This is a genomic window from Deltaproteobacteria bacterium (assembly GCA_016709225.1).
In the GTDB taxonomy this organism is placed as follows: domain Bacteria; phylum Myxococcota_A; class Polyangia; order Nannocystales; family Nannocystaceae; genus Xiheibacterium; species Xiheibacterium phototrophicum.
In genome coordinates, this window is record JADJEE010000012.1 from 2,005,858 (window position 1) to 2,063,528 (window position 57,671).

The 57,671-nt window shown below is 69.5% G+C and carries 36 protein-coding genes, 1 tRNA gene and 1 pseudogene (2 of these 38 only partly in view); 20 read left to right on the plus strand and 18 right to left on the minus strand.

The genetic code is table 11. From position 1 onward, the window contains the following. Both IPH07_33345 and IPH07_33350 read left to right on the plus strand, forming a co-directional pair. Nucleotides 1-300, plus strand: the 3' portion of a protein-coding gene (locus IPH07_33345) for a polymer-forming cytoskeletal protein (protein MBK6922325.1). 129 nt of this gene lie to the left of the window's left edge; the window shows 300 of its 429 coding nt (coding positions 130-429); its start codon lies beyond the left edge, outside the window; the stop codon is at nucleotides 298-300. Nucleotides 301-421: 121 nt separating this feature from the next. After that, nucleotides 422-832, plus strand: a complete 411-nt coding sequence (locus IPH07_33350; GenBank protein ID MBK6922326.1) for a hypothetical protein — start codon at nucleotides 422-424, stop codon at nucleotides 830-832. A 3,143-nt stretch (nucleotides 833-3,975) separates the two neighbouring features. On the opposite strand, the gene IPH07_33355 is transcribed toward IPH07_33350, so the two are convergent. The 8 genes and pseudogenes from IPH07_33355 to IPH07_33390 all read right to left on the minus strand — a co-directional run bounded on the left by IPH07_33355 (nucleotide 3,976) and on the right by IPH07_33390 (nucleotide 15,419). Further along, on the minus strand, nucleotides 3,976-5,148 hold the full coding sequence (locus tag IPH07_33355) for an IS66 family transposase (GenBank protein ID MBK6922327.1): 1,173 nt from the start codon (nucleotides 5,146-5,148) through the stop codon (nucleotides 3,976-3,978). A gap of 522 nt (nucleotides 5,149-5,670) precedes the next feature. Continuing rightward, nucleotides 5,671-6,039 (minus strand): IS66 family insertion sequence element accessory protein TnpB, encoded by a 369-nt coding sequence (tnpB, locus tag IPH07_33360; GenBank protein MBK6922328.1) that lies wholly within the window; start codon nucleotides 6,037-6,039, stop codon nucleotides 5,671-5,673. Then, nucleotides 6,036-6,290: a hypothetical protein gene (locus IPH07_33365; protein ID MBK6922329.1), complete on the minus strand. Its 255-nt coding sequence runs from the start codon at nucleotides 6,288-6,290 to the stop codon at nucleotides 6,036-6,038. Before IPH07_33365 ends, tnpB begins: the two co-directional genes overlap by 4 nt. 443 nt (nucleotides 6,291-6,733) lie before the next feature. Beyond that, nucleotides 6,734-7,144, minus strand: a complete 411-nt coding sequence (locus IPH07_33370; GenBank protein MBK6922330.1) for a hypothetical protein — start codon at nucleotides 7,142-7,144, stop codon at nucleotides 6,734-6,736. A gap of 9 nt (nucleotides 7,145-7,153) precedes the next feature. Next, a complete protein-coding gene (locus IPH07_33375) occupies nucleotides 7,154-9,640 on the minus strand; it encodes a S8 family serine peptidase (protein ID MBK6922331.1) in 2,487 nt (828 codons plus the stop codon). A 1,862-nt stretch (nucleotides 9,641-11,502) separates the two neighbouring features. Continuing rightward, a pseudogene (locus IPH07_33380) lies at nucleotides 11,503-12,922 on the minus strand (IS3 family transposase). Between the two features lie 302 nt (nucleotides 12,923-13,224). Further along, nucleotides 13,225-13,452, minus strand: coding sequence for a hypothetical protein (locus IPH07_33385; protein MBK6922332.1), 228 nt, complete (start codon nucleotides 13,450-13,452; stop codon nucleotides 13,225-13,227). 53 nt (nucleotides 13,453-13,505) lie between these two features. After that, entirely contained in the window at nucleotides 13,506-15,419 is a 1,914-nt protein-coding gene (locus IPH07_33390; GenBank protein ID MBK6922333.1) for a hypothetical protein, read from the minus strand. 392 nt (nucleotides 15,420-15,811) lie between these two features. Here IPH07_33390 and IPH07_33395 point away from each other — a divergent pair, with 392 nt between their 5' ends. The 3 genes from IPH07_33395 to IPH07_33405 all read left to right on the plus strand — a co-directional run bounded on the left by IPH07_33395 (nucleotide 15,812) and on the right by IPH07_33405 (nucleotide 20,612). Next, the gene (locus IPH07_33395; GenBank protein ID MBK6922334.1) at nucleotides 15,812-17,497 is read left to right on the plus strand and encodes a benzoyl-CoA-dihydrodiol lyase; all 1,686 of its coding nucleotides are present in this window, start codon (nucleotides 15,812-15,814) and stop codon (nucleotides 17,495-17,497) included. A gap of 57 nt (nucleotides 17,498-17,554) precedes the next feature. Then, entirely contained in the window at nucleotides 17,555-18,976 is a 1,422-nt protein-coding gene (gene boxB / locus IPH07_33400) for a benzoyl-CoA 2,3-epoxidase subunit BoxB (protein ID MBK6922335.1), read from the plus strand. 211 nt (nucleotides 18,977-19,187) lie between these two features. Continuing rightward, the gene (locus IPH07_33405; protein MBK6922336.1) at nucleotides 19,188-20,612 is read left to right on the plus strand and encodes a hypothetical protein; all 1,425 of its coding nucleotides are present in this window, start codon (nucleotides 19,188-19,190) and stop codon (nucleotides 20,610-20,612) included. Nucleotides 20,613-20,750: 138 nt separating this feature from the next. Here IPH07_33405 and bfr read toward each other — a convergent pair whose 3' ends face one another. From bfr to IPH07_33420, 3 genes are all read right to left on the minus strand, one after another. Further along, a complete protein-coding gene (bfr, locus tag IPH07_33410) occupies nucleotides 20,751-21,218 on the minus strand; it encodes a bacterioferritin (GenBank protein ID MBK6922337.1) in 468 nt (155 codons plus the stop codon). A gap of 112 nt (nucleotides 21,219-21,330) precedes the next feature. Continuing rightward, a complete protein-coding gene (locus tag IPH07_33415) occupies nucleotides 21,331-21,531 on the minus strand; it encodes a (2Fe-2S)-binding protein (protein ID MBK6922338.1) in 201 nt (66 codons plus the stop codon). Nucleotides 21,532-21,736: 205 nt separating this feature from the next. Next, nucleotides 21,737-23,641 carry a peptidase S8 gene (locus IPH07_33420; protein ID MBK6922339.1) on the minus strand — a complete coding sequence of 635 codons (1,905 nt, stop codon included), beginning with the start codon at nucleotides 23,639-23,641 and terminating at the stop codon, nucleotides 21,737-21,739. Between the two features lie 409 nt (nucleotides 23,642-24,050). Here IPH07_33420 and IPH07_33425 point away from each other — a divergent pair, with 409 nt between their 5' ends. The 6 genes from IPH07_33425 to IPH07_33450 all read left to right on the plus strand — a co-directional run bounded on the left by IPH07_33425 (nucleotide 24,051) and on the right by IPH07_33450 (nucleotide 32,194). After that, nucleotides 24,051-24,662, plus strand: coding sequence for a hypothetical protein (locus IPH07_33425; protein ID MBK6922340.1), 612 nt, complete (start codon nucleotides 24,051-24,053; stop codon nucleotides 24,660-24,662). A gap of 67 nt (nucleotides 24,663-24,729) precedes the next feature. After that, a tRNA-Arg gene (locus IPH07_33430) sits at nucleotides 24,730-24,803 on the plus strand. Nucleotides 24,804-25,154: 351 nt separating this feature from the next. After that, nucleotides 25,155-26,447, plus strand: coding sequence for a tetratricopeptide repeat protein (locus IPH07_33435; protein ID MBK6922341.1), 1,293 nt, complete (start codon nucleotides 25,155-25,157; stop codon nucleotides 26,445-26,447). Nucleotides 26,448-27,043: 596 nt separating this feature from the next. Continuing rightward, nucleotides 27,044-30,301 (plus strand): protein kinase, encoded by a 3,258-nt coding sequence (locus tag IPH07_33440; protein ID MBK6922342.1) that lies wholly within the window; start codon nucleotides 27,044-27,046, stop codon nucleotides 30,299-30,301. Next, nucleotides 30,298-30,924 (plus strand): sigma-70 family RNA polymerase sigma factor, encoded by a 627-nt coding sequence (locus tag IPH07_33445; GenBank protein ID MBK6922343.1) that lies wholly within the window; start codon nucleotides 30,298-30,300, stop codon nucleotides 30,922-30,924. The genes IPH07_33440 and IPH07_33445 overlap by 4 nt, the downstream gene beginning before the upstream one ends. Nucleotides 30,925-31,087: 163 nt before the next feature. Then, nucleotides 31,088-32,194, plus strand: coding sequence for a hypothetical protein (locus IPH07_33450; GenBank protein ID MBK6922344.1), 1,107 nt, complete (start codon nucleotides 31,088-31,090; stop codon nucleotides 32,192-32,194). Nucleotides 32,195-32,277: 83 nt separating this feature from the next. On the opposite strand, the gene IPH07_33455 is transcribed toward IPH07_33450, so the two are convergent. The 5 genes from IPH07_33455 to IPH07_33475 all read right to left on the minus strand — a co-directional run bounded on the left by IPH07_33455 (nucleotide 32,278) and on the right by IPH07_33475 (nucleotide 43,719). After that, nucleotides 32,278-32,835: a hypothetical protein gene (locus tag IPH07_33455; GenBank protein ID MBK6922345.1), complete on the minus strand. Its 558-nt coding sequence runs from the start codon at nucleotides 32,833-32,835 to the stop codon at nucleotides 32,278-32,280. 152 nt (nucleotides 32,836-32,987) lie between these two features. After that, complete coding sequence (locus IPH07_33460) at nucleotides 32,988-38,720, minus strand: DUF4011 domain-containing protein (protein MBK6922346.1); 5,733 nt, start codon at nucleotides 38,718-38,720, stop codon at nucleotides 32,988-32,990. Continuing rightward, nucleotides 38,717-40,567 (minus strand): APC family permease, encoded by a 1,851-nt coding sequence (locus tag IPH07_33465; GenBank protein MBK6922347.1) that lies wholly within the window; start codon nucleotides 40,565-40,567, stop codon nucleotides 38,717-38,719. The genes IPH07_33460 and IPH07_33465 overlap by 4 nt, the downstream gene beginning before the upstream one ends. A 66-nt stretch (nucleotides 40,568-40,633) precedes the next feature. Continuing rightward, nucleotides 40,634-41,992, minus strand: coding sequence for a DUF1552 domain-containing protein (locus IPH07_33470; GenBank protein MBK6922348.1), 1,359 nt, complete (start codon nucleotides 41,990-41,992; stop codon nucleotides 40,634-40,636). 2 nt (nucleotides 41,993-41,994) lie between these two features. Continuing rightward, nucleotides 41,995-43,719, minus strand: coding sequence for a DUF1592 domain-containing protein (locus IPH07_33475; protein ID MBK6922349.1), 1,725 nt, complete (start codon nucleotides 43,717-43,719; stop codon nucleotides 41,995-41,997). Nucleotides 43,720-43,884: 165 nt separating this feature from the next. Between IPH07_33475 and IPH07_33480 the strand changes: the two genes are divergently transcribed. Genes IPH07_33480 through IPH07_33490 form a run of 3 tightly spaced genes read left to right on the plus strand, consistent with a single transcriptional unit; the run spans nucleotide 43,885 to nucleotide 46,765 of the window. Next, complete coding sequence (locus IPH07_33480) at nucleotides 43,885-44,964, plus strand: hypothetical protein (GenBank protein ID MBK6922350.1); 1,080 nt, start codon at nucleotides 43,885-43,887, stop codon at nucleotides 44,962-44,964. Nucleotides 44,965-45,018: 54 nt separating this feature from the next. After that, nucleotides 45,019-45,642: an RNA polymerase sigma factor gene (locus tag IPH07_33485; protein MBK6922351.1), complete on the plus strand. Its 624-nt coding sequence runs from the start codon at nucleotides 45,019-45,021 to the stop codon at nucleotides 45,640-45,642. Then, complete coding sequence (locus tag IPH07_33490) at nucleotides 45,635-46,765, plus strand: hypothetical protein (protein ID MBK6922352.1); 1,131 nt, start codon at nucleotides 45,635-45,637, stop codon at nucleotides 46,763-46,765. Before IPH07_33485 ends, IPH07_33490 begins: the two co-directional genes overlap by 8 nt. A gap of 53 nt (nucleotides 46,766-46,818) precedes the next feature. On the opposite strand, the gene IPH07_33495 is transcribed toward IPH07_33490, so the two are convergent. Continuing rightward, a complete protein-coding gene (locus tag IPH07_33495; protein MBK6922353.1) occupies nucleotides 46,819-47,619 on the minus strand; it encodes a hypothetical protein in 801 nt (266 codons plus the stop codon). A 503-nt stretch (nucleotides 47,620-48,122) separates the two neighbouring features. Here IPH07_33495 and IPH07_33500 point away from each other — a divergent pair. Further along, nucleotides 48,123-49,778: a VWA domain-containing protein gene (locus tag IPH07_33500; GenBank protein ID MBK6922354.1), complete on the plus strand. Its 1,656-nt coding sequence runs from the start codon at nucleotides 48,123-48,125 to the stop codon at nucleotides 49,776-49,778. Nucleotides 49,779-49,836: 58 nt separating this feature from the next. Here IPH07_33500 and IPH07_33505 read toward each other — a convergent pair whose 3' ends face one another. Next, nucleotides 49,837-52,407: a serine/threonine protein kinase gene (locus IPH07_33505; protein MBK6922355.1), complete on the minus strand. Its 2,571-nt coding sequence runs from the start codon at nucleotides 52,405-52,407 to the stop codon at nucleotides 49,837-49,839. Between the two features lie 239 nt (nucleotides 52,408-52,646). Here IPH07_33505 and IPH07_33510 point away from each other — a divergent pair, with 239 nt between their 5' ends. The 5 genes from IPH07_33510 to IPH07_33530 all read left to right on the plus strand — a co-directional run. Beyond that, on the plus strand, nucleotides 52,647-53,963 hold the full coding sequence (locus tag IPH07_33510; GenBank protein ID MBK6922356.1) for an AarF/ABC1/UbiB kinase family protein: 1,317 nt from the start codon (nucleotides 52,647-52,649) through the stop codon (nucleotides 53,961-53,963). Nucleotides 53,964-54,040: 77 nt separating this feature from the next. Beyond that, nucleotides 54,041-54,589 carry a hypothetical protein gene (locus tag IPH07_33515; GenBank protein ID MBK6922357.1) on the plus strand — a complete coding sequence of 183 codons (549 nt, stop codon included), beginning with the start codon at nucleotides 54,041-54,043 and terminating at the stop codon, nucleotides 54,587-54,589. An 88-nt stretch (nucleotides 54,590-54,677) separates the two neighbouring features. Further along, nucleotides 54,678-55,214 carry a Spy/CpxP family protein refolding chaperone gene (locus IPH07_33520; GenBank protein ID MBK6922358.1) on the plus strand — a complete coding sequence of 179 codons (537 nt, stop codon included), beginning with the start codon at nucleotides 54,678-54,680 and terminating at the stop codon, nucleotides 55,212-55,214. A gap of 2 nt (nucleotides 55,215-55,216) precedes the next feature. Then, nucleotides 55,217-56,980: a 7-cyano-7-deazaguanine synthase gene (locus IPH07_33525; GenBank protein MBK6922359.1), complete on the plus strand. Its 1,764-nt coding sequence runs from the start codon at nucleotides 55,217-55,219 to the stop codon at nucleotides 56,978-56,980. Beyond that, nucleotides 56,977-57,671, plus strand: partial view of a hypothetical protein gene (locus IPH07_33530; protein ID MBK6922360.1) — the 5' portion only. The gene runs 88 nt beyond the window's last position; the window shows 695 of its 783 coding nt (coding positions 1-695); it begins with the start codon at nucleotides 56,977-56,979; its stop codon lies beyond the right edge, outside the window. The genes IPH07_33525 and IPH07_33530 overlap by 4 nt, the downstream gene beginning before the upstream one ends.

Sequence of the window (57,671 nt, forward strand, 5' to 3'; positions counted from 1 at the left end):
GCCGACGCGTCGGTCCGCGGCGACGTCTCCGGCCCCGCGGTCACGATCTCCGGCAAGGTCGAAGGCCGTGTGAACGCGTCCGGCCGCCTGCTCATCACCGCGCGCGGCTTCGTGCAGGGCGACATCGCGGTGCGCTCGCTCCACATCGAAGAGGGCGGGACCCTGCAGGGGCAGTGCAACATGGGCTCGGCGGCCCCTGCCGCGGCCAAGGCCGGCAACGGGCGCACGATCGCGCCGCCGTTGTCCTCGCTGACGCCTCCGCCCGCCTCGCCCGCGGCAGCGCGCCCGCCCGAGCGCTGAGATCGTCGTTCGTTCCCCGCCGACGCTGCGCGCGAGGCTGCGCACTCGGCCGCCGCGGGACCGCTTGCAACCCGGCGCGCGTGCGCCCGTCCAGACAACACAACCGGAGAGAACCACCACCATGCCCCGCAATCGAATCCTGTTCCTGCTGCTGGCCCCCGTCCTCGCGCTCTCGGCGTGCAAGAAGGACTCGGCCGTCCAAGAGACCATCGACCTGCTGGACAAGCACAGCAAGGAGATCAAGGCGAAGGTCACCGACGCCACCGACAAGAAGGCGGGCGTGGCCGAGGCGCAGAAGTACATCGACGCCAACAAGGACGACATCGCCAAGCGCATCAAGGAGATGGGCGAGCTGAAGGGCTTCCAGGTCAGCGAGGAGATGCAGTCCAAGATGGCCTCGTCGCTGGTCGACGCCGCCTTCATGTGCAGCAAGATTCAGGTCGACCTGATGTCCGCCACGATGGAGGACAAGGACCTCGACGCCTCGCTCGAGAAGCTCTGCAAGACCTGGGACGACGCCGTCAAGATCTGACGCTCGACGCACAAGGACGCGCACGCGACCTGAGCCTTTCTCCGGTCCCGAGAGGCCCGACGGCTAACCCCCGCCGGGCCTTCTGCGTTGGTTGCTCAGCGATAGCTCATGTGCAGATCGCAGCGCGTCGGCGTGAACGAGGCCACGCGCACGCGGACGTCCTTCTCGCCGCCGAGCTCGAGCGCGGCCTGCACGGCGGTCGCGTAGCAGCGCGCGATGAGCTCGGGCACGAGGTGCGGCGGATAGTCGATGACCCAGAAGTCACCGTTAGGGCGTCGCTACGCCCGCGAGGTGATGCCACGATGCATGCGCGCGAAGATGTCGCGCCCGCAGCTGCGACCTTCCCTGCCGACAGTCGCAGGAGAGACCGTCGAAGGACCTTGCGGTCGCAGCGACGCAGCTCGACCGGTCGATCGCGCGGGGCACCGCCGAGTTCCGCGACGCACTACGACATTCGGCCGCTGCGCTGCCCGCGGTCGTCGTGCTCGGCCTTAGCACGCTTGGCGGACACCCGAGAACAGACTACGGACCACGGGCGACAGCCCGCTTCATGACGCCGTCCAGCCCGTCCCACGTCACCCGCAGCAGGCGCGCAACGCCCGAGATGCCGGCCTCGTTCAGCCAGTCGATCACGAGGCCTCGAAGATCATGGATTTGCGGCTCCCCGGGAGAATTCGTGGGTCGATCGCAGCGTTGCGTGAGGCCGAGTTGTCGGTCCTGCCCCCGTCGTCCCCCTGCACGGGACCCGAGCCGCGGGCCGATTGGCCAATCGTCAGACCACACGAGCGAGTACGATCTTTCCTCACGACTTACGGAAGAACCATCTACTCTCGACCTACGGCAGGCCGTTGTAGTCACCGTGTCCCCTCGCTCGGCCAAAAGGCCACTAGTCAGCAGCTTGCGCGTACGCTCGAATCGGAGCATTGAACGACCCAATTGACTTGACGCAGTCCCAGAACCCCGCTAGATATGCACTACGCATGTGGCTCAGGCAGCAAGGACATCCCACGCAATGCGCAAACCAACCCTGGGCGGCCATATGAATCGCAGATCGTGTATAGCCATTCTGTTTGTTGCTGGGTCGGGACTAGGCCTTGCGCTTCACCCTACGACTTGGTCGTTTGCGATGGCTGAAACCCCGCGCAATTCGCCCGTCCCGGCCCCCTATTCGAAGAGCGGGGAAGCAGAGGTCTCGCGCGCAAGCGCAACTGACACGCTGAGCTCGTGCACATGGGAAACCTTCAGCAGCACAACATCGGCTCTCGTCAATGCGGCGTGTCCGATACCTGCCAAGCGCGTAATCTCCGGCGGCTGCATCAGTAGCGCCTCGGGGCGCAAACTGATTTGGATGCACCCATACGAGGAGGCCGCAATTGGGTCGCTTCCACTGCCCGACAACGGAGAGTGGTGGCACGCAACCGACGGCAACACAGGCTGGTCGTGCAACTTCTCCTCGTCTGGGACTACGAATACCGCGCTGGCGCTTTGTTGCGGCACCTAGTTGCAATCAGCGTAGTCAGCCACTACGGATCGCGTCTGCCAGAAGGCGCTGAAAGACGATCAGCACAGTGAACACACGGACAACAATGAGTCTTGTAGCCGGCGCCGGGCTTGCGTTGTTTCTGCTAGTCGGAGCAGGAGTGGCGGGCGCTCAGGCCGAGATCACGAACTCTGCCGACAACTATTCACCCCGTCTCAATGACGGGACTGTTGGGGATGGCCGCGATGGCCGCAGCAGCAACACGCCAGCGGCCAACACCGACGAACTTCGCAGCGATGCAGTCGCGGTGCTCGCAGACTCGACTGACCATCTAAACAGTTGCGGCTGGCGTACGACCAGCGCATCGTGTGACTGCATCACGAATGATTGCGGAGCACTTCCGAATCACTGTGGGTACACGGTTGCATGCCCGGTTGGAGAGGCGGCAATCTCCGGCGGCTGCCGAATTTCGGGCGACTCAAGCGTCGAACTTCTTTCAAGTCGTGTGTATTCAAACTCGTCACCACTTCAGCTACTATATGCGACTGTTTGGTGGGGAGTGAGCGCAAATACTGGCTGGAGCTGCGAATTTGACAACGTAGACACGATGCCTTCCGGTTGGCCGCCAGTGTTTCCTACGATTGAAGTCACGGCGCTTTGCTGTGGATAGCACGTCCAAGGTCCTCATCGCGAATAGGCATATACGTCATGGCACCAGTGCATCTTTCCAAAGGCCGGCCAGGTCGGGGACACCACTTTCAGCTTGTCTTGCTGTTCCTGTGCTCCGCAAGTTGCTCTTCGTTGGACCAAGGCGACGATAAGCCTATTCCGGCGACCCCGAACGATGACGACGGAGATAGCGAATCGGCCGACGACGATGAAGCCGTGGAACGGGCAGGGGCGTCCGATGAATTGGACACTTGCTGGTGGGTAGCATCACCGAATGGTGGCACGTCGGTCGGCACCGACTTTACGGTGAACTGCCCGGCGTCAAGACGGCCAATTGCAGGCCATTGCATGCACACCGGCTCCGCGCAGCTAACGGATTCACACCCGTTCGAAGCGAGCAATGCATCGAATCTCCCAGAAGCTGGGGAGTCCTGGTACTCGACTAGTAGCACGGCGGGATGGCGCTGCGCTTACGACGCTTCGGTGTCAGCACAGATCGGCGTACTTTGTTGCGGATCATAGAAGGCTCGCTGTCCTGACTCTGGCGTTCGCAGGAACACATGATTTTGCGTTGGCGGGCGTCCGTGATACGCTTGCCGTGACGCGCCGCGCGGGTGACTATGTGGCACGGGATCTCGTCCAGGCAGAGGTGCTCTGGATCGTCGGTGTGTTCGCGATCAGCGAACTGTGATTGAGGCGGAGGTCGTCTCGTTCGTTCGCTCCCGGGTCGACTCCGCGGCTCCGCCATCGCGAACTCGCGGGTGTGCACGTTGGTGCGGTTGCCAGGTCGGGTCCACCTGGATCGACTTCGTGTGCTGATTCAGAGATTCGCGGGAGAAGCCGCTGCGCGCGCAATGCGCGAGCAGTGGTGCGCGATGGAGGCGAGGATGTCGTCGGCGCTCTTGGTCCAGGCGGACGGCTTCGGCTCGTCGTTGGTGCAGTGTCCGTGCGCCGGACCGCGTGCGTGGTTGAAGCAGCCGCGGGGCTTCCCGGTTCAGCCGCGCGCAGACTTCCAGCTCGCCGGCAGTAGATCTGCCGCGTCGGCCTCGCGGACGCGCCGCGAGAGCCGAGCGAGCACGTCGGTGAGGTACGCGACCGGGTCGACGTCGGCGAGCATGCAGCAGCCGAGGATCGTGTACACCGCCGCAGCTCGGACGCCGCCGGCATCCGAGCCCGCGAAGAGGAAGTTCTTGCGGGTGAGTGCGACGCGGACATGCATGCGTTCCACGGCACCGTTGTCGAGCGGGATGTCTGGATCGTCGAGGAACCGGAGCAGCGCGTCTTGGTGGTTGAGCACGTATCGGATCCCACCGCCCATCGGTGACTTCGGCGGTTCGAAGGGTTGGTGCGTCTCGCACCAGCGGATCAGTTCGCCGCAGACTGCCGCGCTCTTCGTGGCGCGCTCGGCGTGCCGCGCTTCGCGATCGAGACCGCGGATCTCGTCTTCGATCTGGTACAGCACCTTGTACGCCGAGACCGGCAGCGAGGCGCGATCGTCTCCGGCCTCGAGCGCGGCGACGAACTTCCGACGTGCGTGCATGTTGCACCCGCACTCGATGATGTCGTCGCGCGCGAAGCTCTTGTCGAAGAGCGTCGCAGCGTCCGCGACCGTATAGCCCTTGCGCAGCCTCAACAGATCCTCGGGACCGATCTCGCCTTCGCGCTGCCCGACCTTCTTGCCGGTGCTCGCGTAGAAGTAGAACGCCGAGTCGTCGCCGACGCAGCCCCACAGCGAGCCGATTCGCTTGCCCGTGCCGACGCGCTTGTTGGTGCCATCGCGGTCGAGCACCGGCAGACCTGTGCCGTCGATATGCATGATCTTCGCCGCGAGCGTGCGCTCCTTCGCGGCGCGCACGAGCGGTGCCAGCAGCTCCGTCGCCCACGTCACCTGATCGGCGAGCGTCGACACCGATAGCTCGACACCGAGACGCGCGAAGCGATCGCGCTGCCGATGCAGCGGCAGGCCATCGCGGTACTTCTCGACGAGCAGATTGGCGACGAGCGCACAGCCCATCCGTCCGCCCTGGACCACCTTGTCGCCCAGCGGCGCGCGCACGACCTCGGCCTCGCAGTCGTCGCACGCCAGCTTCTCGCGGCTGTCGACGCGTATACGATCACCTCGGCCGGGATCAAGTCGAGGATCTCGGTCGTGTCGTGCCCGATGCACCGCCGCTCCTTGCCGCATCGCGGGCACGGCCGAGCAGCGGTCGGCACGACGATCGGGTTCGGAATCCGCCGCAAGTTCGCCGGCAGCGGGCGGCGAAGCGGCGGCTGAGGAGGCGCCGGCGTGCCTCCGCGCGCCGCAGGTGCGACCTCCTCGCTGGTCTCGCGCAGCTTCTGATCCGCTGCGTCGCGGGTCGCGTCGCCGGTGCTCGCGAGGCTCTCGAGCAGCAACGCGAGCTGAGCCGTCGACACGCCCTCGTTCGTGCGACGAGGTGAGCGAAGCTCGGCGAGCTTGCGTTCGAGCTCGCTGTTGCGGGCAACGAGCTTCGACACGAGCTCGAGCACCGTGTCGAGCTGGCCCTTGTCGAGCAGCTCGCGAAGCACCTCGAGCACGGGGGCGCGCTTCGTCGTCGTGCTTGCCGATCCCGTCTTGCTCATGCCGACGTCGACACCATAGCGGCGTCCGGCGCCGCGGCAACCGAAAATCATCGCACGCCCGCGTGTGGTTGCGCGCGGTCGCCCGGCATCACGCGCGTGCGTGCATCGGCGGCTCCCATCGACGTGACGCGCGAGCACGTGTGATGTCGATGCCCTCGAGTAGCATCGAGAGCTCGTGCACGTCGATCTCGACCGTCGACACCTCTTCGGCCACGCGCTGTGGAAACGTGAAAGTGCCCCGCTCGAGCCGCTTGTGCACGATCGTGAAGCCGCCGCGCGTGTACACCAGAAGCTTCACCTGGGTCTTGCGCCGGTTGAGGAAGACGAAGACGTGCCCGCTCAGCGGATCTTGCGCGAGCACGCTGCGAACGTCGGCACTCAGCCCGTCGAACGATCGCCTCAAGCTCACCGGCGACGTCGCGACGTACACCTTCACTGCCCGCAGCAGCAGGATCACGTCTTCGGCCTCAAGGTGATCATCTCCGAGACGAGTTGAGCGAGCCACTGTGCCGACACACGATCGGCGCGCACCTCGATCTCGACCTCGCCGACGTGCACCACGACCTCGGCCACCACCGCCGGCTCGGACGCCAGCATCGGGACGAACTTGACCGCGCCGCGCGTGCCCTCCGTCGCGACGCGCCGCTTCCACCACCGCAGCCTCCCGCTGCCGAGCTCATGCCGCCGCTCGAACTCCGCGAGCGTCAAACCACTGCGCTTCCACGCGCGAACTGCTGCGCGGCCATCGGCCGTCGTCCATCGCACCCCGCTCGCCGGCGCCGTCCACTCGCTCCCGCGTGACATGCCCGCGAGCGTGCACGATCACTGGGCGGCCACGCGGGTGCGCTCGGGCGGACGGACACCTCCCGCGTGACATGCCCGCGAGCGTGCACGATCACTGGCGGCCACGCGGGTGCGCTCGGGCGGACGGACACGCGCGTGGCTGAACCGGGAAGCCCCGCGGCTGCGTCAACCACGCACGCGGTCCGGCGGACGGACACCCACGGTCGTCGAGCACGAGCGCGGTCGGTCGAGATGGTCGCGCTTCAGGGTTGTCGGTGGGCGGCCCAAAGCGGCGCGCGCCCAACGCGGCCGGCGTGCTATGAGCATGCTGGCTCGCGTGGGCGCGTCTCCGGGGTCAAGCGGCAGCGTCAGATTTGCTCGAGGCAGGAGGCCGGCGGAGAGAGTCTCTCGAACCCGAGCTCGCCACGTGCAGAGGTCAGCTCAGCCACGATGGTTGAGTGTGGGACTTGCGCCATGCGCCCTACCATAAAGCCACGGTAGTTACGCACAGCTTCACGTGGGGTCAGTTGGCCGAGAGTGCCGGACGAGACCCACTCCGCCGTGAGGACGTCGATCGCGAGCGCGGTGGCCTCCGACTTCGGCGGCGCAGGCACGTACTGCGATCGGATCTCAGCCACGCGTCGGGCGTCGAGAGTGTAGGTGCCGACTCGAGCGACTGAGCAGTCCTCGCCCTCAGACGGACCGGGCGCCGGACCAGGAACCGGGCCTTTGCACGCCGGGCAGATCACGATCAGCAAGGTGAGGAAGTAGCGTTGCATGACATCCTCCTAATCACCGCCGCCATCAGGCTCATTGTCCACTTCAGACGTGGCCATGCAGAAGACATGAACAACCGCAGACCCCGAACTACTCACCCATTCTTTGTCGACGGTCACCTCGACGCACGTGTCCTCCACGTTGACCAGCGAGTCCTCGAACGCTACCATTTTCTTGTGATCGTGATCAGCGTTGATGCGCGTGTAGCTAGGAGTACCGTAGCCGACCGCGCAGGTGCCATTCCCCTGCTTCGGGCGCAGGCGCAGCTCGAGATCGATGCGACTGATGTTGTCCTTTCCGGACATGTCCTCGATCGCCATCATGACGCACTTGACCTCTTCGGTGCCCGTTGCAACAGGGCCACCAAAGGCGATGTATTGCTGGTCTGCGGTACCACTGGTGAATGTGTAGGTGTTGTACGAGAGCGCACCTCCCGCAAAGCTCGGCGAGCCGTTCGAAAGCAAGCGGAGCTTCGCTCGTCCGAGACCAAAGAGGTTGTCCGCACCCACGACGTTCTTCGTTCCCGAGCTGTTGCCCCGGTCACCCATGCCGAGCATCACCGTGTGCAAGCGTCCCACGTTCGAGATCCACGTTTGGCCATCGTTCAGACCCCAGTCCTTGACGAGAGCCGCCATCCCGGCAACAGCCGGCGCGGCAAAACTCGTACCGACCCACTGCCCGGTGCTCACGCAGCCGTTGGTGCCGGAGCCCGAGGTTACGTAGTTCACGTAGGCAGATGGCGCCGCGAGGTCTGCCATGGACAACGCCCCGCCCACCGTCGTTCCGTCCGGCGACTGGATAGACCCACCGCCGCGACTCGCGTAGGTGTCGTCGATATCCATGACCGAGTACAACGTGTCGTCCGTGCTGAGCCCGTTGACCGAGAAGGTCTTGGGAATGTCCGCAGGGCTGGACATGTTGCACGACGATCCCGTCGTGCCGTTGTTCCCCGCCGATACCGCGATGAAGATGCCGTCGTCGAACGCGCCCTCGTAGGCGTCCTCGAGATCATAGCTCGAAGTCGCGTCACAGGTGGCGTTCGGATACGAATCACCATCATTCCAGCCGTTGCTACTGCTGATGATGCTCGTGAGATAGCAACTACCCGGACCGGATGGCGTGAGCTCAATGTCGATGCCCTGAAGGCAACTCGTTGACATCACGTGACGGCTCATCAGGGTGCTACCCTGGTGATCGAAGAACTGAACGACCGCCTCCTTTCCGTAGCCGCTCGCCGAGTTCTCCCACGAGGCACTGTGGTTCGTGGTGCTGTCGCAAACCGTCAAGCCTTGAGCCTGATCCTGGGTGTAGTCGCCGACAGCGATGGAGGACACGACGGTGCCGTGGTTGACGTTCGAGGCCTCCGAGTAGTTGGCTTGTGAGTAGCTCTCACAGTACTCAACCCAACACTTCCACCGGCCAAGGAGCCGTTCAGTCTCGCATCCACTGTCGTCGTCAAAGAAGCACGCTTCGTCATTGAAGTGCCACTGCTCTTGGATGCCGATCGTGATTTGTCCCGCACCGTTTTCAGCGTTGAATCCGGCGTCGATGTACGTCTGAGCGTCAGTGTAGGAGCGCGAATCTCGATGGATTCCGATCGCGCGGCTGCCGTGCGACTGAAGACCAACGTCGTCGAGATCGATCTTCGTGATGTCTTCGCGCGCCTGCAGCTCCTCCAACAGGCCCTTCGAGACAGAAGCGCCTAGCCACCCCGTGGTCCAGTGATAGACGCGGATCGTTCCGCCGCTTTCCACGATCTGTGCTGCCAATGACGACGACCGCTCCAAAAATGCTTCCTCTCGCTCGGCCAGCGCGACTTCGCGCTGTTCGACCGCGGCAGCATACGTCTCTGCGCTCCACATCCCCACCTCAGGAAGTAGCGGAACATCCCAATCGGGGGCACCCCGCAACTTGATCAGCACGTCGAGGGAGTCATCCGGTCCAGCTTCCTCGGCCGCAGCGAGGAGGGTAGGACGCACCACGAGAGGCGCATCGTCGGATGGTTCCGCAGGCGGGTCGACGTTTGGAACTCGAGTCACCCGATAGGTGTCGGTGCGCGTGCCTTCCGCGTCCACGACCGACGTTACCGTCTCTTCGTACAGGTACTCGTCCTGTAGGTGCGTATAGGGACGCGAGACCTTCCGCCAGGTCTCAAGGTCCAGCTCACCGACCTCCGTTGACGAGACCATCTCGCCACTTTCGTTCTCTACGAGAACCTTCTCGTACACCAACTCGCGTCCAGCATTAGCTGCGTCCGGATCTCGTACTTCGGTCTCGACATCGCCAGCACCGCCCGAGCTCCCTTCCTCAATCTCATCCGCGGGGAGGACTTCCGAGCGTGGGCTATGCAGCCCTCCCTCGGCACTGTCGACGGGCGCTCGGTCATCGCAGGCGGGCGCGAGAGCCAATGTGGATAGAGCCCACATGCGACGCAGGCACGTCCAGCGGTTCGCACGGGAATTGCCAATCGCAACAAGCTTCTTCGCCGAGGTTGACATGCACAATTCTCCAGACCGGTGTTTCGGTCGGTTCGTCGGTACAGATCGTTGCCACGCCGCGCACATGTCCGCGCGCGGTGGCCCAGATTGGCCAAAACTCTGCGGCCGAGCATACGGCCGATTGGGCAGATGTGTCAACCGATGATTTTGCGTCAGAAGTATGAGTTCTTTACTCGGCGTCTAGCCGGGTCTAGCCGGACAATTTGCGGCGTCGGCAATGCAACACGGTTGGCATCGTTGGGTGTCAAAGTGACGCTCTCCGGGAGAATAGTCGCGCGGTTTCCGTACGCTGCGCACCTTCGCCAGCGCTGAACCAAGGCGAGGTAAGGAAGAGACCAGCGTGATGCTTCAATAATTCGCCGGCGGCCGGGGAGCGAGCGCCACCGACCTTTCAGCTCCTGTGGCACGCTACGTCCGAAGTGGGATGGCAACGTCGCAGACGTCGTGGACGACACCAGGCGGCTCACCGCGATCGCGATTGCCCCCCTCGTCTCTCGGCCGGTGCGCATTCACTGGTTGTGCAGCTCGGCAGGAAGTCAGTCAGAAGGAAGACAGCGAGCGCTCCGTGTAGAAGCTCACAAGTGGCCATTGGATCACTCGGCTTGGACCTCAACACCGGTTACCGGGGGCCTTGAGCTACTGCTCGTCTTGCCGTGGAGGCCGTTCCCCTGGGAGAGAGTTCGTGGGCGGTCGGGTAGATCGTCGAGTAGCGACATGAGGACCGAGGGCGCGCAGCCACCCGTGTCGATGTCGCGAATCTGTGACAGGCGCACCAAGCGCAGCGCTTCGCTGCGCTTGGCATACCTGGACATGACGTGGCGGTGGTGGCATGCTCAGCGCATGGCAAGATTGTGGTCGCATCCAGCGACTTCGTTTGTTTGTCTCCTATCACTGAGCTGTTCGGACCGGAAAGGCGGCGATGAGGGCGTGGCGTCTAACACCGCCTCAAGCTCGGACGGGGATGGCGAGAACGGGAACTCCGAGGGTTCTTCCACGACGAGCGAAGCACTCGGGGTCGAGGATTGCGAAGGTCTCCTTGTCGAGGCCGACTGCAACAACGCCATGCTCGCCGATGTTGGCCAATGCATGTGGGTCCCGAGATACGCACCGGCGCCCGGCGTGACAAGCTGCGGAGCACAAGACGCAACGGAGGCGTGCGTTGGAATCATCGGTAGTCAGCAGGGATGCGGGCTGTATTCTTGTCCTGGCGATGAAGGCGTCAATATCTACTATCGACAAGCAGATGGCGGAATTGAACTGTTCGTCAGCCCTCTGTGCGGCCCGGAACCTGTCGGGGGGTGGATGGCGTGCCAGGCAAACATCCCCGAGTGTTCTTGTCCCTGCTCTGCTAATTAGGAGGCATATGAAGCGCGCATGCCTGATCCTGCATGTTACCTTGCTGGGAGTGACAGCCTGCACCCAGACTGAGCTTGAAGACTGCGAGAAGATTCAGCACGAGTCAAAATGTGAAGATGCCGATGTTGATGGCGCGGGTGCCTGTCATTGGGTCGAGGCCTATCGGCCGTCTGTGTCGGAAACCGCATGCGAAGTGGGCGAGCCGACCGGCTTGTGCGTCGGCATCGGAGGCACCCAACAGGGCTGCGGTCTCTTTGGGTGCGAGCCAGGGTCCGAAGATGAATCGGCGAACCTCTACTTCCGCCATGATGGCCCGCAGGTCGAAGTGTTCGGCAGCCCAGAGTGCGGCCCCGAGCCAGTCGGCGATTGGACCGCTTGCTCGAGCGCCGACGCGCCGGCCGAGTGTAGTTGTCTGTGCGGCGTCGCAGAGCCGCCCTCGTAGGGCCGGCGCCGCTAACTTACGATGCGGCATGTGTCAACGAGAATGAGATTTTTGGGTTGAGAGTTTAGTGAAGTCCGAGCTCGCTCTCCGAGCGATTCTCGGGTGGGTTGATCCAGACTGCCTTGGGGAGCGTGGGCACCTGCGGTGGGCCTGCGACGAAGCGCTCTGGGTTCTTCGCGAAGGCTTCGTTCATCACGAGCTGGCGCTGCGCGAGGACCTCGGTGGCGCGCCCGAAGAAGACGTCGGCGGGAGTGAGGCGAGCGATGCCGGAGTGCCGGTGCTCGTCGTTGTACCAGGCGAAGAAGCGCCGGCAGAAGTCGCGCGCGTGGTCGAAGCTCTCGAAGCGCTCCGGGAAATCTGGGTGCGACTTGAGGGTGTGGAACTCGGACTCGGAGTGCGGGTTGTCGTTGCTGACGCGCGGTCGGCTGAACGACGCCGTGATCTCGAGGTCGCGCAGCAGCTGCTTCACAGTCTTGCCCCTGGGCACGGGCCCGCGGTCGGCGTGCAGCTTGAGCGTGCCCGGTTCGATCCCGTGGCGGTTGCACGCCTCGCGGATCAGCTTCGCCGCGAGCTCGCCGCTCTCCTCGTGGGCGAGCATCCAGCCCGGGTTGTAGCGGCTGAAGAGATCGATGATCACGTACAGCGGGTAGTAGGTGTACTTCACCGGACCGCGCAGCCACGTCACGTCCCACGTCCAGACCTGGTTGGGTGCCGTGGCGATCAGTTCGGGTCGCGCGTACTTTGGGTGCCGGGCTTGATCGCGGCGCTCGCGGATCTCGTCCTGCAGCGCCAGAATCCGATACATCGTGCGGGGATGGCAGAGGTAGTGCTGCTCGTCGAGCAACGTGGCGTGCACGGTCGCCGGCGCCTTGTCGACGAAGCGCTCGGAGTGGAGCACCTCAAGCACGTTGGTCCGCTCGGCTTCGGAGAGCGCGCGTGAAGGTCGTCGACGTGGTCGGCGGGGGGCCATGCAGGGGCCGGCTGCCGCCAGCGGTACGCAGTGCTCCGCGGCACGCCGAGCGCCTCGCAGGCGACCGCCACGCCGAGCTGGTCCGCGAGTTCGTCGACCGCTGCCTTCACGTCGGCTCCTCGGTGTCGTCGCTGTCCAGCCCCAACACCTCCGAGAGTTTTTTTTGGACCTCGATGATCTTCTCGGCCTTGCGCAGCTTCTCGCGCAGGCGCTCGTTGTCACGCCGCAGCTTCTCCAGCTCGGCCTGCTCCGCCGTCTGCTTCGGCTTGGGTCCGCGTTTGCGCTCCAACGCCTTCAACGTACCCTCGAGCCTCTGCCCGCGCCAGCTCGTGAGGTGCGACGAGTACAGGCCCTCTCGCCGCAGCAGTGCGCCCACTTCGCCCGGCTTCGTGCAGGCGTCGGCATCCTGCAGCACGCGCAGCTTGTACTCCTTCGTGAAGCGCCGCCGATGCGCTCTCTCTCGGGTCTCCGTCTCGACCTTCCGTGGGTTCGCGCTCGATGTCATTTCGTACATGGTCCCTCGCGCCCCTCAGTAAATTCCGGCTCGGCAGTGTCTCATCCCTCGTTGGCACAGGGGGCGCGCTGCTCGACTGGGTACGCGCCGGGGCTCCGGACGCAATGAAGGAGCGTGAGGTCGAGCAGGCCGCGGTTCTGCTCGAGCGCGTCCTCAACCAAGAGACCGAGCCCGAGCCCGGCCGACCAAGACGAGTACAGACCCGCAGGGGCGTCGCTGGCGTCGCTGAACACCGCGTCTGCGACCCGAACATGCGCCACGGCCGAAAAATGCCGCTCACACGCCTTCAACGGCTACAAGCGCTAGATCGCGACTTCGATCGACGCGCCGCTCGTGCTCGCAGCCGAAGCGCGACCCGCCAACCAACCCGAACGCGGGGTGAACCCTCGCTCGTTGACCAAGTAGCGCCGTACGGCGAGTTCCACGAGTTCTTCATCGACCACGGCTTTCTTGCACATGCCGAGATCGCCGCGCTGGATCGAGACGGCGTGAAAGTCCGCCGTCGTCCCTGGCGCGACCAGACCAAGCATGAAGGCTTCGGCAACAGCGCCTTCAAGATCGGCCTTCGCCGACGATTAAGTGGCTACTCTCTTCGCGGACGTCGCAGAGACCAACCGAGCGCCAGCCCACCGAGCGCGAGAACGAGGCCCTCACGACCCTCGCCGGGCTGGTTGCACGCGCAGCCGGCCGGCGAGTCCATGTTGATGCTCGGATCGCCCGTGCTCGACTCGTCGGCGTCGCCGCCCGAGCTGTCCGACGGCGTGCCGGTCGGATCAGTCGTGGTGCCGCCTTCGCCACCCGACGTGTCGGCGCTCTCGACGTGCTTGATTTCGACAACGATAGGGTCGCTATACGCGTCGTTTGGGCCGTCGAACACCCTCGCGCCGAAGATGTACGTGCCCTCGGGGATGTTCGTGACGTCGTAGTCGTACGGCGCCTCGAACAGCTTGAAGTACGGCTTGGGCTGATCGTCGACACCGACCACCTGCACGTAGAGCTCGACCTCGGTCACCAGGCGATCGTCCATCGCCTCGACGTTGATCGTGAAGTCGCTGCCGGGCTCGAAGATCGCACCGTCCTCCGGGTAGGTGATCGCCGCGGTCGGCGGCGAGATGTCGAGCGGCCACGGCTCGGCCGAGCACTCGAGCGAGCCGATGTTGCCATCGGCCATCTCGGGCGAACCGCCGTCGCGGCAGGTCGGCGAGCCGCTGCCACCGTCGGGGAACTGCACGTCGATGACCGCGTGGGTGCCGAGCATGTCGACGACGGTGAACGACACGTTGCCGGTCGGGTCGGTGTACGAGTCGCCCGGCTGCATGAAGTAGCCACCGTCGCTGGCGGCCTCGAGGATGTACGGCGACGGCGAGTAGTCGTAGCTGCTCGACAGGTGCAGGAACACGCCGTCGAGACCAGCGTCGACGCCGATCGACTGACGGTACTCGAGGTAGTAGAAGCGACCGTCGCCGGAGGCGAACTCGAGCGCCTGGGTGCCGTTGCACGGCAGCTCGGTCGGCAGCAAGTTGAAGGTGCCGCTGGTCTCGGTGTTGACGACGTTGCAGCCCTCGAGCCAGCCCATGTAGGCCTTCTGCGCCACGTTCATGTGATCGCAGCCGCCGCCCATCGGGTCGTGCGGATCGCCGTACTCGACGTGCTCGCACTCGCCGTCCATGGTCGGCGCGATCACGCCGGCGGGGCAGTCGTACGAGTGCGAGTGGCCCATGCCGTAGTTGTGGCCGATCTCCTGCGCACGCACGACGCAGCCGAGGTTGCCGTTGTACCAGCTGTTGCGCGCCGGGGCCTCGACCGAGCCGAGGGTGGCAAGCCCGCCCCAGCCGCACGGCAGGCTGGGATAGAAGGCCCACATGTACTGCTTGTACTCGTCGGGATCGTGGCCGTGGTCGACGAACGCCTGCAGGCCGCGATCGGCGATCACGTCGGCGTAGCAGTCACCGGGGTCGTCGATCTGGTAGGGGCCGAACACGTCGCCCGCGATGGTCTCCTTGCCGTAGGAGTTCTCGCCGTAGAACACGTTGGTCGAGTCGCCGGCGATGAACATGTCCTGGGTGACGGTGCCGTTGTTGGGACCTTGGTTGGCCGGGTTCCAGAACAGCAGCACGGTCGCGATGCGACGGTAGGTGTACTTCTCGGGATCGATGAGCGGCTGCGGCGGCAGTGCCAGCACCTCGAGCTCGTCGATCTCGTAGGTCCGCTCGTCGAGCGGCTCGCCCCACACGCGCACGAAGGTCTCGTAGGCGAGGTCTTGCTCGACCTCGCCGGCGAGCTCGAAGACGCCGTCGGGCGTCTGCACGTGATGGGTGATGCGCGCAGTGCCGTCGTCCATCGACGCGATCCGCTTCTCGTACTTGCCCTCGATCGACCCGGCCGTGATGATGCCCGAGCGCGACAGCAGCTCGTCGCCGGGGCTGTCGCCTTGCTGGCATGCGGGCAGGACCAGGGCCGTGAGGGACAGTGCAGGGAGCAGGCGGCGAAGGGACATGCTCCCTCCCCATATCATCCTTTGCGGGCGCTCGCAGCGGCTTTGGGCGGGCGTGGCGAGGACAGGCTTTGTCGCCGCGCGCAAGCGGGTCCGCGCGTGGGTGCACGCACGATCGAGCGTCCGGAGAGCGCACGCCTCGTCGTCGGACCCGAGCGTCGCGGACCGACGGCGCGCGCCTGCATGCCGTGCGACAGCACACGATTGCCGCACGCGCGAGCCCGACCCACGCGTGCCGTGCTCGCGCCCGCCGATGCTGTGCGCTGCGGTCTCGCGGCTCCACGCGTGTGAGCCGATCGCGACGATCACACGCGCAGCCGTGCGGCTCCACACTCGCGACGTGACACGCGCGATGTCTTCGCGCGCGAGGTTCCTTGCTAGCTTCTTCGACGACGATGCACGACGTTGCCAAAGGTGCAGTGCTCGCACCTGTAGAGTTCGAAGTCGAGCCCAGCCACTACCACCACTGGAAGGTCAGCTACGACGGTGCGATCGCACGCGTGGCGATGGCCGTCGATCCGGCGGCGCCACTTCGCGACGGCTACGAGCTGAAGCTCAACTCGTACGACCTCGGCGTCGACATCGAGCTGGCCGACATCGTGCGTCGCATGCGATTCGAGCACCCCGAGGTGCGCGCGGTGGTGCTGACCTCGGGTAACGACCGGGTGTTCTGCGCCGGTGCCAACATCAACATGCTCGGGCTCTCGAGCCACGCGTGGAAGGTGAACTTCTGCAAGTTCACCAACGAGACCCGCTGCGAGATCGAGGATGCGACCGACGCGAGCGCGCAGGTGTGGCTGGCCGCATGCAACGGCACCACCGCCGGCGGCGGCTACGAGCTCGCGCTGGCCTGCAACGAGATCTATCTGCAGGATGACGGCAACTCGGCGGTCAGCCTGCCGGAGGTGCCGCTGCTGGGCGTGCTGCCCGGCACCGGCGGACTCACGCGGCTGGTCGACAAGCGCAAGGTCCGTCGCGACCGCGCCGACGTGTTCTCGACCACCGCCGAGGGCGTGCGCGGCAAGAAGGCCGTGCAGTGGAACCTGGTCGACGCGGTGTTCCCCCGCTCCAAGTTCGACGAGAAGGTGCTCGAGCGCGCCAAGGCCGTCGCCGACAAGGCCGCGGTCGGGCTCGCGCCGGGCGAGCGCAAGGGCGTCGCGCTCGGCAAGCTCGCACCCGAGATCACCGACAACGGCCGCCGCTATCGCCACGTCGCGCTCGAGTGGGACGACACCACCCGCGTGGCCAAGCTGACCGTCGCAGGCCCCACCGCCGACGACGTCGCGGTGGTCGAGCGCGGCGGCGAGGCCATGCGCACGGCCGGCAGCGATCTGTGGTCGCTGCGTGCGTGGCGGGAGCTCGACGACGCGCTGCTGCACCTGCGCGTCAATCACATGCAGGTCGGGCTGGTGATCGTGCGGACCACCGGCGACCTGCAGCAGACGCTCGCCCACGACGCCGCGCTGGTGAAGGCACGCGAGCACTGGTTTGCGCGCGAGGTGCTGCTGCACATGGGCCGCGTGCTGCGGCGCTTCGACAACACCAGCCGCTCGTTCTTCGCGTTCGGCGACGCCGGCACCTGCTTCGCCGGCTGTCTGCTCGAGCTCGCGCTGGCCTCCGATCGCTTCTACATGCTCGAAGACGAGGACCACCCGGTGCACGTCGCGGTCTCGGAGCTCGAGGAGGGCGCGCTGCCGATGCACACCGGCCTCACGCGGCTGCAGACGCGCTTGCTGGGCACGCCTGCGCAGCTCGAGGAGCTGGTCGGCAACCGCAGTCCGCTCGACGCCGAGGCGGCCGACGACGCGGGCCTGGTGACCGTGCGACTCGACGGCATCGACTGGGACGACGACACCCGCATCGCCATCGAAGAGCGCGCGAGTTTGTCGCCCGACGCGCTCACCGGCATGGAACAGAACCTTCGATTCCCCGGTCCCGAGACGCCCGACAGCAAGATCTACGCGCGCCTCACCGCGTGGCAGAACTGGATCTTCATCCGTCCCAACGCGACCGGCCCGGCCGGCGCACTCACCCTCTACGGGCGCCCGGAACGGCCCCAATTCGACTGGCAGCGCGTGTAGTCGACCCACGGTCGGACCACACCAAGTGCACGCTCACAAGGAAGAGACCCGCACACCATGACGACTCCGAATGTCGATCTCGATGGCAAGATCCCCAACAACGTGGGGCTCGCCGACGATGTGAAGCTCCGCCGCGCGCTCGAGACCTGGCTGCCGCAGTACCTCGAGTGGTGGAACGACATGGGCCCCAGCGACTTCGCCGACAAGCCGGTGTTCCTGCGCACCGCCGTGTCGGTCGAGCCCGGCGGCTGGGCCCACTACGACTACGTGAAGATGCCCGACTACCGCTGGGGCATCTTCCTCGACCCGAGCCCCGAGGCCGCGCTCATCAAGTGCGGCGACGACACCGGCAAGCCCGCATGGGCCGACGTGCCGGGCGAGCACCGCAACACCCTGCGCCGCATCATCGTCACGCAGGCCGACACCGAGCCGGCCAGCGTCGAGCAGCAGCGCATGCTCGGGCACATCGCACCCAGCCTCTACGACCTGCGCAACCTGTTCCAGGTCAACGTCGAGGAGGGCCGTCACCTGTGGGCGATGGTCTACCTACTGCACAAGTTCTTCGGCCGCGACGGTCGCGACGAGGCCGACGAGCTGCTGCTGCGGCGCTCGGGCAACCCCGACAAGCCGCGCATCTTGGGCGCGTTCAACCAGCCCTGCGACCACTGGCTGTCGTTCTTCGCGTTCACGATGTTCACCGACCGCGACGGCAAGTACCAGCTCGCGGCGCTCTCGGAGAGCGGCTTCGATCCGCTCGCCCGCACCACGCAGTTCATGCTCACCGAGGAGGCCCACCACCTCTTCGTCGGTGAGACCGGCATGGACCGCATCGTGAAGCGCTCGGCCGAGCTGCAGAAGCTCGACAAGAACGGCGACGTCCGCAACCAGGGCGGCATCGACTTCGACCTCATCCAGCGCACGATCAACTACTGGTACACGTACAGCCTCGACCTGTTCGGCGGCGAGATCTCGAGCAACGCCTCGACCTTCTTCGCCACCGGCTTGAAGGGTCGCTACCGCGAGGACCAGTACTCCGATCACCGCGCCATCGACGGCAGCTACCGCATGCCGGTGGTCGAAAGCGGCAAGCTCATCGAGCAGGACGTGCCGGTGCGCAACGCGATGAACGAGGTCTTGCGCGACGCCTACGTCGCCGATTGCGAGCGAGCGCTGCGCAAGTGGAACAAGACCCTCGAGGCCGCCGGCTCGCCCACGCGCCTGTCGCTGCCCAGCCGTCGCTTCCACCGTCACCAGGGCATCTACGCCGAGAGCAGCTTCGATCCCGCGGGCAACCTCATCAGCCGCGAGGAGTACGAGGCCAACAAGCACAAGTGGATCCTGGTGCCCGAGGACAACGCGTACCTCTTGTCGATCATGAAGCCCTGCTACGAGCCGGGGAAGTTCGCCAACTGGATCGCCGCGCCGAACAAGGGCATCGAGGGCAAGCCGGTCGAGTTCGAGTACGTCCGCCTCGACTAGCGCCACCTCCCCGGCGCGCCGCCGCGCAGACACCCCGCCGGTCGCCGCTCGCGACCCGCGGGGTGTTTCGTTTCATGAGGTTCGGCGCGCGCGGTTGCACGCGCCCGAGGGGTTCGCCGCGTCATGCCTGGTGGCGCAAGCTCCCACCGAACTTCGGGTCGGCCCGCACGAGCGCGACGCCGCGCGCGAAACCGTGGCATTCCAGTTCGCAATGACTTCACGCCACGCGTTCTCCTTGGGTTTGCTCAGCTTCGTCGTCGTTGCCTGCGGCGGTGACGACGGCACCACCACCACGACCAACGCCGGCTCGGACAGCAGCAGCGGCAGCGCCGACTCGAGCAGCGGCAGCGTCACGATGACGAGCACGACGGTGGCCGACTCGAGCACCAGCGACTCGACCACGATGACGTCGACCACCGCTGCCACCACCGGTGACGAGTCGAGCTCCGGCGGCTCCGAGTCGGGCGGTTCGAGCTCGGGTGGCTCGGACTCGTCGGGCGGCTCGAGCTCCGGCGGCTCCGAGTCGAGCTCGGGTGGCGCAGTGCTCGATGCCGACGGCGACACCATCCTCGACGACACCGACAACTGCGTCGTGATCTTCAACCCCGATCAGAGCGACATCGATCTCGACGGCGTCGGCGACTTCTGCGACGACGAGATGATCGACGACGGAGTCACGCTGTACATCCCCGTCGATGCGGTCGTCGATCTCGGCGGGCTGCTCTGCTACGAGCAGGTGCAGATCAACGGCACGCTGCATGTGCTCGAGATGGCCGACGGCGGCGTTGGCACGCTGGTGATCGTCGCGGACCGCGTGGCGCTGGCCGACGGTGGCGTGATCGATGCCGAAGGTGCCGGTCCGGTCGGTGGTCAACCCAGCCAAGGCGTGACGCTGGGCGGCTTCGTGGGCGACGGCGTCGGTGGCTCGTGCGGCGGTGGGCCCGGCAACTCGGTGGGTCAGGGCGGCACCGGCGGAACCTACGGTGGCATCGGCGGGGCGCCGGGCGACACGTATGCCGTGGGCAACGCCTGTGATCTCTGCAGCGAGGCGACGATTGCCCACTGCGAGGGCGCGGCGGGATCGATCTACGACAGCGATGACGGCATCGACGTCAGCGTCGGCTCCGGCGGCGGCGCGGGCGGCAACTCGGCGGGTTGCAGCGGCGCCGGTGGCCGTGGTGGCAATGGCGGCGGCGGCGTGGCGATCGTGGCCAACGAGTGGGCGCACATCGACGGCGTCGTGCTCGTCGGCGGCGAGACCCCACCTGGCGACGAGAGCCCGTGTGGCTATCGCCCCGGTGGTGGCGGTGGCTCGGGCGGCGGCTTGCTGATCGCTGCGCCCGAGATCGCCGGTGCGGCCAGCGGCGTCCTCAATGCCCACGGTGGCAACGGCGGCGACAGCCCCGGTGACGTCGGCGCCACGTGGGGCTGGGGTGGCGGTGGCGGAGGCGGCGGGCGCGTGAAGCTGTTCGCCGACACCAACACCTTCGCCGGCGTGATCGACGTGGGTGGCGGCGCGGGTGGCGAAGCACCCGGCGACTCCAACAGTGCCGTGGGGCTGCCCGGTGACGACGGCGTCGCCGGTGGCGACAGCTCGGTGCCGCCCGAGTTCATGGGCTTGGTCTGCCCCGCCTAGCTCGTCGTCGTCGACGGGGCGCCGCGTCCATCGACGGGGCGCTCCGCAGCGTGGACGCCCTGCGCCCGAGCGCTACTTCACCCGCGCCCGAGCGCTACTTCACCCGCGCCCGAGCGCTACTTCACCCGCGCCCGAGCGCTACTTCAGCTGCTGCGCGAGGTAGTGCTTGGTGCCGATCTGTTCGATCAGCTGCAGCTGGGTCTCGAGCCAGTCGACGTGGGTCTCCTCCGACGCCAGCATCGTCTCGAGCAGATCGGCGCTGGTGATGTCGCCCTCTTCGCGGCACAGCTTCACGCCCTTGCGGAAGCGATCGACGGCGTCGTACTCCATCTTGAGATCGAGCTCGAGCTGCTCCTGCACCGTCTCGCCGACGGTGATCTTGTGATAGCGCTGCACGTTCGGCACGCCCTCGAGGAAGAGGATGCGCTCGATGAGCGCGTCGGCGTGCTTCATCTCGTCGATGGACTCGGCGCGGATGTGGCTCGCCAGGACGTTGAAGCCCCAGTTCTGGCACATCTTGGCGTGGATGAAGTACTGGTTCACCGCCGTCAGCTCGGCGGTCAGCACTTCGTTGAGGACGTCGATGACGTTGGCGGAGCCCTTCACGGCCGCGAACGTAGCACGCGCGCGCAGTGGCTGACGATCGGGCGCGGGCGCATGCCCCTTCGCGGCAATCGAGAACGAAAGTCGAAGTCGCTCCCGGCCGAGCGCGCGTCGTTCAACGCTTGAGCGGAACGTCGCTCTGACCGCGTGCGGTGCCGGCGGACCCTTGGATCAGCTCGCGGATCTGCTGCACGCACGCGCCACACCCCGTGCCCGCCTGACACGCGGTGGCGATGCCCTTCACCGTGCAGTTGCCACGGCGGATCTCCGCTTGGATGGTGCGGCTCGAGACCGCCTTGCACAGGCACACGATCATGATCGCGAATCCGGGTCGAAGCAGCGGCCGCGAGGCCGGGCGGTCTTGAAAGTGATTTTCAAAACCACTCAATATGTAACGCGAGGGCCCGCGCGGCGCAAGCCGATCGATGTGGATCGATGGGCTCGAACCTGCGGGCCCGCCGTGAGGCTGCCCCCGACCCCGGCCAGCTGCCCGGCCGGGGGCTCCCCGAGGGCCGCGCGGCCTAGGAGGCGTCCGGCGACGTGCCGCCGACCCGACCGACGCGACGGGCCAGGGCCCACGCGAGCACGCCGTTGCCGAGCAGCCACGCGCGGTCGACCCACGCGCCACCGGGGAGTGCCGTCACCAGGGTCGGCAGCACGAAGGCGCCGTGCAGCAGCATCGCGGCGGTGCCGAGGCCGAGCCCCACGAGCGCCGGTCGCAGCGCGCGGACCTTGAGCAACGCGACGCTCGCGGCGAGCGGCAGCGCGGCCGAGAACCACAGCGGCGAGCCAAAGCCGAGCCAACCATCACCGCCGCCGGCGAGCGACGCGGCCTGGTACGCCATCGGCGTGGTGCCCAGCGCACCGCTCGTCCATGCCACCGCACCGGCGAAGCCGGCCGCGCCGAGCCAACGCGCGCGGCCACGCAGCTGCGCGAGGCCGAGCCCACCGATCGCGGCGATGAAGAGCAGCCCGGTGAAGCCGGCGCGCTCGGGCGCGTAGTCCCGCTGCGCCGACACGGCCGCTTGCGCATCGACGATGCCGGCGCCGAATCGATCGTCCCACTTCACCTTCTTCGGGTGTACCGCGGTCGCCTTCATCACGCGCTCGACCTCGTCGGGATTGGTGACGCCGCTCGAGACGATGAGCGCCGCGACGCCAGCGGCGTGCGGCGAGGCCATCGAGGTGCCCTGGAACCACAGATAGTCGTTCTCCATCGGGCGACCGATGCGGATCGTGTTCTGCAGGACGCCGTCGGGCTGACCGTCGCCGTTCTTGTCGGCGCGCGTGTCACCGCCGGGCGCGGCCACGTCGATGTCGCTGCCCCAGTTGCTGTAGTGGGTCAGCTCGCGGCCGTAGTCGGTCGCCGAGACGGCGATCGAGAACTTGTTGGCGGCGGGGTAGCCCACGCGAGAGCGGCGCTCGTTGCCCGCCGCGCACACCGTGACGACGCCCTTCTTGTGCGCGTACTCGATGGCCTTGGCCAGCACGCGCGAGGGTAGCGGGCCGCCGAGGCTCATGTTGATCACGTGGGCGCCGTGATCGGCGGCGTAGCGGATCGCGTTGGCAATGCCCGGCACCGCACCGCGGCCGTCCTTCGACAGCACCTTGAGCGGCATGATCTTCGCGCCGAAGGCCACACCGGTGACGCCGATGCCGTTGTTGGTGCTCTGCGCGATGGTGCCGGCGACGTGGCTGCCGTGGGCGTGATCATCGAGGCCCTTGGGCAGGCCATCGATGAAGCTCTCGCCCTCGACGAAGCCGGTGTTGTTCAGATCCGGCAGGCCGCGCACGCCGTCGGCGTCCTTGTACGCGACGCCGGTGTCGATGACCGCGACCACCGTGCCCTCGCCGCGGGTCGTCGTCCACGCCTCGGGCGCGTGGATCTGTTCCATGTGCCACTGCAGCTTGAACATCGGGTCGTCGACCGGCAGTCGCGTGCCCTTGTTCGCCTCGAGCTCGTCGTCGACCGCGGGCGCGGCGTCGATGTCGTCGAGGCCGTACATGATCTCGGGCTCGAAGCCCTCGACGATGCCGTCGGCCAGCGCCTCGGCAAGATCGGGGCGCGTGGCGCCCTCGGCCTCGAGCACGAAGAGGTGCTCGCCCTCGCTGTAGAAGCCGGCCGACTGCACGCGCACGTCGGGGCGCGCGTCGAGGGCCGCGACCCACGCGGCGATCTCGTCTTCGGAGGCACCCTCGCCCTCCTGCGGGTCCACGAGGTCGAGCACGAGGCGCCCGGTGGTGGCCTCGGAGCCCACGCCGAGCTCGGCCGCGAGCGCCGTCACGGACTCGGGCGTGATGTCCTCGGCGGCAAGCCCCGCATCGCTGCGATCGTGGCTGACGAACAACACGCCGCCGAGCGCGGCGAGGGACATGCCCGCGACGACGGCGCGTGCGCGGCGGTGCAGAGTCGGGAGCTTGGACATCGGTGTTCCCCTGCGAAGCCCCGGCGCGTGCGACAGGGGCGGTCTTGGCGGTCGCGGTGCAGAGTGCGCCGCGATCGCATCCGAGAATAGCAGGCGCACGGGTGCGAAGCTGCCAGGGCGCAGGCGTACAGCATCGCGGGGTGCCGCGGTGGGCCGCTGCGGGCGCGATCGGCGGCCCTACGACGACGATCCCGAGACGAGCGCGCAGATCCCCGCTTCGCGAAGGACTCGCCGCGACGGCACCATGCATCGACGTCGATTCGTGATGGGTGTGCATGGGCCGAGCCGGTGCGAAACTGCGACGCGCACGTCGTCGTCGCGCCATCGCGCCGCGCGATGCTCCCGTCGCGTGTCTTCGACTGTGCCAGCGTCCCTCGTCGTCCTCGCAGGTCTTGCGGGCCTCGTCGTCGTGGCGAGCGCGTGCGAGGTGGTCGGCTCGATCGGCGGCGTCGACGACCTCGCCGCTGGCGGCAGCGACTCGGCCACCTCGACGGGTGGCACCGAGAAGCGACCCGACGGGCCGGAGCGCCCCCGCGACACCGACGACGACCTCGCGACCTCGAGCGCGGGCGCCGGCATGCCGACCGACGCATCGAGCAGCTCGGACGGGGCCGACACGCCGTACAAGCTCGACGTCGGCACTGGCAACGGTACCGGCAACGACACCGATACGGATACCGTCGGCACCTTGGACGCGGTGTGCTGCAGCGCCAGCATCGAGCCCGGCTGCGCGCAGGACTCCGAGCTCGAGGCCTGCGTCTGCGGCTTCGATGCCTACTGCTGCGAGACCGCCTGGGACGACACCTGCGTGGGCATCGCAACGTGGGGCGAGTGTGGCGGCGGCTGCAGCGGCCCCGAGATCCCGCCGACCGACTGCTGTCTCGCCTCCGAGCGCGCCGGCTGCATCGACGCCCAGGTATCGGCCTGCGTCTGCGACCACGACCCCTACTGCTGCGACGTCGCCTGGGACGACGTCTGCGTCGGCGACGTCGCGCTGCACGAGTGCGGCCTCTGCCCGTGACGCGTCGCCCCCGCGCGCCCGCGCGGTTGCTGCCGTCGCGGGTCGCTGATAGGCTCCCGCCCACAACGCGCTCGTAGCTCAGCTGGATAGAGCATCAGGCTTCGAACCTGAGGGCCGGGAGTTCGAATCTCTCCGGGCGCACTGGGTGGGCGACGCAGCTTCGTAGCCCCGGTCGTGACGTCGTACGGGAGCGTCGAGCGGGACGCGGGGCGGATGGCTTCCGTCCTGATGCGGTGCGGCGACGACACGACACACCGCGCGGCGGTCCGTGCGAACCTGGCGTGCGTGCGCCCTGCTCTGCCGCTGTTCGCGTGCGTCGTCGCCCTCGCTTGCGGTCGCGTAGCGCCGGACGCGAGCCCGTCGCCGGGCGCGTCCGGCGACCCGGTGACGCCACCGACCGATGCATCGCCCACGCCCGCGACGCCCGTCGACGCGGCGAGCACCGCGGCGGCGCCCCCCGCTGCACCGCACGCGGACGCGCCGCGGCCGGAGGTGACGCCTGCCGACGCGCCTGCGGGCGAGGTCGCGGCGAGCGCAGCGATCGCGGGCGCGTTGCGTTCGCCGCTGCCACCCGGTCCGATCGCTGCGTTCGCGATCGTGGGGCCCGATCAGACAATCGTCGCGCCCATCGATCCTGCGATCGCGCCGCTGCGCGTCACCGGCATCTGGGTGCTCGACGACGCGACGGCAACTCCGAAGGTGTCGTTCCACGCGGGCGTCGGCGCGGCGATCCCAACCTGCGCCTGCGATCGCAATGACGCGTGTGGCGAAGCGGTGAGCGATGCCGTGGGCGAGGGCCCGATCTGCAGCTGCCGCGCGCCGGGCCCGGTCGACGACGGCGTCGACGAGGGTGGCGAGTGCGAGTTCATGGACCCTCGTCCGGCAGCGCTCGTCGGCGGCGTGCTGTACATGCAGGTCGACACGCACAACACGTGCGAAGGCATGAACCTCTACGGCGAAGACTGGTACCCGCTGACGATGGTCGCGTCACCGACCAAGCACAGCGGCAAGGGGCTGAAGCCGCGCGGCTGCGACCCCGGCGTCGCGACCGGCGTGGACGTGCTCGCGCCACGACCCGATCCACCGCCCTGCGGCCCGCGGGAGACCGATGGCGGCTGCGACGTCTGCGACGCGATGAGCCCCAATCTCGAGGTCTTCGCGATCCAGCGCGGCGAGCTCGTGCACCTCGAGGAAGACGCGGACACCGTCGGTGGCGGCGTGCGGCGCTGGTCGTCGCGCGCGCTCACACCGAAGACTTGCCCGAGCACCGCGGACACCTGCGGCAGCACCACGGCGTTTCCGCAGGTCGAGCGCGCCGACGGCTGGTGGGTCGCGAACGACGGCGCCCATGCACTCACGCAGCAGCGCGACGGTGCGCTCGCCATCGTCAGCGCCAGCGGCACCATACCCGTGGGCAAACACGACGATGACATCCTGGGCGTGCGCTACCACGCCGATGCGCGAGCGCTCATCACCACCATGGCCACGCGAGCGCCCAGCGGCACGACCACGTGCGAGGTGGGTGATGCCCCGGTCTCGTGGGGCACGCAGTGCGTCGAGCACATGCGTGCGGGTCGGCTCGAGGACGCGCGTGCGGCCTGCGAGCACGGGCTCGACGAGACCACGAAGCCCGCCGCGCGTGGGGCCCTGCTGTACAACCTCGGCGTGATCGCGCAGCGCTCCGGTGACACCGCAGCCGCGCGCAAACACTTCGAGGCCTCGCTCGCCGCCCGCCCCGGCAACGCCGCCGTACGCAAGGCCCTCGCCGCGCTCGGCCCCGGCTGAGCGCGACGGGTCCGCCGCCTGAAGCACCCCCTCGAGCTCGGCGACCGCGAGCCGGCACGTGGCGCCCGAGGTCCGGCAAGGGCTCGCGGCGTTCACCGGGACGAGCCCGGCTCCGATGGTGAACGAACGCGGCGCGCCCGATCGCGCTCGCGCCCGTCGACGACCGCGAGCCCTGCGGACGCGTGATGCAGCGAGCACGCGGCGACGTGCAGCGCGGTCGCGGCCGATGCCACGCGATCGCACGAGCTCGCCAGGGCCTCGCTCGCGAGGCGCAGCCGCGGTGTCGCTCCGCTCCCTGCATCGCCGTCCTGCGATCCACCCACGCGCACGTAGGCCCGCTGGTCGGCCCGGGTGCGGGCCCACTTGCAGGCCGGCCCCGACGCGCAGCCACGACGCGGACAGCCCCTCCCCGCGGGTGGAGGACGGGCGCCCACGCAGGCGCCCGAATTCGCCGGCCTCGCAGATTGCTCGATCCGATCGGCGCCGGCGCGACACAGGCAGCTCGAAGAGGCCGCGACGTCCGCGGGAGACCCATGCCACGACTGCTCGAGCGCCTGCGATTGACGCCTGTCCGAAGCGACTCCTACCCTGGAAAGGTGGCGGGGTCGGTCGAGCAGGCGGACACGGTCGACGCCGCCGCGATCGAACGCGCACCCGCCCAGCCCGCAACGCCCGGCGACGATCTCGGGCTGGCCCCCGACACGATCTCGGTCGAGCGGGTGCGCGCCGCCGTTCACCGACGGGTGTTCGGCGAGGTGGTGGAGCCGGTGCGGATCGGTCGCTACACCGTGCTGAAGCGACTCGGCGCCGGTGGCATGGGCGTGGTCTATGCCGCCTACGACACCGCGCTCGACCGCAAGGTCGCGCTCAAGCTCCTGAACGCCGACACGCTCGACCCCGCGCGCGAGGCCTCGCGCCGTGCACGGCTGGTCCGCGAGGCCAAGGCGCTCGCGCGCCTGTCCCATCCCAGCATCGTGCAGGTGTTCGAGGTCGGCACCCACGAGGAGCAGCTCTTCATCGCGATGGAGTTCGTCGACGGCGTCACGCTGGGCACGTGGGTGCGTGAACGCAGCCGTGGCTGGCGCGCGATCACGGCGATGTACGTCGCGGCCGGCCGCGGCCTCGCAGCTGCCCACGCGGCGGGCCTCGTGCACCGCGACGTCAAGCCCGACAACATGCTGGTGGGACACGACGGTCGCGTCCGCGTGCTCGACTTCGGCCTCGCGGGCGACATGGCATCGCCGTCGGATGGCGACGTCGAGGATGGGAGTGCCCCGCAGCCGGCGCTCGGCCCCGCAGCGCCGCTCACCAGGACCGGCATGGTGCTCGGCACGCCGGCGTACATGGCTCCGGAGCAGCACCTGGCGCGACGCGCCGACGCCCAGAGCGATCAGTTCGGCTTCTGCGTCGCGCTGTGGGAGGGGCTGTTCGGCGAGCGGCCGTTCGTGGGCGAGAGCCTCGCGGAGCTCTCGGCCGCGGTGATCCAATCGCGACTGCACGAGCCCAGCCACGGCGCGCAGGTGCCCCGTGCACTGCGACGTTGTCTGCTGCGCGGGCTCGCGCGAGAGCCCGCACAACGCCACGCGTCGATGGACGCGTTGCTCGGGCAGCTCGAGAGCATCCTGCGCTCGAACGCCCGTCGCGTCGCGGCCGCCGGCGCGGTCGTGAGCGGGCTGCTGCTGCTGGGCGGCGTGGGGATGTTCATGCAGCGCGAGCAGACCCACGACGCCCGCGCGGAGGCGTTGAGCAGCGAGGTCGTGGATCAGCGCTCCCGCGCCGACGAGGCCGAGCTGGCGCTGCGCGCCCGCGAAGAAGCGGTCATCGTCGCCGAGTCGCGGCTGTTGTTGCCCACCGATCCGACACGTGCGTTGGCCTCGCTGCGCCGACTGCCCGAGGCCGCGGCCGCGTGGTCGGCCCCCAGCGCTCGCATGCTCGCCGCAGAGGCGATCGAGGCCGGTGTCGCCGAGCGGATCGCCGAGCTGCCCCCGACCACGAGCGCGCGCGTGCTGTCACCCGGCGGCCGCTGGGCCTGGCACACGCAGGACGAAGGCGGCGCGTACGTGCTCATCGAGCTCGCGAGCGGCCGCCGCGTCGTGCTCGACGCGGGACCCCCCGACGTGTTCCCCGAGCTGACCTTCTCGCGTGACGAGACCCAAGTCGTGACCGCGCAAGCGGGCGCAATCCGGCTGTGGGACCTCGCGCGCGGCGACGCCCGCGAGCTCGGCAAGCTGGCCGGATTCGCGGGCGCGCGCCGCTTCGCCGACGATGGCTCGCGCGTGACGGTCATCGAACACGGTGATACGACCGTCGCGATCGTGACGCCGCTGGCGGATGACGTCGCGCCGCTACGTCGCACGCTATCCGAGGTCGAGTGGGCACCGGTGATCAACCGCGACGGCACCGAGGTGGTCGGGGGCAACGGCATCGATCGACTGTGGGTGCACGATCTCGTTGGCGATCGCCGACGAACCCTCGCAGGTGCGGTGCGCTCGGGGCCGCAGCTGTCGCCGGACGGCCGCTGGATCGCAGCGCTCGCGGCGGACGGTCTGGCCGTGTGGCACGACGGCGCCACGACGCCGACGCTGCTCCCGATTCCCGCGGGACTGCGGGGCGACACGATCGCGTTCGATCCCGCTGGCACCACCGTCGCGCTCGCGAGCGCTGCGGGTCCGATCGTCGCGTGGGATCTCGCGAGCCGACGCTCGCGGACCATGAACACCGGCGCACGCGCGCAGCGACTGTGGGTCATGGGCAACGGCCGCGTGGTTGGCCTGCGCGAAGACGGCAGCAGCACGCTGTTCGATCGCACCGGCCACGATCAGCGAACGCTTCGCAGTGAGCCCGGCATCACCGACCTCGCGATCGTCCCCGATCTCGACGGCGCCCCGGCGATCGTGACGGTCGGTGAGGGCACCGAGGCGCGCTGGTGGCGATGGCCCGACGGCGCCGTGCTCGAGCGCGGCGCCGGCCCTGCCGGTGACGTGGCAATCGACGCGGACACGACGACACTGCTGTCGAGCGGTGACGACGGTGCGGTGCGTCGCACCGACACCCATGGCAGCGTCGTGATCGTGCAGGGGAGCGCCGGCGTCGCGCCTTCGCTGGCACTGTCGCGCGACGCAGCGCGGCTGGCCGTCGGCAGCGGTGACGCAATCACCATCCGCAGCCCCGACGGTGTCGAGATCGCACGGCTGGGCGACCTGCACGGTACCGACGAGCTCCGCTTCCTCGCCGACGACGAGACCGTGGCATGGCGCGGCGTCGACGGTGTGCAGCGGTGGCGGCCGGGTGGCGACGCGGTGATGTTGCGCGCGGGCTCGTGGCATGCGAGTGCGGTCAGCCCCGACGGGCGCAGCGTGGTCACACTCGGGAGCGAGCTGGCGCGCTTCGACGAGGGCGCCCAGGCACCGAGTTGGCGCGTCGACGTCGAGCCTGCCTGGCGTCACGTCATCGTCGACCGCAGCGGCGAGCGCGTGCTGGCAGCCGGGGTCTCACCGACGATGACGATCTTCGACGCCGTCACCGGCGAGTCGCGGATCATCACCACGGCAGTCGTGGGCCTCGAGGACGTCGCGTTCGGTGCCGACACCGACACGTTGTTCGCGGTCGGCCAGCAGGCCTATGTCATCGACGCCCGCGATGGCACCACGCTCGCGTACGCGATTCCCACCGGCACGACCACGCTGGGCGATCGCAGCGTGGCCGTCGGCGCCGATGGTCGTCACTTCGCCTACGCCGGCGCCGACGGGCTGCTGTGGCGGCGCCACTTCGACGCACCGGTGCCGGCCGCGGCGTTACAGGCGTGGGTCGCTGGCGCCGTCGCGTGCACCGATGTCCCTGAGGGCGCGCGATGAGCAGCGACGAAGAGCTCTACGCGGCCTGGACCGCCGGTGATCGGGCCGCCGGCGGCCGACTCGTCGATCGACACCTGCGCTCGATCGCTCGCTTCTTCGCCAACAAGATCTGGGACGGCGACGACGCCGAGGAGCTGGTCGGCACCACCTTCGAGCTGTGTGCCCGCACCCTGGGCAGCTTCCGCGGCGAGAGCAGCTTTCGAACCTTCCTGTTCGGCCTCGCCCACAACGTGTTGCGCAACCACATCCGCAGGCGCCGGCCCGAGATCGGCGAGATCGATCTCGAGAGCAGTGCGGTGCGTGACCTCGGGCCATCCCCGCGCACCGCCGCGGCGCGCCGACGCGAGCAGGCCTTGCTACTGCAGGCGCTGCGCGCGATCCCCCTCGAGCATCAGATCGTGCTCGAGCTGGTCTACTTCGAGGGCCTCTCGCGCACCGAGATCGCCGCCGCGCTCGAGCTGCCGGCGGGCACGGTCGCCAGTCGGCTGCGCCGCGCCGATGAGCTCTTGCGGCAGCAGCTGCGACGCCAGGCCCACGACGCCGCCCACTTCCACGCGACCCACGACGGGCTGGCGCAGTGGGCCGAGCAGCTCCGCGAGCAGCTCGGCCGCGCCGACGGCTGAGCAGGGTTTGCCGGCCGGGCTGCGAGCGGCGCCCGCATGCGCGACGTCGCGCGACGCCGCGGCGGTGGACTCCGCGTCGGGCCGACCAACCTGCGCAACCGCACGCGGCATCGCGGGAACCTTTGGCGCGCAGCGAACCACGCCGGCGCGGGGGAACTCGCGGATGGATGTCGGATCAACCGTGCGACGCGCGGTGCTCATGGGGCTCGTCGCACTGCCATGCGCATGCAACGACGTGCGCAGCGATCGGGGCGCGGAGGGTGGCGCGGTCGCGACGATCGCGAGCGCGGCCGACGACTCCGGCGTCGCCCAGGGCACGCTGGGTGGCGACGGCGACGGCGACGCAGGCCCGGACAGCGGCGCCGATGACGGTCCGCTGGACGGCACGGGCGCGAGCGTGTTCGACGTCGGCGGCCCCTCGGGCGGCGGTGAGACCGGCCCCGTCATCAACGACGACGAGTGCCAGAAGATCGACTTCCTGTTCGTGATCGACAACTCGGGTTCGATGTTCAACGAGCAGCAAGCGCTGGTGTCGAGCTTCCCCGGGTTCATCGCTGCGATCCAGCAGAAGGTCAACGCACAGAACTACCAGATCATGGTGGTCGACACGGATGCGGCCCACGCAAACCTCTGCACCGACGTGTGCATGACGCTGCCCAACTGCTTCGGCACGCCGTGCAACAGCATCCCGACACCCACCGTCTGCGACGAGACCCTGGGCGCCGGCGTGACCAAGAGCAGCGCCGGCCTCGAGTGCGGCGTGACGGCACCGGATCGCTTCATGGTGGACGCGCAGCCGGATGTCGGCGGGACGTTCGCGTGCATGGGCAAGGTCGGCATCACCGGGCAAGACGTGGAGCGCCCGATGGACGCGATGGTCGAGGCCGTGACCAGCCAGGCCGAGCCCGGCGCCTGCAACCAAGGCTTCCTGCGCGACGACGCAATCTTGGTGGTCACGTTCATCACCGACGAAGAGGACGACGGCGACTCGCTGGGCGACCCCGCCAGCTGGAAGCAGGCCCTGGTCGCGGCCAAGGCCGGCAACGAGGCGGCCGTGGTGGTGCTCGGCCTGGTCGGCGATCCCGACGTGATGGGTGGCACGTGCGGGCCGCTCGGGCTCGCCGAGCCTTCACCGCGCCTGCGCACCTTCGCGGAGTCGCTGCAGTTCGGCAGCTGGGGCTCGATCTGCGCGGTCGACTACGCGCCGTTCTTCGCCGACGCGGTCGAGGTCATCGACTCGGCGTGCGAGCAGTTCGATCCCGAAGGCTGACGCCGCGCTGCCACGCCGCGGCCCCTGGTGCAGGGCCCTCGCACGTCAGCGACGAGCGTGCGCACGACGACGCGTACCCGTGGTCACACCGGCTGCGCGTGCAGCAGCTTCATCAGCACCGTGTGATCGGTGTGATCGCGAACACCCGGGAGATGCAGCAGGCGCCCGAGCTTGCCGAGCCCATGGTTGTTGAGCAGCTCGAGCGAGTGCATCACGATGCCGCCGGGGTGCTGCGGGTTGCCGACGTCGATGTCGACCTCGATGGTCTCGCCCTCGGCCCAGCCGATCTGGACCGACATCACGGCGGTGGTCTGTCGCACCGCGTCGGTGATGCCGTGGTGCCGCGCGAAGCTGTCCCACTTGAAGGCATGCGTGCCCCGATCGGTGTTGTCGCGCACCGCCGCCACGAACTCGGCGCTGTAGTCGAAGAAGAGCCGGTCGTCGCGGATGCCCCCCACGCCGTCCCGCAGGCGCAGCATCGCGACGCCCAGCTGCGCCCGCAGGACCAGCGCGAACGTGATGTCGAAGAACGCCGCGCGGCGATGCTTGGAGAGGCCATCGAACGCGGCGCCCGAGATGCCCGAGTTGGAGAGGATCTGTCGCTGCCGCGGCCCGAGGCCGTCGAAGTTCGCGTGCGCCATCGTGATCGAGCTCCCGAGGGTATGTGCCGCGCAGCGGCTGCGGTTCCCGGCGAGGTGCAGAATTTCCGCCGCCGGCGCGCCTGCACCAGCTCGAACCCCCGCCTGGGGTGGCGCGAGCTGGCGCGGCCGGCGTGCGGCGCCCGATGGGGCGCCTAGCGGCGACGAGTCGCGCGCCGCTCGATCTCCGCCACGACGTCGGCACGGCGGCGCGACCAGGTCGCCGCATCGACGTGCATCACATCCCATCCCCGCAGCCGCAGCACCGCAGGTCGGTGGAGATGGCGTTCGAAGGCGTCGGCTGCATCGGCGCCCTCGTCGGTGAGCACCGCGAGTACGAAGTCCGGCGTGTCGGCGGCGCCGATCGCCAGCGGTATGCGGAACTCCGACGCGCCCAGGCCCAGCTCGCAGCGCAGGCCGGTGCGCTCGAGCGCCAGCGCGATCTGGACCGCGAGCGGCACGTGCCCCTCGAACGAGGCACGCTCGCGCTCGCCCGCGGCGTTGCGTCGGCGCCCGCGCACGTCGTCGAGCACCTGCTGCGCCTGCAGACGCTGCCCCTTGCCGAGCAGGAATGCGAACTCGAGGTAGGCCTTGAACAGTCGCGGGCCATCGTGGGTGGCGTCACCGACGTGCAGCAACTCGGGGTCGAACGAGGCGACCACGTAGCACTCGGCCTTGGCGCGGGAGATCGCGACGTTGAGGCGCCGCTCGCCGCCGCGTTGCCCGAGCGGACCGAAGCGCGCCGGCACGTAGCGCTCGCTCGCGCCGCCCTTGCGGGTGCGCTCGACCGGCGCGTGGCCGAGCGAGAACAGGATGACGTCGCGCTCGTCGCCCTGCACCGACTCGAGGTTCTTCACGAACGGTCGTCGATCGATGGCATCGACGGTGGTGGCAGCCCGCCACGCCGCGGCGAATCCGTCGTCGGCGGCGACGCGGGCCTCGACCGCGTCGAGCACGGTCTGACGCTGGCGGAGGTTGAACGTGACGACCCCGATGGTCGGCGGCTCGCTGCGCGACAGCAGCTCGGCGATGAGCGCCACGACGCGTTCGGCCTCGGGGCGATTGAGCCCGGCGTCGTACTGCCCGCCCTCCACCGCGATCCACCGCAGGGCCGGCGGCGCGGTGGGCCCCTGCGTCGAGGGGATGGTGAGCAGCTCGCCGTCGTACATCGCGTGGTTGGAGAACGCGATCAACGACTCGTCGCGGCAGCGGTAGTGCCACTGCAGGCCCGCGTGGGGACAGCGCGCGCGCGCCAGCGCCAGCAACGACTCGGCCGCGAACACGTCGCGCACCGCGAGTTCCTCGGCCGAGCGATCTTCGTCGTCGGTGCTGCTGGTGCCGAGTTCGAAGTACGACGACGGCGGCATCTGCTTCTCGTCGCCAGCGATGACCACCCGCTGCGCCCGCAGCATCACCGGCAGACCCGACTCGACGGTGCACTGCGAGGCCTCGTCGAAGATCACGAGGTCGAACAGCGGCTCGCGCGGGAACAGCACCGTCATGGTCTCGGGCGACAGCAACCAGCACGGCATCACATCGAGCAGGCCGACGTCGGCGAACTCGCGGACGAAGCGGCGCAGTGGCATCAAGCGGCTCTTCTTGCCGACCTCCTTGAGCAGCGACTCCTTGGCGCGCTGCGGGTCGCTCCGGCGCGCGCGATAGCCCGCGTTCGGCGTCTGCAGCAGCTCGGCCTGGTCGGCCCGAGCGACGATGGCAGCAACCTCGAGCGCTGCGATCTCCGGCTCGAGCCGCGTCATCGTCTCGATCGCACGGTCCGCGCGCTGGGCGGTCGCGATCGTGCCGAGATCGTCGATGCGTGGCTGCAGGTTGCGGGCGCGCTCCAGCTGCGCCGCCGCCCATGCCCGCGCGATCGACTCGCGCCAGTCGGTGAAGGGGCGACCCGCGAGCGCCGCGGCCACGCGATCGAGCAACGCCGGCGCGGCCGTCATCGTCTCGCACGCCAGCGCGGTCCAGCCGTCGAGCTCGCGCAGCCGCGTCGCGTCGCGGGCGAGCCGGTCCGCGAGCTCGCGTAGTGCCGTGGCGTCGTCGCGCAGGACCCACGGGAACACCCCTGCGATGGCCGCCAGCGCCTGCAGCAGCCGCTGTTGCGCCTCGGACTGCGCGAGACGGTGCGCCGCCCACTCGTCGGTGGCGGCGCGCTCGAGCGAGATGCCGATCGCCGCCAGCGTCGTGGCCGCGGCACGCACCGGGGCCGCGAGTCCGGCCAGCAGCTGCAAGCGCTCGATCGCCGCGCCCGCGCTGGCGGCATCACCTTGCGCCCGCGCCGACAGTCCGAGCCGCTCGAACAGCGCCCGCGCTTGCGCCCACGCGCGCGCGGCGTGCAGCCGCGATTGCAGCCGCGCGAGAAACTCGGCATCGAAGCCGGCCGCCGCCTGCTCGGGCCACAGTCGCACCAGCGACGCGCGCACCTCGGCCCGCGTGCGCCACCACAGCGGCGAGACGATCCGCGTCCAGCGACCGGCGAACGACTGCAGCACCGTCACCGCGCGCTCGGCGGGATCGTCGACCACGAGCCCGCCGGGGCTCCACTGCGCCAGCGCCTGCGACTCGCCGCGCCAGCGCTCCACGAGCGACGCGACACCGTCGTCGCCGTGCAGGCACAGCGCGGTGAGCAACGCGATGTCGTCGGGGCCCTGGCAGGCCGCACGCGCGGCGTGCAGCGCGAGCAGACCCTCGCGTGCGCGCGCCAACGCGTCGCGATCGACCGGCGCCGGCGCCAGCGCAGCGTCGAAGGCGTCCGCGTGGGCGATGGCGTCGCGAAGCTGCACGCGCATCGCCGTGAGCGCCGCGTCGTCGTACCCGCGCAGCGAGCCGCGCGCGAGCCCCCGCTGGCGCCACCACGCGCTCGGGGCCCACAGGTCCTGGTGCGGATGCAGCCGCTCGACCAGCTCGAGCAGTCGCAGCAGGCGTTCGCGATCGATACCCGCGAGCGCGGGATCGACGACGTGGGGCTCGCCGCTGGCGACCATCGTGATGAGCTGGCCGACGCACAGGCCGGCGTCGTCGATCCGCTGCGCGAGCAGGTTGCGATCGGCCTCGAGCGCGGCCTTGGCCTGCTCGTACTCCATGCGCAGCAGCTCGAGGCGGCCCGGCGGCGAGGCCGAAGGTCGCTTGGCCTCGAGGCGCACCCGCACCCGCTCGAACAACGGCTTGCGGTCCTCGTGCACGTCGTGCACCACCGCGAGGTACTGTCCGAGGCCCCGAACCTCGAGTCGCTGCCCGACCACGTCGAGCGCCGCACGCTTCTCGGCGACCACCGCCACCCGCTCGCCGCGACGCAGCGCGTCGGCCACCAGATTGACGATGAGCTGGCTCTTGCCGGTCCCCGGCGGGCCATCGACGACCGTCACGCGGTGGCTGCGACACTGCGCCAGCACGGCGCGCTGGCTGGGATCGGCCGCGACCACCGGCCAGCCCGGCGCACCCGGGTCGGTCACCGCGGGCTCACCGACCACGCCGGTCGTGGCGGGCAGCAACGCGGCCGCCGAGGCCAGCACGGTGGCGGGCTCCTTCGCGAGGTCGGCGAGCTCGCGCAGCAGCGCGTCGTAGTCTTGCAGGAGATCGGAGCTCGACTGGGGGAACAACCCCAACAGCGCGCACTCCTCGATCGACAGCCGCGGCGGGGCCTGATCGAGGTCGCGGTCGCGATCGCCAAACGGCACCAATGCGGTCGACTCCACCGCCACCGGCACGCCGATCTCGCGCAGCTTCGCGAGCATGGCTTCGACCCCGCGCGCGGGATCGGCCACAATGTCGTCGAGCTCGCGTCCGAGTTCGTCGGGGAAGGCGAGCGTGGCCTTGTTGAAGAGCAGGCGCAACAGCGACTGGTTTGCGATCGGCTCCTCGTCGCTGCGCCGGCGCAGCGAGAAGCCCCGCGCACCGCGACCGTCACGCTCGAGCTCGACCGGGAACAGCACCAGCGGTGCTCGCACGCCGTAGCCGACCTCGGTCACGCCGCGCGGCGCGATGTTGCCGACCAACACGGGATAGCCCACGTACAGCTCGTTGGCGCCGGTCTCCTCGATGCGATCACGGACCTCGCGGTGCAGCTCTCGCAGCTGCGCGGAGCAGGCCTCCGCGGCGTCGTGTCGGCCGGCGTCGTCGGCGGTCACCAACACCGCCTCACGGCCGCCGCGCACCAAGGTCAGCGTGCGCTCGGCGGTGCCGGGGCGGATCGCATCGAGCGCGACGAGATCGAAGCAGCGCCCGCGCACGAGCCGACGCAGCCGCACCGAGGGACTGCGTCCGTCGCCGGAGATCAGCTCGTCGCGCAGCCGCGTGATGGCGTCCGTCAGCGCCCGCCTCGAGGCGTCGATCGGCGCCGCCGCGGCCGATGGCGGCTGACGGGTCGCCACCAGCCGCACCGGCTGGTCGAGCGGCGCACCGTGCAGTGGCGGGCTGACCTCGATGCCGCGATCACGGAACAGCTGCGCGAGGGGTGCGAGGGCCTCGGGCGTGGTCGCCTGCACGCCGGCGAGCCGCAGCAGACGACGCGGTGCGATCGACGACTCACCGCGACGCTCGACGCTGTCGCACAGCGCGGCGAGGGCGTCGGCAACCTCGTGCTTGCGCACCGGCAGCGGGATCGCGACCTGCTCGAGCAGCTCGAGCTCGAGCGGCGACTGCATCGCGGCGATCGCAGGGCGGATCCAGCGGCGGAACTCGCCGCCGTGCCCGAGCGCCTCACCGATCGCGAGGATCGTCTGCACCTCGCGCGCGTCGACCACGTCGTCGGCACCCATCACGTGGGTGAGCAGCAAGAACAGGCTGCGCACGAGATCCGGCCCGCCGGCACGGACCATGCCGCCGGTCTCGTAGAAGCGGGCGAGCGCGACCTCGGGATCGAGCAACTCCGACCAGCCGGGGATGGTGCGACCGAAGGCGTCCTCGATCGCGTCGAGCTCCTCGGGCGAGATCACGCCATCGGCAGCGGCGACCAGCACCGCGCACGCGAGCGCGCACTCGCCCAGGAACGCCGGCGGCTCGTCGCGCGCGTCGAAGTCGACGTCGACGCGGCTCGAACCCAGCGCGCGCGCGATCACGGCATCGACCTCGGCGAGGCTGCGCGTGCTCGCGCCGCGCCCCGTCAGGCGCTGGTACACATCGCTCTCCGAGAACAGCCACAGCGCCCAGGCGCGCAGGCTGTGCTCGGGGTGCGTGGTCGCGAGCGCGGCTTCACCGGCCGCTAGCGTGCGATCCATGAGATCTCGCGCCTGCTCGAGGTAGGCCGCGGTGTCCCACGTCAACGCGTCGCCGGGCAGGCCCGTGGTCGCGATCATCTCGAGCCGCAGCGCTGCGTCGAGATCCTGGCACGCGAGCAGGCCGAAGCGATCGGCCGTGATCTCGCGCGCGACCGCGAGTCGACGCGCGGCCTCGGCCTGGGCGCTCGGCAACACCCCCGCCTCGGCCAGCTGCAGCCCCGCCAGCGCGGTGGCCCCGAGCTCCGTCCAAGGCCCGTGCGCCAGCCAATGACCCAGCTCGTGCCCGAACAACGCCACGGCGGCACCGTCGTCGAGCAGCGTCAACATGCGCCCCTGGATCTCGAGCAGGATCGGCGACTGCACGAAGTGCAGCGCCGCGTTCTCGCGGCCGCTCGACTGGTAGAGCTCGAGCGCGCCATCGATCGCCAGGGCCGCTCGCGCCGCCTCGGCCTGGGCATGGGCGGCGGGTGCCATCGTCGGCGACAGCGCGAGCGCGTCGGCGTGCAGGCGGCGACGAATCGCCTCGGCATCACGCGGCACCAGCGAGGCCCGCTGCACCGCGAAGCCGGGGAAGCCGTCGAGCGCGGCGGCCAGCTGCCGCTCCAGCGAGAACCGCACCGCCTCGACGTCGAGACCGACCAAGCTCGTGCGCGTCGTGGCCGTCACAGGATCACTCGTACGCCGCCGAGGGTCTCGATCTGATGCGGGAAGCGGTCGCCCGGCGTGCTGATGAACATGTAGTTCTTCGGCACCGACAAGGTCTGCGACAGCACCTCGATCATCTCGGGCGTGAAGGTGCCCTCCACCGCCACGAAGTCGATGCGGATCTGCGGATACAGGTGATCGATGCGCGCGAGGTCCTCGCCGAGGTTGGGCGGTGGCTCACCGCCGGGCGCGAAGACGTGCACCACGATCATGCGCGTGGTCTGCTCGTTCTCCAGCACGTACTGCACCGCACGGTTGAGCTGCGCGGGGCTGTCGCCCTTGGTGAAGTAGATGATCGATCGACTGTTGATGTGATCGATCGCGCCACGCACGCTGGTGCCGACCCACTCGTTCAGCCGCCGTAGGCCGTCGATCAACGAGCGCGTGGCCGACAGCGCCGCACGCATCAGCACGACCCGCAGGAACATCACGGCCACGATGCCCGCGGCCGAGAAGAAGTAGATCGCGAACACCCGGATGTTCTCGGGCGACAGCAACAGGTTGCCGAGCAAGCCCACCAGCACGGCGATGAGCGCGACGCTCACCGCCAGCCAACTCGCCCGGATGTCACGCGGCAGGCGTGCGCGCTTGCTCTTGAGCAACATGTTGCCGATGGCGAACAGCGCCATCACGCACAGGAACGAGATCGTGTAGACACCGGCCAGCACCTCCACGTCGCCCGCAGTTGCCGCGAGGATCGAGCAACACACCGCGCAGAAGCCGATGATGATCCAGTGGTTGGTCTTGCGCAGCTCGTTCTCCCGCAGCAACACCTGCGGTAGGCAGCGATCGAGGCTCATCCGCCGCACCAGGCCGGTGACGCCGACGTACGAGGTGAGCACCGCGCCGGACAGCACCAGCACCGCGTCGACGCTGACCCACGTGCGCAGCACAGGACCCATGGCCACGTCGCCCATCTGCGCGAGCATGTCGGGTGGCACCGTGGTGATGACGACCAGCGGCAACAAGCCCAGACTCAACAGCGAGATCAGCGGGTTGAAGGTCGCGACCGCGAGCCACATGTTGCGCAGGGTCTTGGGAAAGACCCCGGGCTTCTGCTCCTCGATGAAGTTGGCCGAGCTCTCGAAGCCGGAGATCCCGAGCATCGCCGCGGCGAAGCCGTAGAACAGCGCGTGTGAGAGCCCTCCCGGCGGCGGCTCGCCCCAGTTCGCCGACAGCAGCGAGGGGTCGCGGATGATGGTGATGATGCCGGCGATGCACAGCACCGTCAGCGTCACGATGTGGAAGAAGAAGATCGCGACGGCGACGACCGCCGACTCGCTGATGCCGACGACGTTCAGGAACGCGAACAGCCCCAGCAACCCGATCGTGGCCCAGAACACGTCGAGTCCGGCCACGAGGTTGTGGGCGTAGTGCATCGCCTCGCCGGCGCTGATGACCGCAGTCGCGACGTACGACAGCAGCGTGAGCACGGCCGCACCCGCGGCGAGCTTCTTGTTGGTGGTGTTGAGCAACACGGTGTACGTGCCACCGTTGAGGGGCAGCGCGCTGCCGACCTCGGCGTAGACCGTGCGGAACAGGTACAACACCGCCGCGACCACCGCGAGCACGATCGGCGCGTAGCGCCCGGCCTGGGCCGCGCACAGTGCCGAGACGTAGAGGCAGCTCGAGGTGATGTCGTTGCCGCAGATCGCAGTCGACGCCCACGTGCCCAGGTAGTTCTTGTGGGGCTGGTCGAGGTGCTTGACCGCGACCTTGGAGGTGTCCAGCCCCGTCAGTCGCGTGGCGGTGCCCCAGCCCGCGAAATCCCACGACTCGGAGGTGGATGCAGCGGGATCGTCGGCCATGGGCAGGCCGGCACTGTATCGCATCGCGTTCGCACGCGCGATCGCGCCCGCCCACGTGCGAACACGCTACAGCGTCAGCGGCCCCGACGTGAACTCCGGCGCGCCGAAGCTCGCGTCGCCCAGCCCGAGCAACCCGATGAACGTGCTGTAGAGATCGCCGGTGGTGCGGCCGGGTTGCGGTGAGTGGCGACCGGTCTGCAGCGCGCCACCGACCCGGCCCGCGAGCACGATCGGCAGATCGTAAGGGCTGTGCGTGGCGCCGCTGCCCATCTCGGCGGTGGAGTAGAGCAACATGTTGTCGAGCAACGTGCCGTCTTGATCGGGCATCGCCGCCAGCTGATCGATGAGGTACGCCAGCTCGCCCATGTACCAGGTGTAGACCGCGCGCGGCACCGAGACGTCGCCCATGTTGGGGATGTCGTGCACCATCGCGTGCCAACCGGTGTAGGCCCCGGGCACGCCGACGCCGAGCCACGGGAACGTCGGGCCGTCGTAGTTGGTGTACTGCAGGGTGCCGACGCGGGTGAGGTCGCAGGCCAGCGCCATCACCATCAGATCGATGAGCACGCGCGACGAGACATCGTCGCGGTTGGCATCCCACGCGCTGCCATAGGGGTTGGTGTCGTAGTCGCCGGGCAGGTTCAGCATCGGCGTGGTGCAGCCGGCACCCGCCTGGCCCTCGTTGCCGAGCTGCATCTCGAGCGCACGGATCTTGTCGGCGTGGTTCTCGAGCGTCATGCGATCGGCCGCGCTGACCTTGGGCGAAAGCCCGTCGAGCGAGCCGATCACGGTGTCGAGCACGCTCTGCCGCCGCGCATGCAGCCGCGCGATGGTGGTCGCCGGCAACATCGGGTCGACCTCGAGGTCCGAGAACAGCTGGTTGAAGATCGCGGTGGGCTCGGTGTCCGACGGCACTGGATCCGCCGCACCGGCGTAGATCGCCTGGTACTCGCCGAGGTTGCCCCCGCCGATCGCGAACTGCAACGAGCGGTAAGGCGTGGGGGCGGCCATGCGATTGGCGATCTCCTGATCGATCGACGGCCCGTCGGGCATGGCGTTGTTGAAGGTGTTGTGCGCGCTGGTGAAGATGCTGTGGCCGTTGCTGATGTGGCCGTTCTCGCCGTAGGCCGCGCCGGCTTCGTTCGCCACCTGCGACACCACCACGATGTCGGACTTGCGGCTCTCGAGCGGCGAGAGGATCGACGACAGCACCATCGCGTTGTTGGGGCCGCTGGGCGACCACTCGTCGTTGAGCGTGCCCTCGACGTGCATGAACTGCAGGTAGCGCAGCGTCGGTTCGCCCGCGGCGCGGGCCTGCTGCATGCTCTCGAGGAACGGCAATGCCACCGCGATACCACCGGCGCCACGGAGGAAGTTGCGCCGCGTGGTGCGGCCGCGCGAGACGGGACCTGGACGTCGGAGCATGGTCAGCCCTCCACCTTGCGGGTGCGGAACGCCTCGCTGCGCGCGAGCGCGACCAACAGCGTGGGGATGTCGCCGCCGGCGGCGACGAACTCGGGTGCGAACGAATCGACCACGCAGTCGTCGACCGCACCGGGCTCGAGGCCGAAGCCGAACTGATACAGCTGGCTGGCGAAGCAGGTCGTGACCTCGTCGCTGGCCGCGAGCTTGGCTTGGAGCTCGACCACCCCGTGGAAGCTGCCGGTCACCGCCGCCGGGCCGCCTTGCACGTCGCCGCTGTTGTCGATTGCGCTGCCGTCGACATCGACGGTGCGCAGGCCACCGATCGCATCGTAGTCCTCGAAGCCGAGGCCGATCGGGTTCATGAGGCTGTGGCAACCGCCACAGTTCATGTGGTTGATGAGGATCTCGGTGCGCTCGCGCTCGGTCGAACCCTCGGGGTACTCGGGCACGTTCGCCATCGCATCGGCGGGTGGCGGCGGAATCGGCTCACACAGCAGCTGCGTGCGCACGACCTCGCCGCGGAAGATGGACCCGGTGTCGTTGCGGTGCGAGTGTTCCGCCAGCAGGGCGGGCCGCGTGAGGAGACCGCCGCGTTCCTCCGGCAGCGTGACGCTGGCCCAGGTGCCGGGCGCCGGCGCGTCGACGCCGAACAGGCCCGCGACCTCGGCATCGACCTCGCTGCGGTTCGAGGTCAACAGCTGCGCGAGCGTGGGCTCGTCGCTCGCGAGCACGCCTTGCACGAAGCGCGAGAATTCTTGATCGATCGACGCCGAGAGCTCGGCGGTGAACTGGGGGTAGACCGCGGTGTCCTTGTCGTAGGTGGGCACGCCGTCGTAGTGGTTCCACTCGCGGACGAAGCGCTCGATCGCGGGGCCGCTGCGCGAGGTGTCGGCGAGCATGCGCTCGGCCTGCGCGGCGATCTCGTCGGGGTCCTGCAGGCTGCCCGCGGCCGCGGCCGCGAACAGCTGGTCGTCCGGCATCGAGTCCCACAGCAGGAACGACAGCCGCGCGGCGATCTCGTAGTCGCCGAGCGCGATCACGCCCGGCGCGATCTCGTCGCCGCCACGCTCGACCAAGTAGAGGAACTGCGGGGACTGCAGCGCCGCCGCGACCACCGCTCCGATGCCGTCGGCGAACCCGTCGGTGGCGGCCGCGTCGACGTACAGCGCCAGCAGTGCGGCGCGCTCGTCGTCCTCGAGCGGGCGCCGGAACGCCCGCGCGCCGAACTCGTCGATGAAGGCCTCGGCGCAGCTCTGATCCTGTGCACCGTCGCAGGTGACGACCGCGTCGACGTCGTCGATGATCTGCACGGCGACGTCTTCGGCGGCGGTGAGCAGGTCCATCGCGGTCGGCAGCGACACCACGTTGAGGCTGGGGTTGTTGCTGTAGTTCTTGTGGGTCTGGGTCTCGGGGAACGCGGCGCTGGGCGTGATCGCGCCGTCGAACAGCGCGGTGACGGTGTTGCGGTACTGCACCGCGGTCAGGCGTCGCATCGGAGCCGGACCCGCCACGGGCCCGTCGCCGCACGCCGCACTCGCGCCACCGCTGTCCGAGCCCGAGCCATCGTCGGCCGAGCCCGCCGAGCCCCCCTCGGCGCCGGCGGTGCCATCCGCCGCGCCGGCGGAGCCAGCATCACCGACCCCGTGGTAGCAGCCGGGGGCCGTGAGCCCGAGCCAACCACAGATGGACGCGAGCGTGACGAGCGGGGCGTTGCTTCGACGTGTCATGCGCGTGCGCGAGAGGAGAGACGCACCTCGCCGGAAGCGGGTGAACGTTTCTCGGCCGCGCGCGGGCGATTCCCTGGCCCTCGCCGACATGGCATCGTGGCGCACGAACGCTGCAGTCGCGCGCGCTAGCGCCCGGCGACTCGCATGCGGCGTGCAGCCTTTGCGATGATCGTCCTGGCCTTCGCCCTTGCGACCCTGCTGTCTGCGACGCCGGCCGAGCCCGCAGCGCCGCCGCGACGCGTGGTCGTGCAGGTCGCCGAGACCGATGGCGTTGCGGCCGCGGAGCTGGCCGCGTTGGTCGAGCGGCATGGCCTCGCCGAGCCGCCACCGATGCAGGTCGCGCCCGACGACGGCACGCGCGCACGCCTGACGACCGCACGGGCGCAGTGCGACGCTGCGCCCACCGTGGCGGTCTTCTGGCTCGATGCGCGGCGCAATGACGAGTGGCGAGTGTACGCCCTGCCCTGCGACACCGGCGCACCGTTGGTGCGGGAGATCGTGGTCACGCGCGGCGAGGAAGAGGCCTCGATCGAGGCCGCGTGGGTCATCATGCGATCCTCTTCGGTGGCGATCGCCGAGGGTCACGAGGTCGCGATGCAGGGCGCCGATCCGGCGGCGATCGATCCCCCGACGGCGCCACCACCCGCGGCCGCGAAGCCGAGCCCGGTGGCACCGCCACCACCCCGCGACGCGCCGAAGCGGCCACTGCGATGGCAGCTCACCGCGGGCTACGGCGGCGAGGCCATGTCGACGCGCCCGCGGTGGCGCAACGGTGTGCTCGCGCGGCTGTCGTTCGCACCGCGACCACGCCTGCGGCTTGCGCTGGGCTACGCACTGCTGCTGCCCGCCACCCGCGACGAGCCCGCAGGCTTCACGTGGTGGCAGCACCAGATCGGGCTGTGGATCGCCGCGGCGCTACCGGTGCATCCCCAGCTGGCGCTCGAGCTGCGCGCGGGGCCGGAGCTCGAGCTGGTCCGGTGGCGCTCGCAGGCGGATGTCCGCGGGCGCGTGCGCGCCGTGCCGAGGGTCGGCGCCGATGTGGGTCTGCAGCCGGTGCTGGCGCGCGGGCGTCGGACCGTGCTCGCCCTCGATGTCGGGGTCGGGCTCGCGATCGCGCTCGTCGACGTCGACTTCGTGACCTGCGCGGCGACGGCGGCGGCGTGCGCCGGGGCCGACCGGCGGGTGGTGCTCGACGCCTGGCGCGTGCGTCCCAGGGCACGCGCGGGCCTTTCCGTGCAATTCTAGGCGGGTGGCGAGGTTCATTCACCCGGATCGGGGGCCCGGTGCCTCTTGGTCGATGTGGGCCACGCCCTCGCACTGCCCTGGACCTTCGCCGCACCGGAGGACCAGACCTTGAGCCACGAGGCCGACGTGGCCCTGTTGCGCGCGGCGCTGCGTGCCGATGCGCGCGCGCAGCTCGAGCTCGTGCGTCGACTGACGCCGACGTTGCGCGCCGTCGCGACCGCGATCCTCGGGCGGGGTGGTGATGCCGACGACGGCGTGCAAGTGTCGCTCATGCGAGTGCTCGAGCGTGCATCGACCTACCGCGGCGATGCATCACTCGAACGCTGGGCGCGCACGGTAGCCGTGCGCGCGTGCCTGCGGCTCGCGGAGTCGGCTCGCCGCCACGACCGCACCGACGACGCGATCGAAGATCACGCCGAGCCCGAGGACGGCGACGACGCGCTGATCGAGACCCTGCCGGGGCCGCTCGAGAACTACCTCGAACAGCTGCCGGCGGCGCAGCGACAGGCGCTGTTGTTGCGCCACGCGTTGGGCTACTCGGTGATCGAGATCGCCGAGCTCACCAGCGTGCCGGTCGACACCATCAAGTCGCGGCTGCTGTTCGGCCTTCGTGCGCTGCGCAAGTCGATCCGACGCGACTCGTTCGTGGCCCGCGCGATCGGGGGCCACCGTGGCTGAGTCGTTCGAGCACGAGCGCGACGCGGTGACCGACGGCCTCGCGGCGTTCGGCCGGCTCGAGCCCGCCCGCGACGACGACCTCGCGCGCGGACTCGCGACCGTGCAGGCGTTCGCGCTGACGCAGCGACGTGGTGCACGCATGCGTGCGATCGCCATCGGCGGACTCGCAGCGGCCGCAGCCCTGGTGCTGGCCGTCGCAGTGGCGCCACGGCTGCGCGCGTCGGGCTTCGCGGTCGAGCAGGGCGAGTTCCTCGTGCAACAGGACCGCGTGCTCGACGGCAGCAGCGTCGCGCGCGGCGAGTGGGTCGAGGTCGGCGCGAACACGGCCTGCCTGCGGGTCGCGCGGGCACGGGTGTGCGGCGAGCCCGGCACGCGCCTACGCGTGCTCGACGATCGGCGCATCGAGCTCGACCACGGTCGCGTGCAGATCGACGCAGCGATCGCGGTCGAGACCACCCGCGGGGTCGTCGAGGGCCGCGACGACGGCCTCGTCATCGCGCTCGACGGTGGCGCGCTGGTGCTCGGCGAGTTTGCGGCGACGCTCTCGCAGGGCTCGCAGCGCATCGAGCTGGCCCCCGGCACCACGTTGGCGGCCGAGCCCGAGCCGGGCGCGACGACGCTCGCACGACGCCCTGCGACGGACACCAGCGCCGACGAGCCGGCGATCACGTTGCTCGACGACACCGCGAGCAGCGAGACCCGACCCACGCCGCGCAAGCCCAGCTCGCGGGACTCCGCGCGCGCACCGGCGATTCCGTCGGCGGGCGACATGCTGGCGGCCGCGCGCGAGCTGGCCGCCAAGGGCGAGCTGGCAGCGGCGGCGAGCGCCTACCAGAAGCTCGTGACGACGTACCCCAGCGCGGGTGAGTCCCGCGCCGCGCTGGTCTCGCTCGGTCGCGTGCAGGCCTCGCGCGGGCGCCACAGCGCTGCGCTCGCAGCCTTCGAGCGCTACCTCGCCGACGGCGGTGGGGCGCTGGCCGAGGAGGCGCAGTACGGTCGCATCCAGGCGCTGCACGCCCTCGGCCGGGTGGCCGCCCGCGATCGTGCGATCGACGAGCTCGCGCGCGAGCACCCCCGCAGCGTGTATCTCACCAAGGCCCGCGCCCTCGCGACGCCGAGGTGAGGCGAACGCGGGCCCCAGCCCGCGCGGCCCGTCACAATCAATGTGTCGAGGTACTAGTTGGCGCAGACCTCGAGCTCGTCGACCATCATGGTCGTCGGCGTCGGGTTGTCGGCGTAGGTCTGCGCCATCACCAACGCCGCGGCATCGACGAGATCGCCGAGCATGTCCGCCTGCGTGATGCTGGTGTACGTCACGCCGTCGTCGGAGGTCTCGAAGTGCACGACGGTGCCGTCGGCGCGCAGCCCGATGTACGCGGGGTACGGCGCCACCGGGAACGCCTCGTGATAGATCGAGACCTCGGCCTCGCTGGCGTCGGTGATGACCTCGCCGCCGCTCAGCTCGATCGAGATCGACCGCACGTCGTTGAGCACGGTGAGGAAGAGCAGCTCGGGCCGCGTGGGATCCGGCGGCGTCACCACGCGCATTCGCACGGTCGCGTTGCTGAACGGGAACACGTGATCGAACGCGCTGACGATGCCGGTGTCGAACACGCCGGTGGTCGGCGGCCGCAGCTTGAGCACGCCTGCGGCTTCGAGCAGCTCGGCATCCGGCTCCTGCCACGTGTTCCACATCGCGTCGATCACGTCGTTCTCGAAATCGTCGCGGTAGCAACCCGGCGGCATGAAGCCACCGCCATCGAGCGCGGTGGTGCTGCCGTCCGCGCTCCCGGTGCCGGTGCCGTTGCTGCCCTCGCTGCTGCTAGCGCCGTCGCTGCTCCCGCCGCTCGTCGGTGAGAAGGTCGCGACGCTGGTCGGGCCCATCGAGGTCCCGCTCTCGAACGCACCCACGACCTCGTCGCCGCACCCGCAGGTCAGCGCAGCGACGACGAGCAACGCGATCCGGGTGCGAGGCACGGGAGCCCACAGCGTAGACGCATCGGCCGGTGGAGCCAATCCGCGATCACCAAAACCCTCGCCCGGCCGTGGAACCAAACCCGCCGCACCGTGTCCTTGACCGCCACCGGAGCGACGACGTGATGCGCAGACCCGAAGATTTCGCCGACGACGACACGGTGCACGGCCAGCCCCAACGCGCGATGGGGCGCGCCAGGACGTGGGGGGTCGCAGCCATGGCCAGCACCGCCGTGCTCGCCGCTGGGGTCTTGGGTTGGATTGCCGTGCATGATGCGTCGCCGAGCGCGAGCGAGGGCACCGCGAGCGCGCAGGCCGACGTGGTCGTCGAAGCGATCGATGCATCGCACGCCCCGCAGGGCGCGAGTCCGCCCACCGCCGAGCCCGCGATCCCGGCACTGCGCGATGCGCCCTCGGGCATCCTCGGCGTCACGACGCAGGAGTCCGGCCACTTCCTCGCGAGCCCCCACGGCGGCGCGTTCGCGACCGGCAACGACGACGAGGACGTGTGGGGCGGGCTGAGCGGTACCGAGATCGGTGAGGCCGCAGGCGTCGGTGGGCTCGGGCTGCGCGGCAACGGGCGCGGTGGTGGTGGCAGCGGCGAGGGCACGATCGGACTCGGCACCACCGGTCTCATCGGCCATGGCGGCGGCGGCGGTACCGGGCAGGGCTTCGGGGGTCGCGGGGGGCATCGTGTCAGCCGCGACTCATGGCGCGAGGCCGCCATCGCGCAGCGACCCGAGTCCGACAGCGGCGACGACTACGCCACGATCACCGAGCAGCAGTTCGTCCGCGTCGGCGACGACGCGCAGTCGACCTTCGGCATCGACGTCGACACCGCGTCGTACAGCAACGTGCGGCGCTTCCTCGAGCACGGTCAGCTACCACCGGCCGATGCCGTGCGCGTCGAGGAGCTGATCAACTACTTCCACTACGATCTCGAGCCACCCACCGACGGCCGACCGTTCGCGCTGGAGAGCGAAGTCGCCGACTGTCCTTGGGATCGAACCCACAAGCTGGTACGGGTCGCGCTCGCTGGCGAGGGCTTCAACCACGAAGATCTGCCGGCGCGCAACTTCGTGTTCCTCCTCGACGTGTCGGGCTCGATGCAGGCACCCGATCGTCTGCCGTTGCTGCGCGAGTCGCTGTCACTGCTGGCCGACCGCATGCGCCCGCAGGACCGCATCGCGATCGTGGTCTACGCCGGCGCATCGGGGATCGTGCTCGACTCGACGCCGGGCTCCCAGAAGGGTCGCGTCCGCGCAGCGCTGCAGGAGCTCGAGGCCGGCGGCAGCACCAACGGCGGTGCTGGCATCGAGCTGGCGTACCGCCTCGCGCAGCGGCACTTCATCGAGGGCGGCAGCAACCGCGTCATCCTCGCCACCGATGGCGACTTCAACGTCGGCATCTCAAACCGCGGCAAGCTCACGCGGCTGATCGAGAAGAAGCGCGAGTCGGGCGTGTTCCTGTCGGTGCTCGGGGTCGGCCGCGGCAACCTCAAGGATGCGACCATGGAGTCGCTCGCCGACAAGGGCAACGGCAACTACGCCTATCTCGACTCGCTGTCCGAGGCCCGCAAGGTGCTCGTCGAGGGTGGCGCGGCCAACCTCGTCACCATCGCCAAGGACGTGAAGATCCAGGTCGAGTTCGATGCCACCGAGGTCGAGAGCTGGCGCCTCATCGGCTACGAGAACCGCAAGCTCGCCCATGCCGACTTCGCCGACGACCGCAAGGACGCCGGCGAGATCGGAGCCGGTCACAGCGTCACCGCGCTGTACGAGATCGTGCCCAAGACCGGTGAGTCGGTCGGCAGTGGATCGGTCATGAAGGTGTCCGTGCGCTACAAGCGACCCAACGAGGAGACCAGCGCGCTGTTCAGCCGCGAGGTCACCGCCGACGCGCGCTCGATGGCCGCCGCCTCGCCGGACTTCCGCTTCGCGGCCGCGGTGGCGCAGTTCGGCATGCTCCTGCGCGACTCGGACCTTCGCGGCGAGGCGACCTGGGAGAGCACACTGACGCTCGCGCGCGGCGCTACGGACGACGGCGACGGCTGTCTGCGCGAGGAGTTCATGCAGCTCGTCGCCCGTGCCGCCGAGCTCTCGAGCGCGCCGCTGCGCAAGCCGCCGGCGCGCTCGCGCTGCGAGCTCACCGCGCGCGGATGAGCCCGCCGCGCTCGTCCGTCGAGCACGAGCCCGCGCGACATGTGCTCGCTGGGGCGCGCTAGCGCGGCGCACGTGCGCGCGCCGCTGCGAGATCGTCGCGTAGCTGCGCCGGCAGCTCGCGCCCGGCCTGCTCGAGCAGCGCGGCCGCCCGCTCGGCGTCGGCGCGCGCGGCCGCGGCGTCGCCCAGCGCCAGCTCGGCATTCGCACGCCCCGCGAGCGGGCCGGCGAGATCGACGTGTTGCTCCCCGACGGTGCGCGCCCACAGCCGCAGCGACTCGTCGTACTGCTTGCGTGCGTCGTCGTGGCGACCGAGCGCACTCGACACCTCGCCGAGGTTGAGCAGCCCGATCGCGACCTGCACGTGCTCGGGGCCGAACAGCTCGCGCTTGCGCGCGACGACCTGCTCCGCCAGTGCCAGCGCGGCCTCGAGCTCGTGCGACGCGAGCAGCAGCAACACGAGGTTGCCGCGCATGCGCACGGCGTGGGGATGCCCCTCGCCGTAGGCGGCGTCGAGGTTGACGAGCGCGGCCTCGGTGGCCGCGCGCGCCTCGTCGATCCGACCCAGCGCATACAGACTGCCGGCGCGCAGCTCGAGCGTCATCACGCGGCTGGTGTCGCGCTCGCCCAGCTCGCGGCTCTCGATGCCATCGGCCTCGTCGAATTGGGCCAGCGCCGCCTCGTGTCGGCCGGCGTCCGCGTGGGCGAGGCCGATGGCATGCAGGAGCACGACCTCCATCACGGCGTGATCACCCGGGCTGGCGCGCAACGACGCCAACGCGCGGTGGTAGTGATCCAGCGCGGCTTCGGCCTGGCCCGAGCGCAGCGCGGCGTCGCCCCGCGCGAGGTCGAGCTCGCGACTCGCCTGCGCCCGCTCGTCGTCGCCCAAGCGCGGCAGGCCCGACTCGGCCACGCGCAGCCACTGGTCGGCACACGCGGGATCGAACTCGATTGCGCACAGGTGCACGAGCTTGATCGCGGCGGTCGTCGCCGCACGATCGTCGCCCTCGGCGGTCGCGATGCGCTGGGCCTCGACGAGGTGGGTGCGAGCGTCGGCGACCTCGCCCATGTCGAGCTCGGCACCGCCGCGCACGAGCATCGCCCACGCCTCGCCGTTGCGATCGCCGCGCTCGATCGCATCACGTCCCATCTGCTCGCCGAGCTCCCGCGCGCGGTCGAGCGCACCGGTGACCATGAGCGCCCGCGCGCGCGCGTAGTCGCGACGGGTCTCGTCAGCCATGGCCGTCGTGACCGCGGCCTCGCGCTCGCAGTCGTGCTCGGCGAGCACGCCCTCGACCAGCCGCACCGAGCGCGCGGCCCGGGTCGCGTCGAGCTCGTCGAACACGGCCAGCGAGGCATCCAGTGCGACGGCGGCATGATCGAGGCACATCGCGGTGTTCGAGGCCTCGCGCGGCGCAGGCGCGTCGCACAGGCCCTGGGCCTGCGCGCGCCAGTCGGCAATCGCGGCCGCGATGCGCGGCTGCAGGCGCGAGAACACCTCGCGTCCGCCCTCGCCAAGGCCCGCGAACGACTGCGCGAGTCGCTCGCGCCGGCTCGCTGACCACACCGCATCGATGGCGTCGGCGCGATCACAGCTGCCACCGTACGCCGGCGGCAACGCGATGCCGGTCGCGACCAGGCCGCCCGCGAGCACCACGCCCGCGGCCCACGGCCATGCCCGTCGAGGTGCGCGCAGCCGTGCGATTGCATCGAGCATGGTCGCGAGATCCGGCCAGCGCCGTGCGGGGTCGGGCTCGAGCCCGCGGGCGATCACCTGCCACAATGCCTCGGGCACGCCGTGGCCGACCGTCGGCGGAGCAGCCGGCGGCCCGCGGCGCTTGGCCGCGAGCAACCGCTCGAGATCCCCCTCGAACGGCCGTGCGCCGAAGAGGCCCTCGTACAGCGACACGCACCACGCGTACTGATCGCAGCGCGCATCGACCTCGCGCACGGCATGCTGCTCGGGTGCCATGTACGGCAGCGTGCCGACCACGGCGTCGCTGGCGGTCAGCGTGATCGCGAGTGGATCGCGACCGCTGGCGGCATCGCGGTGCGCGAGCCCGCCGCTGGCGACGGTCGGCCGCGCGCCATCGACCCCCGGCGCCCACGCCAGACCGAAGTCGAGCACGAACACGCGCTCACCGTCGAACATCGCGTTGGCGGGCTTGAAGTCGCGATGCACGAGCCCACACGCATGCGCGGCCGCGAGACCGCGCGCCGCCTGCACGAACGCATCGAGCACCTCGGGCCACGGCCGCGAGCACTCGAGCCACTGCGCGAGCGAGGGGCCACGCACGCGCTGCATCGCCAGCCACAGCACGCCGTCGCCCACGCCCACGTCGTAGATCGGCACCACGTGCGGGTGGGCCAGGCGCGCCAGCGATTGCGCCTCGCGCAGCACGCGGGCACGCCAGCTGGCGTCGTGCGCATCGGCACGCACGACCTTGATCGCGATCTCGCGCCCGAGCTCGGGATCGTGGGCGGCCCACACCGAACCCATGCCGCCTTGCCCGATGCAGTCGCCCAGCACGTAGCGACCGAGGCGATCGCCTGCGCGCGGTGCGGGTGCCGGCAGCGGCCCCGCGGAATCATCGGCGGGTACGGTGCGATCGTCGTGCGATGCATCCGTCATCTTCGGTGCCCTCGACATCGTAGCAGCGGCCTCGCGCGCCCGGGCGCGAGTGGGCCACGACGACGCAACCGTCCGCCACATTGGGCAAGTTGCCCAGCGATACCGAAGGCGAACGTAACCGCGACCGCAGTCGTCTCCGTTTGCCTGCCGTGCCCACGCACGCACCTGCCACCGCCCGCGCAGCGGCGGCGGCGAGCACTGCTGCTAGCCTCCAGGCCGCACCCCGGATCCCCAAGACGATGAGTGACGATCGCGAAGTACCCACCGGCCGCCTGGCCCGCCTCGGCCGGCTGGTGAGCGTCGGCGCCCGTACCGGCGCCAGCCTGCTGCTGTCGAGCGACGGCAAGGGTGCCGCCGAGCACGCCGCCGCAGTGCTGGGATCGCTGCGTGGCCTCGCGGCCAAGGTCGGACAGATGGCGAGCTACGTCGATGGCTTCGTGCCCGACGACCACCGCGCGTCCTACGAGCGCGCGATGGGTACGTTGTTGGCCGCCGCGCCACACTCGTCACCGGCGGCGATCCGCGCGGTGGTGGAGCGCGAGCTCGGCGCGCCGATCGATCAGCTCTTCACGACCTGGGAGGACGAACCCATGGCGAGTGCGTCGATCGGCCAGGTCCATCGCGCGACGCTGAAGGGCGGCGAAGAGGTGGCCGTCAAGGTGCAGCATCCCGGCATCGACCGCGCAATCGAGTCGGACTTGCGCAACGCCGGCATCATCGAGGGCCTGGTCGGCACGCTCGGCCCCAAGACGCTCAACACCAAGGAGGTCTTCGCGATCATCGCGGAGCGCTTCCGCGAAGAGCTCGACTACACGCTCGAGGCCGAACGGCAGGAGCAGTTCGCCCGCATGCACGCCGGCGACCCCGACGTGCGCATCCCCAAGGTCTACCGTGAGCGCAGCACCCGACGCGTCTTGACCACCGCGCTCGCGCGGGGCTTCGGCATCGACGAGGCCGCCGCACGCAGCGAGGACGACCGCCGCCACTTCGCCGAGGTGCTGTGGCGGTTCGTGTTCCGCGGCAACCTCGTGGGGCAGATGTTCAATGCCGATCCTCACCCCGGCAACTACATCTTCCACGACGACGGCACGATCACCTTCCTCGACTTCGGCTGCGTACAGCCGCTGTTCGACCCCGAGCTGAGCCTCGCACGCTCGGCCCACCGCGCCGCGCTCGCGCGCGACGAGGCCAGCTTCCGCCGCTGCATCGCGGCGATGCTCGCGACCAAGGGCGGCGCCTTCGAGGCGGCCGTGCTCGAGTACGTGCGGCGCTGCTTCGCACCGCTGTTCGAGGCGCCGTTTCGCATCGATCGCGCGTACGCGGCAGAGGTCGTGCGCGGCATCCAAGACCTCAAGCGCTTCGTGCTCAAGCGCGACAAGAGCTTCACCTCGCTGCCGCCCGGCCTGGTGTTCATGAATCGGCTGCAGTTCGGGTTCTACTCGGTGCTGGCGCGGTTCGACGTCGCGGTCGACTACGCCGAGATCGAGCGCGGCGTGCTGGGGGCCGCGGACCTCCTCGACGGCCCTCGCGTGCCGCCGACGCACGCGACCCCGTGAGCTAGCGCGCGCTCGTCCTCCGTCGATTTTGCCGCACCGCAGGTGATCGCGCCGCGGTCCCCCGGCACTCTCGGGGCATGGTGATGCGCGGTTGGGTTGCATGGGTGGTGGTGGTGGCGAGCGGCGCGGGGCTGGCCGGCGGTTGCACGTTCCAGGACGACAGCTGCGCGGATGGCTTCCGCTGCGCGAGGATTCCCGATGGTTCGAGCTCGTCCAGCGACGGCGACTCGCAGGCCTCGGACTCGGGTGCTTCGTCCGGGGCCGACACGGCCTCCGGCTCGAGCTCGAGTGGCGACTCGGCGGCCGACAGCGGCACCGATACCGCGCCCGACTGCGAGGCGACCGATCCCAAGCCGGTGCTGAAGTTCGAGAATCGCACCGGCAACACCGTCGAGACCTTCGCCTTCGTGGCCTGCGACGGCACCATGCCCAGCGAGTTTCCACTACAGCCACCGGGCCTGCCGACGGATCAGGACGTCGAGGTGCCGCTGCCGGGCCCGGGTTGCTGGCTGATGAGCTACTCCGGCGACGGCTGCACCTCGGAGATGCCGTTCGAGGCCACGGTGTGCGCGGGCGAGACCGTCGTGTGGACCGCCGACGACGTGAACCACGTGTGCATCGGATAGTCCCGGGGCTCGCCCTCGCGGGCGGCCGCGCGCGAAGGCGGTGATTCCCTTCCGGACCGCAAGGCGCGATGCTCCGGCGGAACGTCCCTTGTCGACGCGCACCATCGGTCTGGTCGCCCTCACCTGCCTCGCCCTCGGCGGCGCGGTGGCGTGGTACGCGGCCCGCACCGACGGCGCGCACGCGCCGGTGTCGGTCGTCGTGCCCGACGACGACGACGCCGACGACACCGACGCGGACGACGACGGGGAGAAGGCCGCCATGCAAGCCAAGGCGAAGATCTGCAAGAAGCTCGCGTGCACCGACTCGCAGCGCGGCGAGCTCGGTACCCTCATCCGAGTCTTTCGCGATGACACGCGCGAGCGCCGGGTGGAGCTGAAGAACCTGCGCGCCAGCGCAGCGCAGGCGTGGGCCTCGGCGACCCCCGACGCCGCCCGCATCGCAGAGATCGAAACCCGCGTGCTCGAGCTCGAGGGCGAGATCGAGGGCGCTGCCCGCGGCGCGCTGCTCGGCTTCCATCGCGTGCTCGACGACGAACAGCGGCGCAAGCTCTCGCGCTGGCTGCGACGCAAGAGCGCGCGCGACCTGCTGCAGGACAAGCGCGTGCGCAGCTCCGAGAGCGAGTGACGATGGCAGCGATCTGTGGCTACGTCGGTCGCGGCGACGAGGCGCTGCTGCTGCGCCAGCTGGGACTGCTGCGCCATCGCGGCGCGCACGCGCACGCGACCCGCATCGGTCCCGCCGGTGGTCTCGCCGTCGCTTCGCCGCCGGGGCGCGTCGCCGCGGTGGGCAGCAGCCGCGACGCCAAGGTGCACTGCGTGCTCGACGGCGCGTTGTTCGAGCACGCCGCGCTCGCCAGCCAGCTGGGCCTACCGGCCACCGCCAGCGCGGCCGAGCTGGTCGCGGAGCTGCTGGCGACCAAGGGCCCCGCGGCGCTCGGACAGCTCGACGGTGCCTACGCCGTCGCCGCGCTGTTCGAGGACCACGTGCTGCTCGCCCGCGATCCGCTGGGTGAGAAGCCCATCTACTACGCGACCCTACCCGATGGCCGCTTCGCGTTCGCCTCCGAGATCAAGGCGTTCCTCGCCGATCCGGCGTTCGTGGTGAAGCCCCACGAGCCTTCGCTGGTGTCGCTGTTGGTGTTCTCGTTCATCCCGGGCGAACGCAGCATGTTCGACGACGTGTTCGAGCTGCAGCCGGGCTGCCACATCGAGCTCGGCGCTCGCGGGGCCTCGCCGCTGGTCTCGCACTGGCAGCTGCACGAGCAGGTCGAAGACCACGAGCTGCCCTACTTCACCGCCGAGATCGAGCGGCTGTGCATCGATGCGGTCGATCGCCGCATTCCCGCCGACGGCCGCGTGACCGCGACGCTCTCCGGTGGGGTCGACTCGTCGGCAGTGGTCGCCCTGCTGGCGCGCCGGGGCTGCAAGCCGGTGTGTTTCTCGGCTGCCTTCGGCGACGGACAGCCCAACGAGCTCGGCTACGCGCGACTGGTCGCGGAGCACTGCAAGGTCGAGCACCGCGTCATCGACGTCGAGCCGGAGGGCTTCCTCGACCTGCTGCCGCGGGTGATGTGGAACCTCGACGATCCGCTGTGCGATTGCATCACCGTGCCCAACTACTTGCTGGCACAGGCGGCCGCCCAGGAGGCGCCGGTGGTGTTCAACGGCGAGGGCGGCGATCCGCTCTTCGGCGGGCCGAAGAACAAGTTCCTCATCCTCGGCGAGTGGTACCGCGCCTACGGCGGCTATGACCGCGCGCGGGCCTACCTGGCCTCGTACCACAAGTTCTTCGAGCACGCCCACGAGCTGTGCACGCCCGAGCTCATGGCGCGCAGTGGCGGCACCGAGGCGCTGTGCGACTACGTGCGGCCACTGCTCGAGGACGAGCGCATGGGCAACTTCCTCAACCGCCTGATGCACCTCAACATCAAGCTCAAGGGCGGCCAGAACATCCTCGTGAAGGTCGACAAGATGCTGTCGGCCAACGGCGTCGAGCCGGCCTCGCCGCTGTTCGATCGCAGGTTGGCGGAGTTCTCGTTCAAGATCCCACCGGTGCTCAAGCGCCGCGGCGATGTCGAGAAGTTCGCCTTCAAGAAGGCCATCGAGCACCTGCTGCCGCACCCCGTCGTCTATCGCAAGAAGTCCGGCATGGGTGTGCCGCTCAACCACTGGTTCCGTCGCGAGCCGCTGCGCAGCTACACCCGCGACGTGCTGCTGTCGTCGCACGCGCGTGGGCGCGGCTACTTCGACATGCGCTTCGTCGAGCGCCTGGTCGCCGGCAAGGCCCCGCACACCATGGTCGGCCGCGATCGCACCGGCGAGCTGCTGTGGATGCTGCTGGCGATCGAGCTGTGGCACCGCGTCTTCGTCGACGGTGAGGGACGACCATGAGCGCAGGCTTGCCCAGGGGCGTGGTCGAGTCGGCGGCATCGGCGATGGCGACCACCGCCGGCTTCGTGTTCACGCGCAGCCAGCTGTTCTTCGAGCTGGTGCGCCGCGGCGCACTCGCCGATCCAGGCGCCGATCTGGACGGCGCGATGCAGGCGTTCGAGTCGCGTCTGGCCGCCTTCGAGCACGACCACGGCGAGCTCGAAGGGCTCATCCGACCCGAGCGCCTGGTCGATCTCCCGCCGCCGCCCGAGCTGCCACCCGACGTGCTCGACTACACGGTGCGCCGCGTGTTGGTGTTCGACCGCCTCGACACGTGCCTGTTCTTCGTCTGCAACGGCTTCCACCGGCGCATCGAGGTCGGGCTGGTGGTCTGGCCCGACGGCGCCGCAGAACCCGGGGCCGCGGGCTTCCCCTCCCATGTGTGCGACCGCTTGCGCGCCCAGCTCGACGAGGGCCTGCCAACCGACTTCTTCCTCATCGGGGACTGCGGCACGGCGGCGCGATCCTGGCGGCAACGCATGCACGCGACCCTCAAGCGGCCCCACGTGCGCGTGCGCGACGCGAGCCTGACATTCCCCTGGGCCTTCCGCCTGCGCCTGCCGGTGCGCGCCACCGGGCGCGCGCCCGACCCCCACGTCGTCATCCCCGAGGACCACGAATGGCGCGGCCTCTTGATGGTCGGCAGCTACGC

Excerpts from the sequence above, each read along its gene's own strand:
- IPH07_33515 (MBK6922357.1), top strand. The coding sequence starts at position 54,041 with ATGGTGATGCGCGGTTGGGTTGCATGGGTGGTGGTGGTGGCGAGCGGC.
- IPH07_33415 (MBK6922338.1), bottom strand. The coding sequence starts at position 21,531 with ATGATCGTGTGCCTGTGCAAGGCGGTCTCGAGCCGCACCATCCAAGCG.
- IPH07_33480 (MBK6922350.1), top strand. The coding sequence starts at position 43,885 with ATGATCGTCCTGGCCTTCGCCCTTGCGACCCTGCTGTCTGCGACGCCG.
- IPH07_33420 (MBK6922339.1), bottom strand. The coding sequence starts at position 23,641 with ATGTCCAAGCTCCCGACTCTGCACCGCCGCGCACGCGCCGTCGTCGCG.
- IPH07_33370 (MBK6922330.1), bottom strand. The coding sequence starts at position 7,144 with ATGCAACGCTACTTCCTCACCTTGCTGATCGTGATCTGCCCGGCGTGC.
- IPH07_33455 (MBK6922345.1), bottom strand. The coding sequence starts at position 32,835 with ATGGCGCACGCGAACTTCGACGGCCTCGGGCCGCGGCAGCGACAGATC.
- IPH07_33505 (MBK6922355.1), bottom strand. The coding sequence starts at position 52,407 with ATGACGGATGCATCGCACGACGATCGCACCGTACCCGCCGATGATTCC.
- boxB (MBK6922335.1), top strand. The coding sequence starts at position 17,555 with ATGACGACTCCGAATGTCGATCTCGATGGCAAGATCCCCAACAACGTG.
- IPH07_33395 (MBK6922334.1), top strand. The coding sequence starts at position 15,812 with ATGCACGACGTTGCCAAAGGTGCAGTGCTCGCACCTGTAGAGTTCGAA.
- IPH07_33510 (MBK6922356.1), top strand. The coding sequence starts at position 52,647 with ATGAGTGACGATCGCGAAGTACCCACCGGCCGCCTGGCCCGCCTCGGC.
- IPH07_33465 (MBK6922347.1), bottom strand. The coding sequence starts at position 40,567 with ATGGCCGACGATCCCGCTGCATCCACCTCCGAGTCGTGGGATTTCGCG.
- IPH07_33385 (MBK6922332.1), bottom strand. The coding sequence starts at position 13,452 with ATGCTTGGTCTGGTCGCGCCAGGGACGACGGCGGACTTTCACGCCGTC.
- IPH07_33405 (MBK6922336.1), top strand. The coding sequence starts at position 19,188 with ATGACTTCACGCCACGCGTTCTCCTTGGGTTTGCTCAGCTTCGTCGTC.
- IPH07_33470 (MBK6922348.1), bottom strand. The coding sequence starts at position 41,992 with ATGCTCCGACGTCCAGGTCCCGTCTCGCGCGGCCGCACCACGCGGCGC.
- IPH07_33390 (MBK6922333.1), bottom strand. The coding sequence starts at position 15,419 with ATGTCCCTTCGCCGCCTGCTCCCTGCACTGTCCCTCACGGCCCTGGTC.
- IPH07_33350 (MBK6922326.1), top strand. The coding sequence starts at position 422 with ATGCCCCGCAATCGAATCCTGTTCCTGCTGCTGGCCCCCGTCCTCGCG.
- IPH07_33375 (MBK6922331.1), bottom strand. The coding sequence starts at position 9,640 with ATGTCAACCTCGGCGAAGAAGCTTGTTGCGATTGGCAATTCCCGTGCG.
- IPH07_33450 (MBK6922344.1), top strand. The coding sequence starts at position 31,088 with ATGGATGTCGGATCAACCGTGCGACGCGCGGTGCTCATGGGGCTCGTC.
- IPH07_33525 (MBK6922359.1), top strand. The coding sequence starts at position 55,217 with ATGGCAGCGATCTGTGGCTACGTCGGTCGCGGCGACGAGGCGCTGCTG.
- IPH07_33445 (MBK6922343.1), top strand. The coding sequence starts at position 30,298 with ATGAGCAGCGACGAAGAGCTCTACGCGGCCTGGACCGCCGGTGATCGG.
- IPH07_33475 (MBK6922349.1), bottom strand. The coding sequence starts at position 43,719 with ATGACACGTCGAAGCAACGCCCCGCTCGTCACGCTCGCGTCCATCTGT.